Annotated in this window: 49 protein-coding genes and 1 pseudogene (2 of these 50 cut by a window edge); 46 read left to right on the top strand and 4 right to left on the bottom strand. The window is 51.1% G+C overall.

Going from position 1 to position 57,671, the window contains the following annotated elements; all coding sequences use genetic code 11:
- The 3 genes from DW757_RS07620 to DW757_RS07610 form a co-directional block, all read left to right on the top strand.
- Positions 1 to 770 carry the 3' portion of a phosphoglycerate kinase gene (locus tag DW757_RS07620; protein ID WP_008398955.1) on the top strand. It extends 436 nt beyond the left edge of the window, so 770 of the gene's 1,206 nt are visible here — the last part of the coding sequence; its start codon lies beyond the left edge, outside the window; its stop codon occupies positions 768 to 770.
- A gap of 107 nt (positions 771 to 877) precedes the next feature.
- A complete protein-coding gene (gene tpiA / locus DW757_RS07615; protein WP_015574332.1) occupies positions 878 to 1,630 on the top strand; it encodes a triose-phosphate isomerase in 753 nt (250 codons plus the stop codon).
- Positions 1,631 to 1,865: 235 nt separating this feature from the next.
- Positions 1,866 to 2,387, top strand: coding sequence for an isochorismatase family cysteine hydrolase (locus DW757_RS07610; RefSeq protein ID WP_118751408.1), 522 nt, complete (start codon positions 1,866 to 1,868; stop codon positions 2,385 to 2,387).
- Between the two features lie 128 nt (positions 2,388 to 2,515).
- Here DW757_RS07610 and aroF read toward each other — a convergent pair whose 3' ends face one another.
- Positions 2,516 to 3,529, bottom strand: a complete 1,014-nt coding sequence (gene aroF, locus DW757_RS07605; RefSeq protein ID WP_118751407.1) for a 3-deoxy-7-phosphoheptulonate synthase — start codon at positions 3,527 to 3,529, stop codon at positions 2,516 to 2,518.
- 218 nt (positions 3,530 to 3,747) lie between these two features.
- Here aroF and DW757_RS07600 point away from each other — a divergent pair, with 218 nt between their 5' ends.
- From DW757_RS07600 to DW757_RS07570, 6 genes are all read left to right on the top strand, one after another.
- Complete coding sequence (locus DW757_RS07600; protein ID WP_008398950.1) at positions 3,748 to 5,337, top strand: potassium/proton antiporter; 1,590 nt, start codon at positions 3,748 to 3,750, stop codon at positions 5,335 to 5,337.
- Positions 5,338 to 5,563: 226 nt separating this feature from the next.
- Entirely contained in the window at positions 5,564 to 7,108 is a 1,545-nt protein-coding gene (gene gpmI, locus DW757_RS07595) for a 2,3-bisphosphoglycerate-independent phosphoglycerate mutase (protein ID WP_015574334.1), read from the top strand.
- 802 nt (positions 7,109 to 7,910) lie between these two features.
- Complete coding sequence (locus DW757_RS07585; protein ID WP_008398947.1) at positions 7,911 to 8,774, top strand: DegV family protein; 864 nt, start codon at positions 7,911 to 7,913, stop codon at positions 8,772 to 8,774.
- Positions 8,775 to 10,229 (top strand): HAMP domain-containing sensor histidine kinase, encoded by a 1,455-nt coding sequence (locus DW757_RS07580; protein ID WP_008398946.1) that lies wholly within the window; start codon positions 8,775 to 8,777, stop codon positions 10,227 to 10,229.
- 15 nt (positions 10,230 to 10,244) lie between these two features.
- Positions 10,245 to 11,189: a GerMN domain-containing protein gene (locus DW757_RS07575; RefSeq protein ID WP_118751406.1), complete on the top strand. Its 945-nt coding sequence runs from the start codon at positions 10,245 to 10,247 to the stop codon at positions 11,187 to 11,189.
- A gap of 114 nt (positions 11,190 to 11,303) precedes the next feature.
- Positions 11,304 to 13,883 carry a ComEC/Rec2 family competence protein gene (locus DW757_RS07570; RefSeq protein WP_118751405.1) on the top strand — a complete coding sequence of 860 codons (2,580 nt, stop codon included), beginning with the start codon at positions 11,304 to 11,306 and terminating at the stop codon, positions 13,881 to 13,883.
- A gap of 4 nt (positions 13,884 to 13,887) precedes the next feature.
- On the opposite strand, the gene DW757_RS07565 is transcribed toward DW757_RS07570, so the two are convergent.
- Complete coding sequence (locus tag DW757_RS07565; protein ID WP_015574338.1) at positions 13,888 to 14,646, bottom strand: EFR1 family ferrodoxin; 759 nt, start codon at positions 14,644 to 14,646, stop codon at positions 13,888 to 13,890.
- Between the two features lie 387 nt (positions 14,647 to 15,033).
- On the opposite strand from DW757_RS07565, the gene holA reads away from it, so the two are divergent.
- The 7 genes and pseudogenes from holA to DW757_RS07535 all read left to right on the top strand — a co-directional run bounded on the left by holA (position 15,034) and on the right by DW757_RS07535 (position 22,010).
- Positions 15,034 to 16,005 carry a DNA polymerase III subunit delta gene (gene holA, locus DW757_RS07560; RefSeq protein WP_044930406.1) on the top strand — a complete coding sequence of 324 codons (972 nt, stop codon included), beginning with the start codon at positions 15,034 to 15,036 and terminating at the stop codon, positions 16,003 to 16,005.
- A gap of 34 nt (positions 16,006 to 16,039) precedes the next feature.
- Complete coding sequence (locus DW757_RS07555; protein WP_118751404.1) at positions 16,040 to 17,935, top strand: SNF2 helicase associated domain-containing protein; 1,896 nt, start codon at positions 16,040 to 16,042, stop codon at positions 17,933 to 17,935.
- Between the two features lie 3 nt (positions 17,936 to 17,938).
- Positions 17,939 to 19,297: a DEAD/DEAH box helicase gene (locus DW757_RS07550; protein WP_347559973.1), complete on the top strand. Its 1,359-nt coding sequence runs from the start codon at positions 17,939 to 17,941 to the stop codon at positions 19,295 to 19,297.
- A gap of 356 nt (positions 19,298 to 19,653) precedes the next feature.
- Positions 19,654 to 20,103, top strand: coding sequence for a hypothetical protein (locus DW757_RS18005; protein ID WP_347559972.1), 450 nt, complete (start codon positions 19,654 to 19,656; stop codon positions 20,101 to 20,103).
- A gap of 62 nt (positions 20,104 to 20,165) precedes the next feature.
- A complete protein-coding gene (locus DW757_RS18000; protein ID WP_347559971.1) occupies positions 20,166 to 20,627 on the top strand; it encodes a hypothetical protein in 462 nt (153 codons plus the stop codon).
- 160 nt (positions 20,628 to 20,787) lie between these two features.
- Positions 20,788 to 21,600, top strand: coding sequence for a Cof-type HAD-IIB family hydrolase (locus tag DW757_RS07540; protein WP_008394420.1), 813 nt, complete (start codon positions 20,788 to 20,790; stop codon positions 21,598 to 21,600).
- A gap of 55 nt (positions 21,601 to 21,655) precedes the next feature.
- A pseudogene (locus DW757_RS07535) lies at positions 21,656 to 22,010 on the top strand (EamA family transporter).
- Between the two features lie 198 nt (positions 22,011 to 22,208).
- On the opposite strand, the gene rpsT reads toward DW757_RS07535, so the two are convergent.
- Positions 22,209 to 22,472, bottom strand: coding sequence for a 30S ribosomal protein S20 (gene rpsT / locus DW757_RS07530; RefSeq protein ID WP_118751402.1), 264 nt, complete (start codon positions 22,470 to 22,472; stop codon positions 22,209 to 22,211).
- 324 nt (positions 22,473 to 22,796) lie between these two features.
- On the opposite strand from rpsT, the gene gpr reads away from it, so the two are divergent.
- From gpr to thiI, 9 genes are all read left to right on the top strand, one after another.
- Positions 22,797 to 23,837, top strand: a complete 1,041-nt coding sequence (gpr, locus tag DW757_RS07525; protein ID WP_008395856.1) for a GPR endopeptidase — start codon at positions 22,797 to 22,799, stop codon at positions 23,835 to 23,837.
- A 129-nt stretch (positions 23,838 to 23,966) separates the two neighbouring features.
- Positions 23,967 to 25,382, top strand: coding sequence for a stage II sporulation protein P (locus DW757_RS07520; protein ID WP_243033498.1), 1,416 nt, complete (start codon positions 23,967 to 23,969; stop codon positions 25,380 to 25,382).
- A 154-nt stretch (positions 25,383 to 25,536) separates the two neighbouring features.
- A complete protein-coding gene (gene lepA / locus DW757_RS07515) occupies positions 25,537 to 27,351 on the top strand; it encodes a translation elongation factor 4 (RefSeq protein WP_008395854.1) in 1,815 nt (604 codons plus the stop codon).
- 40 nt (positions 27,352 to 27,391) lie between these two features.
- A complete protein-coding gene (hemW, locus tag DW757_RS07510) occupies positions 27,392 to 28,738 on the top strand; it encodes a radical SAM family heme chaperone HemW (protein ID WP_243033495.1) in 1,347 nt (448 codons plus the stop codon).
- A 225-nt stretch (positions 28,739 to 28,963) separates the two neighbouring features.
- Positions 28,964 to 29,722, top strand: a complete 759-nt coding sequence (locus tag DW757_RS07500; protein ID WP_015574346.1) for a TSUP family transporter — start codon at positions 28,964 to 28,966, stop codon at positions 29,720 to 29,722.
- Positions 29,723 to 30,006: 284 nt separating this feature from the next.
- Positions 30,007 to 30,966 carry a 50S ribosomal protein L11 methyltransferase gene (gene prmA / locus DW757_RS07495; protein ID WP_008395850.1) on the top strand — a complete coding sequence of 320 codons (960 nt, stop codon included), beginning with the start codon at positions 30,007 to 30,009 and terminating at the stop codon, positions 30,964 to 30,966.
- A gap of 18 nt (positions 30,967 to 30,984) precedes the next feature.
- A complete protein-coding gene (locus tag DW757_RS07490; RefSeq protein ID WP_008395849.1) occupies positions 30,985 to 31,728 on the top strand; it encodes a 16S rRNA (uracil(1498)-N(3))-methyltransferase in 744 nt (247 codons plus the stop codon).
- A 63-nt stretch (positions 31,729 to 31,791) separates the two neighbouring features.
- Complete coding sequence (locus DW757_RS07485; protein ID WP_118751417.1) at positions 31,792 to 32,946, top strand: cysteine desulfurase family protein; 1,155 nt, start codon at positions 31,792 to 31,794, stop codon at positions 32,944 to 32,946.
- A 55-nt stretch (positions 32,947 to 33,001) separates the two neighbouring features.
- The gene (gene thiI, locus DW757_RS07480; protein WP_008395847.1) at positions 33,002 to 34,177 is read left to right on the top strand and encodes a tRNA uracil 4-sulfurtransferase ThiI; all 1,176 of its coding nucleotides are present in this window, start codon (positions 33,002 to 33,004) and stop codon (positions 34,175 to 34,177) included.
- A 209-nt stretch (positions 34,178 to 34,386) separates the two neighbouring features.
- On the opposite strand, the gene DW757_RS07475 is transcribed toward thiI, so the two are convergent.
- Entirely contained in the window at positions 34,387 to 34,620 is a 234-nt protein-coding gene (locus DW757_RS07475; protein WP_008395845.1) for an HPr family phosphocarrier protein, read from the bottom strand.
- Between the two features lie 199 nt (positions 34,621 to 34,819).
- On the opposite strand from DW757_RS07475, the gene DW757_RS07470 reads away from it, so the two are divergent.
- The 21 genes from DW757_RS07470 to DW757_RS07365 all read left to right on the top strand — a co-directional run.
- A complete protein-coding gene (locus DW757_RS07470; RefSeq protein ID WP_118751399.1) occupies positions 34,820 to 35,713 on the top strand; it encodes a carbon-nitrogen hydrolase family protein in 894 nt (297 codons plus the stop codon).
- A gap of 354 nt (positions 35,714 to 36,067) precedes the next feature.
- Complete coding sequence (locus tag DW757_RS07465; RefSeq protein WP_118751398.1) at positions 36,068 to 37,084, top strand: aminopeptidase; 1,017 nt, start codon at positions 36,068 to 36,070, stop codon at positions 37,082 to 37,084.
- Between the two features lie 112 nt (positions 37,085 to 37,196).
- The gene (locus DW757_RS07460; protein ID WP_118751397.1) at positions 37,197 to 38,009 is read left to right on the top strand and encodes a nitrilase-related carbon-nitrogen hydrolase; all 813 of its coding nucleotides are present in this window, start codon (positions 37,197 to 37,199) and stop codon (positions 38,007 to 38,009) included.
- A 17-nt stretch (positions 38,010 to 38,026) separates the two neighbouring features.
- Positions 38,027 to 39,274: an aromatic amino acid transport family protein gene (locus DW757_RS07455; RefSeq protein ID WP_021966049.1), complete on the top strand. Its 1,248-nt coding sequence runs from the start codon at positions 38,027 to 38,029 to the stop codon at positions 39,272 to 39,274.
- 514 nt (positions 39,275 to 39,788) lie between these two features.
- On the top strand, positions 39,789 to 40,478 hold the full coding sequence (locus DW757_RS07450) for a LysR family transcriptional regulator substrate-binding protein (RefSeq protein ID WP_243033492.1): 690 nt from the start codon (positions 39,789 to 39,791) through the stop codon (positions 40,476 to 40,478).
- A 310-nt stretch (positions 40,479 to 40,788) separates the two neighbouring features.
- Positions 40,789 to 42,120: a tRNA (N(6)-L-threonylcarbamoyladenosine(37)-C(2))-methylthiotransferase MtaB gene (gene mtaB / locus DW757_RS07445; RefSeq protein WP_118751396.1), complete on the top strand. Its 1,332-nt coding sequence runs from the start codon at positions 40,789 to 40,791 to the stop codon at positions 42,118 to 42,120.
- 162 nt (positions 42,121 to 42,282) lie between these two features.
- A complete protein-coding gene (locus DW757_RS07440; RefSeq protein ID WP_008395841.1) occupies positions 42,283 to 42,546 on the top strand; it encodes an IreB family regulatory phosphoprotein in 264 nt (87 codons plus the stop codon).
- Between the two features lie 341 nt (positions 42,547 to 42,887).
- Positions 42,888 to 43,310, top strand: a complete 423-nt coding sequence (gene ruvX, locus DW757_RS07430; protein WP_015574411.1) for a Holliday junction resolvase RuvX — start codon at positions 42,888 to 42,890, stop codon at positions 43,308 to 43,310.
- Between the two features lie 139 nt (positions 43,311 to 43,449).
- Positions 43,450 to 43,743 carry a DUF1292 domain-containing protein gene (locus DW757_RS07425; protein WP_008395838.1) on the top strand — a complete coding sequence of 98 codons (294 nt, stop codon included), beginning with the start codon at positions 43,450 to 43,452 and terminating at the stop codon, positions 43,741 to 43,743.
- Positions 43,744 to 43,764: 21 nt separating this feature from the next.
- On the top strand, positions 43,765 to 45,432 hold the full coding sequence (locus DW757_RS07420; RefSeq protein ID WP_008395837.1) for a ribonuclease J: 1,668 nt from the start codon (positions 43,765 to 43,767) through the stop codon (positions 45,430 to 45,432).
- A 105-nt stretch (positions 45,433 to 45,537) separates the two neighbouring features.
- Entirely contained in the window at positions 45,538 to 45,945 is a 408-nt protein-coding gene (locus DW757_RS07415; RefSeq protein ID WP_008395836.1) for an endolytic transglycosylase MltG, read from the top strand.
- Positions 45,942 to 46,649: an O-methyltransferase gene (locus tag DW757_RS07410; protein WP_118751394.1), complete on the top strand. Its 708-nt coding sequence runs from the start codon at positions 45,942 to 45,944 to the stop codon at positions 46,647 to 46,649. The genes DW757_RS07415 and DW757_RS07410 overlap by 4 nt, the downstream gene beginning before the upstream one ends.
- Positions 46,650 to 47,912 (top strand): U32 family peptidase, encoded by a 1,263-nt coding sequence (locus DW757_RS07405; protein ID WP_118751393.1) that lies wholly within the window; start codon positions 46,650 to 46,652, stop codon positions 47,910 to 47,912.
- Positions 47,913 to 48,044: 132 nt separating this feature from the next.
- Entirely contained in the window at positions 48,045 to 48,872 is an 828-nt protein-coding gene (locus DW757_RS07400) for a YdcF family protein (protein WP_015544668.1), read from the top strand.
- 113 nt (positions 48,873 to 48,985) lie between these two features.
- Positions 48,986 to 51,907 (top strand): insulinase family protein, encoded by a 2,922-nt coding sequence (locus tag DW757_RS07395; RefSeq protein ID WP_118751392.1) that lies wholly within the window; start codon positions 48,986 to 48,988, stop codon positions 51,905 to 51,907.
- Between the two features lie 22 nt (positions 51,908 to 51,929).
- Complete coding sequence (gene era / locus DW757_RS07390; RefSeq protein WP_008395831.1) at positions 51,930 to 52,835, top strand: GTPase Era; 906 nt, start codon at positions 51,930 to 51,932, stop codon at positions 52,833 to 52,835.
- A 64-nt stretch (positions 52,836 to 52,899) separates the two neighbouring features.
- Positions 52,900 to 53,547, top strand: a complete 648-nt coding sequence (gene recO, locus DW757_RS07385; protein WP_087381969.1) for a DNA repair protein RecO — start codon at positions 52,900 to 52,902, stop codon at positions 53,545 to 53,547.
- A 132-nt stretch (positions 53,548 to 53,679) separates the two neighbouring features.
- A complete protein-coding gene (locus tag DW757_RS07380; RefSeq protein WP_015574414.1) occupies positions 53,680 to 54,324 on the top strand; it encodes a hypothetical protein in 645 nt (214 codons plus the stop codon).
- A 22-nt stretch (positions 54,325 to 54,346) separates the two neighbouring features.
- Complete coding sequence (locus DW757_RS07375; protein WP_008395827.1) at positions 54,347 to 55,735, top strand: glycine--tRNA ligase; 1,389 nt, start codon at positions 54,347 to 54,349, stop codon at positions 55,733 to 55,735.
- Positions 55,736 to 56,056: 321 nt separating this feature from the next.
- The gene (locus DW757_RS07370) at positions 56,057 to 57,184 is read left to right on the top strand and encodes an S-layer homology domain-containing protein (protein WP_118751391.1); all 1,128 of its coding nucleotides are present in this window, start codon (positions 56,057 to 56,059) and stop codon (positions 57,182 to 57,184) included.
- 17 nt (positions 57,185 to 57,201) lie between these two features.
- Positions 57,202 to 57,671, top strand: the 5' end (the start) of a protein-coding gene (locus DW757_RS07365) for an HlyD family efflux transporter periplasmic adaptor subunit (RefSeq protein ID WP_118751390.1). It continues 1,255 nt past the right edge of the window; the window shows 470 of its 1,725 coding nt (coding positions 1-470); the start codon lies at positions 57,202 to 57,204; its stop codon lies off the right edge, out of view.

The following is a 57,671-nucleotide window of genomic DNA, read 5'->3' as shown; positions in this document are numbered from 1 at the left end:
ACGACGCTTTCGGTACAGCTCACCGCGCTCACTGTTCCAATGTAGGTGTGACACAGTACGTGGACACAGCGGTTGTGGGCTACTTAATGCAGAAGGAGATTGATTTCCTGGGCAATGCGGTGGACAATCCGGTTCGTCCCTTCGTTGCCATCCTGGGCGGGGCAAAGGTTGCGGATAAGTTAAATGTTATCTCCAACCTGCTTGAAAAGTGCGATACGCTGATCATCGGCGGCGGCATGGCATTTACCTTCTTAAAGGCTGAGGGCAAGGAGATCGGAAGCTCTCTGGTAGATGATACAAAGCTCGACTACTGCCGTGAGATGCTTGCAAAGGCTGAGAAGCTCGGAAAGAAGATCCTGCTTCCTGTAGACGCCGCTGTGGCAGCCTCCTTCCCGAACCCCATTGATGCTCAGATCGAGGTGAAGAACGTATCTGCAGACGCGATTCCGGCAGATATGATGGGACTCGACATCGGAACAGAGTCCGCCAAGCTCTTTGCAGATGCTGTAAAGTCTGCCAAGACAGTTGTGTGGAACGGACCGATGGGCGTATTTGAGAACCCGGTTCTGGCAAAGGGAACCATCGAGGTGGCGAAGGCACTGGCTGAGACAGACGCTACTACTATCATCGGCGGCGGTGACTCTGCTGCAGCTGTAAACCAGTTAGGCTTCGGAGACAAGATGACGCACATCTCCACAGGCGGCGGTGCATCCTTAGAGTTCCTTGAGGGCAAGGAGCTTCCAGGCGTAGCGGCTGCAAATGACAAATAGCATATAACGGGGTATCTTCAGACTTCGTGTGCAGACTGTTCCCGAGGCAGCCGGGGGTTCTTTCGGACAGCCTCGGGAAATATTCCGGTATTCAGGAGGAAAGTAAAATGGCAAGAAAGAAAATTATCGCAGGCAACTGGAAGATGAACATGACTCCATCTGAGGCAGTTGAACTTGTAAATACATTAAAACCACTGGTGGCAAATGATGAGGTGGACGTAGTGTTCTGTGTTCCGGCCATCGACATTATCCCGGCTATGGAAGCTGCAAAGGGAACCAATATCCAGATCGGTGCAGAAAATATGTATTTCGAGGAGAAAGGAGCCTTCACAGGCGAGATTTCCCCGAACATGCTGGTGGACGCAGGCGTTAAGTATGTCATTATCGGACACTCTGAGAGAAGAGAATACTTTGCAGAGACGGACGAGACAGTAAACAAGAAGGTATTAAAGGCCTTTGAGCACGGAATCACCCCGATTATCTGCTGCGGAGAGTCTTTAACACAGAGAGAGCAGGGAATCACCATCGACTGGATTCGCCAGCAGATTAAGATTGCCTTCTTGAATGTAACAGCAGAGCAGGCCAAAACGGCAGTGATCGCATACGAGCCAATCTGGGCCATCGGAACCGGCAAGGTAGCTACCACAGAGCAGGCTGAGGAGGTCTGCGCAGCTATCCGCAAGTGTATCGGCGAGATTTACGACGAGGCTACAGCAGAGGCAATCCGTATCCAGTACGGCGGCTCTGTGTCTGCTGCATCTGCTCCGGAGCTGTTTGCGCAGCCGGATATCGACGGCGGACTGGTAGGAGGAGCTTCTCTGAAGCCAGACTTCGGTCAGATCGTAAACTACAATAAATAGTCAGACTCACTGTAATATACAGAGGAAGAGACTGCAGGCAAAAAGTGCGTACAGAATGAGCAAAAGGGCAGGAAACCATCAGCAGGATCCAGCGGACGGTTTTTCTGTCCTTTTAGCATTGGTGAAATTCCTGAAAATTCTCCTGAAAATCTTAAGATGTTTTTCATTGATACGTTTGCCGCTGTGTGGTATACTATCTTCCAAATTCGGCTGCTGCAAAAGAGGAGGATGGATGATGGACAAACTGAAACGGCTGCTGATAGTAGTAGATATGCAGAATGATTTTATCGACGGAGCGCTGGGAACAGCAGAGGCTGCTGCGATTGTGCCGGCGGTCAGGAAAAAGATTGAGGAATATCAGGGAGAGGACTGTGAGATCCTGTTTACCATGGACACTCACTACGAAAATTATCTGGAAACACTTGAGGGAAAGAAGCTCCCGGTCGTCCACTGCAGGAAAGGGACAAAGGGCTGGGAACTCAGCCCGGAGATCGGGGAATTCGAGGGAAGGAGATTTGAGAAGCCTTCTTTTGGAAGCGTTGAGCTGGCCCGGTATGTGGGCGCCGGAGAGTACGAGTCTGTGGAGTTAGTCGGACTGTGCACAGACATCTGCGTTATCTCAAACGCCATGCTGATCAAGGCTGTGCTGCCGGGAACCCCTGTCTGTGTGGATTCTGCCTGCTGTGCAGGTGTGACTCCTGAGAGCCACAGAAATGCCCTTGAGGCCATGAAAATGTGCCAGATCGATGTAAAATAGCAGAAAATACTGCTGAGAAAGCTGCCGGAATTATAGAGACTGCTTATATTTCCGGACAGCTTTTTTGATCCCGCTCTCTGGGAGACTCCGGCATCATACTTTGCAGGCGAAGGGTTCAGGCCCTCCGGTTAGATTACACGGTGTTCAAGGGCCGCGTAAGGCGCCAGATCTGCCATCAGAGATTCAAACTCCCGGAAGGTCAGAGACTGGGGGCCGTCAGAGAGAGCTTTCTCGGGGCATGGGTGAACCTCAATCATGAGTCCGTCTGCGCCGGCGGCAACAGCAGCCTTCGCCATGGGAGCCACATAGGCGCGCACACCTGTGGCGTGGCTCGGATCCACGATAACAGGCAGATGTGTTTTCTGGCGGAGCACAGGCACGGCGCTCAGATCCAGGGTGTTTCTGGTAGCGCTCTCAAAGGTGCGGATGCCGCGCTCACAGAGGATGACATTGGGATTTCCCTCTGACATAATGTACTCGGAGGCGTTGAGCCATTCGTCTATGGTGGCGGCCAGTCCTCTTTTCAGGAGAACGGGAAGTCCTGTCTTTCCGGCTTCTTTCAGAAGTTCAAAGTTCTGCATATTTCTGGCTCCGATCTGGAGCAGATCCACATATTTGACTGCCTCCTCGATGGCCCGGGGACTTGTCACCTCGCAGATTACGGACAGACCTGTGGCATCCCGTGCCTCCTTCATATACTTTAATCCCTCTGTCTCAAGCCCCTGAAAGGAGTAGGGGGAGGTGCGGGGCTTAAAGGCGCCGCCGCGCAGAATGCGCGCACCCGCCTTTTTTACTGCGAAGGCCGTCTCGAGAAGCTGGCTGAAGCTCTCCACCGCGCAGGGGCCGGCCATTACCGTGAGGCTTTCCGGACCGATCTGAGTGCTGGAAAGAGAGAACGCGGTAGGTTCCGGGTGAAATTTTCTGTTTGCCAGTTTGTAGGATTCGGTGACGGCTACCACCTTGTCGACGCCGTCAGCAACTTCCAGGTTGATGCCCTTCAGCTTTGTCTTATCTCCCACAACGCCGATGATGGTGACTTCCGTCCCCCGGGAGAGATGGACATCCAGTCCCTGGCTTTCGATCTGCTGGGATATCTTTTTTATATTGTCGTCTGTGGCTGTGGGTTTCATAATTACGATCATATCTGTACCTCTCTGTTCTGCTTTTTACCTGTGTCTGCTATGGGGCCTATTGTAGAGCAGAAAGTGGGTTCTGTCAACGATTTATTAAGTTAAACTTTAAAAGTGCAGTGTGAAGAATATAAACGAGAGGAGGAAAGAAGACATCCGGTGTCTCGGTCTTGCGAGAGAAAGGGTGTACAGAGAGAAGCGATTGTTTCCAGTAAGAAAGGAGTAAAAGTTTGAATGGATATTTAGCGCTCATTGGAGCTGTAATTGTAATCTGCGTATTGTTAAACCGGTTTGCCCAGAAACTTCCGGTTCCGTCGCTGCTGATTTTTATTGGCCTTGGCATGTGCTTTGGCGTAAATGGAATTTTGGGGATTCCCTTTGATGATTACCAGATATCGGAGCAGATCTGCTCTGTCTGCCTTCTGTTTGTAATGTTTTACGGCGGCTTCGGCACGAATCTGAAGGCGGCCAGGCCGGTGGCCGCAAAGGCGGTGCTCCTGTCCACGGCCGGGGTTGCGCTGACAGCCGGCTTCGTAGGGCTGTTTGTGAGATTTGTCCTGGGACTTGAATGGCTGGAGAGCTTTCTGATCGGCTCGGTTATCGCGTCTACGGATGCCGCCTCTGTGTTCAATATCCTGAAAACACAGAAGCAGGACCTGAAGGACAATACAGCTTCCCTGCTGGAGCTGGAATCCGGTTCCAACGATCCCTTCTCCTATATGCTGACCGTTCTTTTTGTGTCAATGATGAAAGGAGAAACCGTCTCCGTTCCCCTGCTGCTGGCCGGACAGATTCTGATAGGAGCCCTGTTTGGCCTGGCAATCGGGCGTCTGGCTGTATTTTTGCTGGTAAAATGTGATTTTTATATGGAACAGGGAAAGACTATCTTTGTATTTGCCGTGGCCATACTTGCATATGCTCTCCCCTCTGCGCTGGGAGGAAACGGCTATCTGAGCGTATATCTGTGCGGCATACTCATGGGAAATTATGCGCTGCCTGAGAAAAAGGAACTGGTTCATTTCTTTGACGCCGTGACGGGGATTGGGCAGATGATGATTTTCTTCCTGCTGGGCCTGCTTGTAACCCCAGCTCAGCTGCCTCAGGTATTCGTGCCGGCACTTGCGATTATGGCATTCCTCACCCTTGCGGCAAGACCTCTGGCATCGGCCATACTGCTGCTGCCCATGGGCTCGGGACTTCGGCAGATTGGAGTCGTATCCTGGGCAGGACTGAGGGGAGTGGCCTCCATTGTGTTCGCCATCTATGCCGTCTTAGGAGGAATTTCCACCCAGTATAACCTGTTCAACCTGGTATTCTGCATTGTTATTCTGTCTCTCGGGATTCAGGGAACGCTGCTTCCCAGAGTGTCGAAGGCTCTTGACATGATTGACAGCAACCAGGATGTCAGAAAGACATTTAACGACTATCAGGAGGAGAGTGACGTCAGCTTTGTCAAGATGCATATATATCCTGGGCACAGGATGGTGGGGCTGCCGTTAAAGGAGCTTCCGATTATGCCGGATTTTTTAGTGGCTCTGATACTGAGGAAAGATCAGACTCTGGTACCGGACGGAAATACGGTTATCGAGGAGGGGGATCTGCTGATTATGGCAGCAGAGCAGTTTGAAGACAGAGATAACCTGTCCATGAAGGAGATCAATCTGGAGCGGGGAAACCGGTGGATAGGAAAGACACTCCGGGAGATTTCCACCCCCCGGGGAACTCTGATTGTGCTGATCAAAAGAAATGGTGAGACGATTATCCCGGGAGGAGACACAAGGCTCAGGGAAGGGGACAGCCTGGCGGTGGCAAGGTTTTAAGGCGCAGCTGAACCTGCATGAATTTGATAAAAATTTATCATTACCCCATTGAAAGTTGCAGGCAAATCATGTAAAATAAAGAGCTGAAGGGGCAGCCGTTCCGGAGTCTGAAAGAGGAAGAGAGGATATGGCCGCCGCCTGCCAAGATGTGGAGAGAACCGCTGCAGGCCGTGTTCTGTTCTGGAAAACAGAGGCAGGGCAGCTGGGATATTAAAGGAGAATAATTATGAGCAGAAAACCAACGGTATTAATGATTCTCGACGGTTATGGATTAAATGAGAGCTGCGAGCACAACGCAGTATGCGAGGCCAGGACACCTGTAATGGATCAGTTAGAGAGCCAGTGCCCGTTTGTGAAGGGATATGCCAGCGGAATGGCAGTGGGACTTCCGGACGGACAGATGGGAAACTCCGAGGTTGGCCATCTGAATATGGGAGCGGGACGCATTGTCTATCAGGAGCTCACAAGAATCACAAAGTCCATCCAGGACGGAGATTTCTTTGAGATCCCGGAGTTCCTGCAGGCAGTTGAAAACTGCAGGAAGAATGATTCTGCCCTCCACCTGTTCGGCCTTGTGTCAGACGGAGGCGTTCACAGCCATAACGGACATATCTACGGACTTTTAGAGCTGGCTAAGAGAAACGGGCTTAAAAAGGTATTTGTGCACTGCTTCTTAGACGGCCGTGACACGCCGCCTGCATCGGGAAAGAGCTTTGTGGCAGAGCTTGAGGAGAAGATGAAGGAGCTTGGCGTCGGAAAGGTAGCCTCTGTAATGGGACGCTACTATGCTATGGACCGTGATAAAAACTGGGACAGAAATAAACTGGCCTACGATGCCATGACAAAGGGAGAGGGAAACAAAGCGGAGAGCGCAGAGGAGGCGATCCAGGCCTCCTACGACAGCGAGAAGTTTGACGAATTTGTGATTCCCACTGTGATCACAGAGAACGGAAGCCCGGTGGGACTGATTCAGGACAAGGATTCTGTTATCTTCTACAATTTCCGTCCAGACCGCGCAAGACAGATTACCAGGGCATTCTGTGACGATGAATTTACAGGCTTTGCTCGGGAAAAACGCCTGGATCTGGTATTTGTATGCTTTACAGATTACGATGAGACGATTGGAAATAAGCTGGTAGCCTTCAAGAAGGAGGTTATTACCAATACGTTCGGAGAGTTCCTGGCCTCCCATGGGAAGACACAGGCAAGAATCGCCGAGACGGAGAAATACGCCCATGTTACCTTCTTCTTCAACGGCGGCGTTGAGGAGCCCAATGAGGGCGAGGATAGGATTCTGGTTCCGTCTCCCAAGGAGGTTCCGACTTACGACTTAAAACCGGAGATGAGCGCGCCGATCGTATGTGAGAAACTGGTGGAGGCTATCAAATCCGGAAAGTACGACGTTGTGATTGTAAACTTCGCAAATCCCGATATGGTCGGCCACACAGGCGTGGAGGACGCTGCCATCCGGGCTATTGAGGCAGTGGACGAGTGTGTCGGAAAGACGGTGGATGCGGTAAAGGAGATGGGAGGCGTTCTGTTTATCTGCGCCGACCACGGAAACGCTGAGGTGATGGTGGATCCGGAGACAGGAAAACCGTGGACTGCCCACACGACGAATCCTGTTCCCTTCCTTCTGGTAAATGCAGACGCGTCCTATGGGCTGAGAGAGGGCGGCTGCCTGGCAGACATTGCTCCGACTCTGATTGAGCTTATGGGAATGGAGCAGCCGAAAGAGATGACTGGGAAATCCCTCCTGATCAAAAAGTAAACAAAAGAGTTTGAATAACGGACAGAAAACCTCGGATGCCCATTTTACAAGGGTTTCCGAGGTTTCTTTATGCCTGTTGGCTCTGCTTCTTTGGTGAATACCGGATTTTTAACGGGTATCATGATACCTGTTCTATTTCTTTTTGCGTAGTTTTAATATAATATTGTTCTGCTTAGCAGTTTTTTGAAGTAAACTGGCTACATGAGCGGATTTTAAAAAAAAGGTGTGAAGCAAAATGGAATGACTGTAGCGTAATGTTACGCTTTAGAGCATTTGGAACGCTTATTTTATGAGGGTTTAAGAGTGCCAAAATGGCGTGGGCGATATTTTGTACCTATATCGCTTAAATCCAGCTTTTACTGCGTAACAGGAATAATTAGCGGTTATCTGCATAAAATTTTAATGGGAAGTTCTATTGACTTTCCTCTTTGCACTTGCTAGAATGTAGGTACAAAGAAAGTTTACCACTGACCGATATGTGGTATATAAATGGTCGGGTTGAAAGTATAGTCCTTCGCCGCAAGGCGAGGGACTTTTTCCATAATGAGGATAGCCAGTTCAATTTATCCGCCGAGGAGGAAGTAAAGAAGCTGGTGGCTTCTGCGGTTACACTGCTGCAGAAAGCCATCAGCTTTTTGCCATACAGCAGGAAGGTTCTGCAGAAAAAAAGTTTTCCCTGCAGTGCTTCCATTTGACAGAATAATACGATAGAATAGATTTAAACGCAGCCAGACGGGACAGGAGCAGAGGGACAGAAATCAGGGTTTTGGAAAAAACGGGGCTGCCGACAGGAGGATGAAAGATGAGAACAGCGATTGTGACAGACAGCAACAGCGGAATTACCCAGAGACAGGCAGAACGGCTGGGAATCCACGTGCTGCCCATGCCTTTTATGATTGATGGGAAAACCTACTTTGAGGATATCGATCTGACACAGCAGGAGTTTTATGAAAAAATGAATGCAGGGGCTGATATAAGCACCTCGCAGCCATCTCCGGAAGACGTGACGAAGCTCTGGGATGAGGTTTTGAAAAACTGGGATGAGATTGTGCATATTCCCATGTCCAGCGGGCTTTCGGGGGCCTGCCAGACTGCGATGATGCTGGCTGAGGACTACGGCGGGAAGGTGCATGTGGTTGACAACCACAGGATTTCCGTAACGCAGAGACAGTCTGTGCTGGATGCGATCGAGCTTGCCAGAGCCGGAAAGGACGGGGCAGAGATTAAGAGAAGACTGGAGGAGACCCAGAAAGATTCGGTTATTTATGTCACGGTGGATACGCTCAAATACCTGAAAAAGGGAGGGCGTATTACGTCAACGGCCGCCGCTCTGGGAACGCTTCTGAAAATCAAGCCTGTGCTCATTATCCTGGGAAAGAAGCTGGATGCATTTTCCAAGGCCAGGACGATGAAGCAGGCCAAAAGCATTATGATTTCCGCCATTCAGAAGGATTTAAAGGAGAGGCTGGGAGATGAGCTGTGCCAGAATACACATCTGGAAATTGCCCATACGCAGAATGACGAGGCAGCCCTGGCTCTGAGCGGCGAGCTGAAGGAGCTGTTTCCTAAGGCGGATATCTATGTGGATCACCTGTCCCTCAGTGTCGCCTGCCACATAGGGCCGGGGGCGCTTGCCATTGCAGCAACCAGGAGGCTGGAGGAATAGATGGGAGGAGGCACTTTTAAGACAGGGAAAAGGAGATGGCCGTTCCATGCCGTCAGTATGAGGATTCCTCTGGCAGTCTGCATTCTGGCTCTCAGCATTCTGCCTCTCATGCTCCAGTCGAGAATGCTGGCGGGGAGTATGCGCCAGAGTCTTGTGGAAGATCAGATGATCAACGCTCAGAACAAATGCCTGATTCTGATCAACCGTCTGGTAAGCTCTGACTATGTGGGCAATACAGCCAAGAATCCGATTATCGACACAGAGCTGTCTGTGACGGCAGAGATGTTTAACGGAAGAATTGTCATCGTCGACAGGGATTTTAAGATTATTGCTGATACTTTTAATCTGGCGGAGGGAAAGCTCAACATTTCCCAGGAGGTGCTGAAAGCCTACTCAGGGGAGGAGCAGAGCAGTTACAACAGAAAGAAGGATTATTTTTCTCTGGCTTTCCCGATACCGGGGAAAGACGAAAACGAGAGCGCTGAAGGTGTTCTCCTGCTGACGGCTTCAACAGAAAATATCGATCTGCTGGAAGCCCGGGTGACAGAAAAGATAACCTTTTTCCAGCTTGTGGTTTTCTGGGTGGTGGCTGTGTTTGGACTTCTGGCTGCCGGACTGCTGCTGAAGCCGTTTATCAGGCTGAAAAAGGTGCTGGGGGCTGTGGCAGAGGGAGATCTGGAGCAGGATATCAGAGTGGACACCTACAGGGAAACCAAGGAGATCTCGGAAGCGGTCAGCCAGACCCTCAGAAAACTGAAGGCGGTGGATCAGTCCAGACAGGAGTTTGTTTCCAATGTGTCCCATGAGCTGAAAACTCCTATCACATCCATCCGGGTGCTGGCGGATTCGCTGATGGGGATGGAGGATGTGCCTGAAGAGCTTTACCGGGAATTTCTCTCTGACATCTCTGACGAGATTGACAGGGAGAGCAAGATTATCGACGATCTCCTGACTCTGGTGAAGGCAGATAAGTCAAACGCAGAGCTGAACGTGGAGCAGATCAATATCAACGGGCTTCTGGAGCAGATTCTGAAACGGCTCAGGCCTATTGCCAAAAAGCGGAATATTGAGCTGGTGCTTGAAAGCATCCGTGAGGTTTCGGCCGATGTGGACGAGGTGAAACTGTCTCTGGCCCTCAGCAACCTGGTGGAAAACGCAGTGAAGTACAATCACGAGGAAGGCTGGGTTCACGTGACCCTGGATGCAGATCACAAATTTTTCTACGTGAAGGTTTCCGACAATGGAATCGGCATCTCTCAGGAGGATCAGGAGCATGTGTTTGAGCGGTTCTACCGGGTGGACAAGGCCCGATCCAGAGAAACGGGAGGGACAGGCCTTGGACTTGCCATCACAAAAAGCATTATCCTCATGCACCAGGGAGCGATCAAACTGCAGAGCAAAGAAGGGGAGGGAACCACATTCACGGTCCGCATTCCTCTCAACTACATTCCATAGAAAGGAAGGCGTCAGATGAAGAAAGGAAAGACAAGACGGCTTTTGGCTGCAGTCCTTCTTCTTGTAGCTGTTCTGTCTGTGGGCTGCGGGAAGGAGCGGGAGAAGGAGGAGGCAAAGGGAAAGGAGGAAGGAGTATACCAGATCTATTACCTGGATTCCTCCGGTCTTGGCCTGAATGCCTGTGAATACAGGACAGAAACCACAGAACTGGAGCAGCTGGTGGGAGAGCTGGCAGGACAGCTTCTGGCAGCGCCGGCCGATACAGAGTACCAGCCGGTTCTGCCTGACCGGGTACAGCTTCTGGACATTACGAAAAGCGACAATATCCTGTACCTGAATTTCAGCAAGGATTACGATTCCATGGATCCGGTGAGGGAGATCCTCTGCAGGGCCGCCTTTACGAAAACTTTGACCCAGGCTGAGGGAATCGAGTTTATCAGCGTTAACTGTGCGGGACAGCCGAGACTGGACAGCTACGGAAATCCGGTGGGGGTTATGGGAAAAAGTGATTTTATAGAGGGAGTCTCCAATATCAATTCCTACGAGAAGGAGGAGCTTACACTCTATTTTGCCAATGAAGACGGCACGGCTCTGGTGCCGGAAACCAGGGAGGTGGTTCACAGCGCAACCACATCTCTGGAACGTCTCATTGTGGAACAGCTGATAGAGGGCCCCATGGATGACGACAAAAATTCTGTGCTTCCGAAGGACACCAAGGTTTTAAATGTGTCTGTGTCGGAGAATATCTGCTATGTTAATTTTGACAGCAGCTTTTTGACGGGAACCCTGAAAACCTCGGAGAAACTGCCGATCTATGCCATTGTCAACTCCCTGACAGAGCTTCAGACTGTCAGCAGGGTTCAGATTATCGTGGATGGCTCTCAGAACGTCATGTTCCGGGATGTGGTTTCGCTGAACGAGCCGTTTGAGAGAGATGAGTCGTATATTCAGAGGCAGTGAGGGGAACCCACTGATAAAAAGGAGGAATAGAAAATAAAAAGACCGCTACTTTGGACAGCAGCAGCCATTGTACTTGGAGAGGCATGGGCTTATCTGGCTTTACAGGGAGCGGCGATGGAGATTGCAGGAAAGGGACTTGCGGCATGTCTGGCCGCAGCCTTTCTTTACTGCGCCCTTTTCCGGGACGGCAGACCGGCTGCCGGCGGGAAGGAATACGGCTGCTTTGCAGCCCCGCCGCAGGCGGAGAATCATGGGAGGCAGGATTCTTTGTTCTTGGGGGACAGAAAGAGAGGGGAGAAGAAAGACAGGAGAAGGGCAGCCATTCTGGCTTTTGCTGTGGCGGTTGGCTTTCTGAGGATGGCTGCTGCGTCCGGGAAGGAGGAGATCGTAAAGAAGGAAGGAAGTCCGGGATTCTCGGCTCTGGAAGCTACAGTTTCAGGAACAGTGGACAGGATTCAGGAAAAAAACGGCAGCTGTTCTGCGGAGCTTGTGGATGTCCTGGCAGAAGTCGGAAGGGGAGAGAGGGAGGAGAGAAGCTACAGACTGGACCGGCTGATTGTCTACCTGCCGGGAGAGCTTTCATGGGAAGAGGGATGGACAGAGAAAAGGGAGAGAAGACTGCTTCCCGGAATGAAACTTTTCTGTGAGGGGGAGCTGGAAAGCTTTGAGCCTGCCAGAAATGAGGGAGAATTTGATTACCGCCTGTACTATCAGTCAAAGAATATTTGCTGTCGGATGAGTGCAGAGAGGGCAGTGGCGGCGGACGGGGAGCCAAGTCCTCTGAAGGCGGGAGCTTATCTGTTTAAAGAGAGGGGCAGGGCAGTTTTTGAGCGCTTTTGCAGCCAGCGTGATGCAGGGCTTCTGTCTGCCGTTGTGCTGGGAGATAAGACAGGCATGGACGAGGAAATCTCTGACCTCTATCAGAAAAACGGTATCGCCCACCTGCTTGCAGTCAGCGGACTTCATGTTTCCCTGATTGGGATGGGATTTTACCGGGCTTTGAGAAGGTGGGGGATGGGCTTTGGACAGGCAGGGCTGTGGGCCGGGGGGCTTCTCTTCTGTTACGGGATCATGACCGGATTTGGCCCCTCGGTGTTCAGGGCCTGCCTGATGCTGGGATGCTCCTTTCTGGCAGCCTGGCTGGGGAAGACCTATGATCTGCTGTCGGCCATGGCTTTGGCGGCCATTATTCTGGCACTGCAGTCTCCCTATGTGATTGCCACAGCAGCCTTTCAGCTCTCCTTCGGGGCTGTGTTTGCCATCGGCTGGGCAGGAAAAGAGCTGACAGACAGCTTCCGGTGCAGGAGAGGCTGGACAAGGGCCCTTGCTGTGAGCGCCGCCATCCAGCTTGTGACGGGGCCCCTTGTTCTCTGGCATTTCTTCGAATATCCTGTCTATGGGATCCTTTTGAATTTTATTGTGATCCCCCTTATGACCTATGTGGTGGGGGCCGGGCTTGCCGGACTTTTCCTGGGGCTTATGGCTGAACTCTTCTCTGCATGTTCCTTTTCTGCAGTTTTTGAGGGGCTGTTCGGTCTGCTTGCGGCAGGGAGTATGGGAACCTGCCATTATATCTTAGCTTTCTATGAATGGCTGTGCCGGGCGGTGGGAAAACTTCCCATTTACTCGCTGATACTGGGAAGGCCGGCACTCTGGAAGCTGGCGGCCTATTATCTGATGCTTTCCGTACTGCTCTGGCGCACGGCCGAGAGGGGGAGGAGAGCAGATGAGCAGATGGAGGAAGAGCCGCAGAAGGAAGAAAGACCTGCCAAGGGAGAGGAGAACAGGCAGAAAAACAGGACTGGAAGGCCCTGGAGGGACCGGGCAGAGCTTTTGAAAACGGCGGCAGCTATCTTGTCACTGATCGGTTTTCTGGTCTGCAGACAGCCGGAAACCTGCAGGGTAGATTTCATAGATGTGGGACAGGGAGATGGAATTCTGATTCAGTCAGAAAAGACGGTGATTCTGGTGGACGGGGGAAGCACTCAGATTCGCGGCCTGGGAGAGAAGAGGCTGGAACCGGTTCTGAAGAGCCGGGGAATCAGCCGGATCGGCATGGCGTTTGTGAGCCATGGAGATCAGGATCACATAAGCGGGCTCTCCTGGCTTCTGGAAAACGATACGGGGATTGAAATCGACCAGCTGTTTCTCCCGGCAGCCGGAAGGGGAGATCCAATCTATGAAGAGCTGGAGGAGGCGGCAAAGCGGCGGGGTACCAGGACAGAATACATCTGCGCCGGAAATAAATTCCAGGCGGGAAAACTTAAGATTACCTGTCTGTATCCCCGCAAGGACACGGTGAGCGCCGACAGAAACGGACACTCTGAGGTTCTCCTTGCAGAGTACGGCAGCTTTTCCATGCTCCTTATGGGAGATGCGGAGGCTGAGGCAGAGGAGGAGATTTCTGAAAAATGGGAGCAGGGAAAGCAGGTACAGGTGCTGAAGGCAGGCCATCACGGCTCCTCTGCTTCCAGCTGCGGGCTGTTTCTCGATACCGTGAAGCCTGCCCTGGCAGTCCTGTCCTACGGGAAGGGAAACTCCTACGGACATCCCCATAAGGAGGTACTAGAGAGGATGAGCAAGAGAGGGATTTCCATATGGCCGACTGCAGAGCAGGGCATGGTAACCGTGCGGACTGACGGGGAGAAAGTTCAGGTGGAGGGCTTTGTCAGACCGAGGCAGAGCCTTTCGTAAAACTCTATTGTTCAGGCTGTTTGGGAAAGCGGTACCGCGTCTTTCCCTCTGTCCTGGAACCATATTCTATGGCGTTTACAGGGCAGCGGCAGATACATGCCATACAGTGAGTACAGTCGTCCCCCCACACCGGCCGCCCCTCCTTCATCCGGATATTTCCGAGAGGACAGAGCTTTGCGCACCGGCCGCAGGATATGCAGGATGAGGATACACGGAATTTTTTTGAGCGGACAAAGAAGGTATAAAAGAGAGAGTTTACGATTCCGCTGATAAACTTATCTTTCAGGGAAATGGCCGGCTCGGGAAAGGGGACATTCCGGCGGATATATGATGCAGCCTCGTCAATGGAGGGTGCAGCCCGGCGGATGATCTCTATCGCCTCCTCAGGGGAAGGAGAGGGAAACAGGACGAGATAATTGTCAGGCATGACGATGGGAAATATTCCCCTGTATCTCAGGCCTTTTGAGGCGCACAGGCGTCTCAGATAATGGCCGGCATTGCCGATCTCTGAGCCGCAGGTGACTGCAAAATAAATATCAGAGCATCCGCGAAGCTCTGTCTGTTTCAGCCAGTTTTGCACAAGCCGCGGAATCCTCCACGCATAGATTGGGGAAACAACGATCCAGGGGGAGTCTGAGGAGAGGGCAGAATAGTCCCTGTTTCTTATTTTTTCAAACAGATCGACTGCAGGCTCCTTGATGGCCTGCCCGAGCCGCTCTGCGGCGTACTGGCTGTTTCCGGTTCCTGAAAAATATAAAATCATGGCTGTATCCTTTCTTTCTGGATAATATGTTCTGTATCAATACGCTCTGGATCAATACGTTCTGTTCGAGCTGAGCCGCTCACTCAATAGTTTATAGAACAGCAGAAAAAAATGCAAGGGCAGGTGAAAGAATGCCCTGAGAATGGAAGGCAGTGCTTTGGACAGATAAAAAGCCCTGCATTCATTCTTGCCGATTTGGTGCAGCGAGGGTATAATACCTGTATTGATAAGGGATCTCCGGGCTTTCCCTGCCGGAGAGAGACTATTGTATCGGAGGCGGGGAAAGCCTGCGCAGGTTCCTTTGTAAAATACAGGTCCGCCGGACAGAGGAGGGCTGCCAGGCTGTTCAGACAGATCCGGACGGATGCGGCAGACAGGGAGCAATCGATGCAGACATTAAATCAGGATATTAAAACGAGAGAGTTCAAACGGTTTTACCTGCTGTTTGGCGAGGAGGAGTTCTTAAAGCAGAGCTATAAGAAGCGTCTGCGGGAAGCCATCGCAGGGGACGATACCATGAATTACAATTACTTTGAGGGCAAGGGGATGGATGTGAGAGAACTCATCAGCCTTGCCAATACCATGCCCTTTTTCAGCGAGAGACGTCTGATTCTGGTGGAGGACAGCGGATTTTTTAAGGCGGCTTCTGACGAGCTGGTGGAGGCGATGGCCGACATTCCGGATACCACCTGTATGGTTTTTGTGGAATCTGCGGTGGATAAGAGAAACAGGCTTTATAAGAAGGTGAAGGAGCTGGGCTATGCGGCGGAGCTTAAAAAGCAGGACGCATCCCAGCTGGCCCGCTGGGCGGCCGGGATTCTGGCGAGGAACGGCAGAAAGATCACGGCAGCCACCATGGAACTGTTCCTGGAGAAAACAGGGGACGATATGGAGACTATCAGCTCAGAGCTGGAAAAGCTCATCTCCTACACCATGGGGCGGGAGGTGGTGACAGCGGAGGATGTGGAGGCTGTCACCACAGTGCAGGTGAGCAATAAAATTTTTGAGATGGTAAATGCCATTGTGACGGGAAAGACAAGGGCGGCGATGGACCTTTACGAGGATCTGCTGACTTTAAAGGAACCGCCGATGAGGATTCTGTTTCTCATTGCAAGGCAGTTTAACCAGCTTTTTCTGACAAAGGAGCTGCTGGACAGCGGGGCAGACAGGGCTGCCATAGCCTCAAAGCTCAAGGTCCCGCCCTTTGTGGCCGGAAAGCTGATGCCCCAGGCCAGAAGCTTTACGAGGGAGCAGATTGCAGGCTGTGTGGAAGCCTGCGTGGAGGCGGAGGAAGCCGTGAAAACAGGCCGCCTGGGGGATCGGATGGCGGTAGAGCTGATGATTATGCGGAAGTATTAGAAGGCGGCAGGCAGCAGTTCATTTAGGAGGCGATATGCTTACAGAGAGGGATATCAGAGAACAGACTGACAAAGGAATTACCTACATAAAGGGATTTAAGCTGTATGAAAACGGAAGCGTGCTGTATATAGATACAGAAGGCGGCGAGAAAGACGGCTCCTGCTGCGTAAGTGGTACAGTAGAGGGGAGCTATGGCAATGAGTACGATGTCAGTATCGCACTGGATGAAAATGAGGAAATCGAAGGATACTCCTGCACCTGCCCTGCATTTGAGACTTATCCTGGAATGTGCAAGCACTGCGTGGCTCTGGCGCTGGAATATCTGTACTCCGGGGAAGACGCGCAAGGAGAAGAGGTGTTTGAGGATAGTCCGCTGGAATTCAGGGAGGACCGCACAGATACGGAGCTGATGGATATTGTAGCGGCCTTTTCTCTGCGCAGACGGATGAAGGAGCTGACTGCCTGCGGAAGGATTGAAATTATACCGGAGCTGCAGGAGATTTCCAGATATTATTACGGAAATGAAAGAAATTTTATGCTTACCTTTAAAATCGGCCCGGAAGACGGAAAACAGTACGTTCTAAAAAATATCAGCGATTTCCTGGGGCATGTCTACAGGGAAGAAATGCATTCCTACGGAAAACAGCTGGCATTTGTCCACAGTAAAAACGTCTTTACAGAGACGGCCTGGAAATACATAGAACTGATGGAGCAGGCAGAGAAGGCAGCCAGAGCCCGCTACGAGAATCTGGGGAAAGAAATGGCCCTCACTCCAGAGCTGTGGGATCGTTTTTTTGAGATTAATCAGGAACGGTCTATGGAATACGCCTCTCTTACCGGACATAAAGGGAAATTGTATTTCCTGAAACAGGATCCGCCAGTCAGGTGCAGGCTGTGCCCAGAGGGAGAGAAAGGATTCCAGATAAAAATTCCTCCGCTGCAGTTAATCAGGGGAAAGGACAGGCGCTATGTAAAGCTTCAGCAGAATGTTTACCAGTGCTCCGATAATTTTTATGCCGGAGCGGGGGAATTTCTGAAGCTTGCAGATGAAAAAAAGGAGACATCGTACCATATCGCCAGGCAAGATATGCCCGCGTTCTGCGGAGCAGTGCTGCCTGAACTGGACAGACTGGGAATTTCAGATAAGGGGAACCTGGATTTGGGAGAGTTTCAGCCAAAGGATGCGGAGATTTCCTTTTATCTGGATGAGGAAAATGGGCGCGTCACCCTGAAAACCATGGGAACGTACGGAGATACGGCTTATAACCTGCTGGAACCGGCGGATTTTTCCGGCGAATACCGGGATCGCACAAAGGAGATACGGGTGCAGAACATGATCCGCTCTTATTTTTCACTGGAAGATATCAGAGAGGAGCTGCTGTACTTTGAATCAGGCGACCATGACAGGATGTATCATCTGCTGAATACAGGAATCAGTCAGTTTGAGGCAGAGGGAACGGTCTATGCCACAGACAGAATAAAAGGCCGGAAACTGCTGAAAAATCCCAGAATACAGGTGGGAGTGTCAATTAAAAGCGGCCTTTTGGAGCTGTCGGTACAGAGCAGAGAATTTCCGCCGGAGGAACTGGCAGGCATACTGGAAAGCTACCGGAAAAAGAAAAAATACCATCTTCTGAAAAGCGGAAGCTATATTGGCCTGGAAGAAAATTCTCTGTCCACGGCAGCAGAACTGTTAGACGGATTGGGAGTATCGGGGAAGGACTTTGAGGGAGGGACGCTGAATGTCCCCAAGTTCAGGGCCTGTTACGTAGATCAGATGCTCCGCCAGAAGGACGGACAGCTTCAGGCAGAGCGCAGCTCCGACTATAAAGCGCTGATACGGGATATGAAAAATGTGGAGGACAGCGATTATCAGGAACCTGAGAATCTGAGAGGAGTCCTGAGGGAATATCAGAAATTTGGCTTCTAGTGGCTGAACACGCTGGCAGATCTGGGGTTTGGCGGGATTCTGGCAGACGATATGGGGCTTGGAAAAACGCTGCAGACAATCGCGTATCTGCTGTACCGGAAACAGGAGGGAAAGGCGCAGTTTCCACATCTGATTATCTGCCCCGCCTCTCTGGTCTACAACTGGGAGAGGGAAATAGAGCGGTTTGCGCCGGAACTGAAAACGTTGCTCATTGTGGGAAATGTACAGCAGCGGGAGGAATTGATAAGGGACAGACAGGACGCCGATGTCTGGATTACGTCCTACGATATGGCAAAAAGGGACGTTTCTCTGTATAGGGATTACCAGTTTGACACAGAAATCATTGACGAGGCGCAGAACATTAAGAATCACGGTACTCAGGCGGCGAAAGCGGTAAAAAAGATTCATGCAGAGGTGCGGTTTGCCCTGACAGGCACGCCTATCGAGAACAGGCTCAGCGAGCTGTGGAGTATTTTCGACTTTCTCATGCCGGGAATTCTGGGAACTTATGAGAAATTCCGGAAGGGCTATGAGCTCCCGATTGTGCAGAACCAGGATGAGCGTCTGGCAGGGCGTCTGAAAAAGATGATTTCTCCTTTTATTCTGCGCAGGGTAAAAGGAGAGGTTTTAAAAGAGCTTCCTGACAAAATGGAGCAGATAGTGTACGCCAGAATGGGAGAAGAACAGAGAAAGCTCTATGAGGCCCACGCAGTCCGGCTTATGGAAAGCCTGGAAAAACAGAGCGACGAGGAGCTTCAAAAGGGGAAGCTTCAGATACTGGCAGAGCTGACCAGGCTGCGCCAGATCTGCTGTGCCCCTGAGATGCTGTATGAAAATTACAGCGAGACCTCCTGCAAGGTGGAGACCTGCATGGAGCTGATTCACCAGGCAATGTCCGGAAATCATAAAATCCTGCTGTTTTCCCAGTTTACAAGCGTATTTCCCATTTTGGAGAAACGTCTGCTGCAGGAAAAAATACCCTACTATGAGCTGACGGGCCAGACCTCCAAGGAAAACAGAATGCGGATGACAGAACAGTTTAATTCAGGAGACGTGCCGGTATTTCTGATCTCTTTAAAAGCAGGAGGGACGGGGCTGAACCTGACGGTTGCCAGTATCGTTATCCATTTCGATCCCTGGTGGAATCTTGCGGCTCAGAACCAGGCTACAGACCGGGCTCACCGGATTGGCCAGGAGAAGCAGGTAACAGTATTTAAGCTGATTGCACAGAATACAATCGAGGAAAAAATTATTAAGCTCCAGCAGGAGAAACAGAAGCTGTCCAGCCAGATCTTAGACGGAGAAGGCGCGGCGGCGTCTGCTCTGACGAAGGATGATTTTATGGAGATTTTGGAATTTTAACAGTGATTTCGAAGTTATAAGGGCAAAAAAGCCTGATTATTTTGTTGGTTTCTATAAAAACATTAAAAGAAAACTAAGAAAATTTTAGAAATAAGTGAAAAATGTACCTAAATTGAAAAAGTGAATTCCAGTGTAGAGGCGGAATTTAAAATTTCATTTTTGGTATAAATGTATAGGGGAGGCGTCCCACTTGCCTTCCCTCTCCCCACATGATATACTTATCTCAAAGCATATATTTCTTATTACAGGCCGGTTCAGGGCCGTCTAGGATTCTAATTATCATTTCAGAAAATCTATGCTTTTCCACAAATCAATGAAAAAGCAGGAGATTTTCGTTCTCCTGCGAAGGAGGACAAATGAATAAGGAAAGAAACGGAACAAGATTTGTATCTGAATCTGCACCCTCTGCATCTGGCTCCACGCTGCCAGCCAGAAGAGATTACAAGGATACGATTTTTCGCAGGCTGTTTCAGGACAGGGAAAACCTGCTGAGCTTGTACAATGCGGTGAACCGTACGTCTTATACGGATTCGGAGGCTCTGACCGTAGTGACGCTGGAGAACGCCGTGTATATGAACATGAAAAACGACGTGGCCTTTTTGCTGGATGCTAGGCTGAGCCTCTATGAGCACCAGTCTACCTGGAATCCCAACATGCCGCTGCGTGATTTATTTTATGTATCCAGGACGTACCAGGGGCTGGTGAAGGATGAAACCTTGTATTCATCTAAACAGTTGCGGCTTCCAGCTCCTCATTTTTTGGTATTTTATAATGGACAGAGGAGAGGGAGGAGCGCAGCATATTAAAGCTGTCAGATTCCTTCGAATATGCGGGAGACCAGAAAGAAGAGCCCAATCTGGAACTGAAGGTGTTAGTGTTAAATATCAATCAGGGGAAAAATAAGGAGCTGCTGGAGCTGTGCCGGACGCTTAAGGAATATATGATTTTTGTAGAACGAATCCGCCTTTACACAAAAACGATGGAGTTAGACGCAGCGGCAGAGCGGGCGGTGGATGAATGTATCCGTGAGGGAGTATTATCTAACTTTCTTAGAAAAAACCGAGGGGAGGCCATCGAGATGAGTATTTTTGAGTATGACGAGGAACGGGAGCTGAAGCTGATCCGCAGGGCGGAGTACGAGGAGGGCTTGAAAGTTGGGCGTGAAAATGGATTAAAGGATGGACGTGAAGATGGACTAAAGAGCCATCTGCGTTCTCAAGTGGTAAAAAAGCTGAAAAAGGGGAAAACAGTGGAACAGATTGCAGAGGAACTGGAAGAGGAAGTTCAGGAGATAGAGCAGGTAATAGGAGAATTGCAGAAGGGCCTTTAGTGTTTAGATTTTAGATAAAAGTGGAAGAAGAAAAGCATGAGTATTTTCCCCTCCCATTGCCATTTTCCCTGCCTTCTATTATAATAGGACTTCGGACGGCACATATGCGCAGAGGCTGTGCCGATTCCACATAAAATGAAATACAGCGGAGGAAATTCCATTGAATCAATATGAGATTATTGTGCTTGATTTGGACGGAACTCTGACAAATCGGGACAAGGTGATTACCCCGAAGACGAAGAAGGTGCTGCTGGAAATCCAGAGAAGGGGAAAGAAAATTGTGCTGGCTTCCGGGCGGCCCACCCAGGGAGTGATGCCTCTGGCGAAGGAGCTGGAGCTTGACCGGTACGGAAGCTACATTCTCTCCTATAACGGCGGCATGATCACCGACTGCAGGACGGGAGAGGTGATTTTTTCACGCCTGCTTCCGGTGGAGGCGAACCGGAAAATTATTCAGCTGGCGGAAGACGAGAGAGTTGACTTCCTCACCTATGAAAAGGACTCTATTATTACAAATAATAAGGAATGTCCATATGGGCTGATTGAGCAGAAAATTAACAGTATGGAAATCCGCCAGATTGAGGATATGAAGTCCTATCTGGACTTTCCGGTTCCTAAATTTCTGTTTCTAGACGACGGAGATTATCTGGCTATGGTGGAGCCGAGAGTGAAGGTGGCTCTGGGCAGCCGGTTCAGCGTTTACCGTTCCGAGCCGTTTTTTCTGGAAATTCTGCCTAAGGGAATTGACAAGGCCGCTTCTCTGGAGCGCCTGTTAGCCCACATCGGCATGACGAGAGAACAGATGATTGCCTGCGGCGACGGGTACAATGATTTGACGATGATTCAGTATGCGGGATTGGGAGTGGCCATGGAAAATGCAGTGCTGCCTGTCCGAAAGGCGGCTGATTTTATCACCTACTCGAATAACGACGACGGCGTGGCCCACGTAGTTGAAAAGTTCATGATGGAATAAAGAAAAGCGGTTAGATAACTTTCAGCTATTTTATGAGGAGATGACGGAAATGTAGCTGATTTATGCAGTCGGTTCGGCAGTATTTGCCGCTTTGACCTCTATATTGGCTTGGGGAATTGTATTTTTGACAGGCAGGCAGCAGGGAATAGGGGAGAACGGCAAAAAAGCTGGCTGTTTTTGATTTTATCAGGGCTGGCGGCAGGCGCTCCCTGGCTCTGCTATTACAGGGCGGTTCAAATCGGCCAGGTACCCAGGATGGTTCCCATCGATAGGCTGAGCGTTGCGCTCACCTTGATTCGGTCGGTTTTGCTGCTGTACGAGCAGTTTACGTGGAAGTCAGGGGGGCTTTTCTGCTCACAGTAGGAACGCTGGTGATGGCCTGGAGGGTAGAGGTGAAAGGCGTCTGTTAAATTGATAAAGTAATTAAGACTCTGGAGAGGGCCGCCGGAAGTGGAGCGGATTGCGGCTTTGACGCAGAGATAGCTAAAAAACAAAATATGGGCCAATACAAAAACCGCCTCTTCGTCACACCCACGAAGAAGCGGTTTTTCTGATCTGAACGGGTTAATTCAGACGTTTATTCTCTATGAAGTTCGCAGCCGCTGCGATTAAGCCATGCCGTTTACAGCCTTGGATAATCTGGAAACCTTGCGGGAAGCTGTGTTCTTGTGGTAAACTCCCTTTGTGCAGGCCTTGTCGATCTCGCTGGTAGCTACTAATAAAGCAGCCTGTGCAGCAGCCTTATCGCCGACAGCAACAGCAGCCTCTACCTTTTTAACTACAGTTTTAACCTTGGATCTGATAGCCTTATTTCTTGCAGCTCTTGTCTCAGCTACTAAGATTCTCTTTTTTGCAGATTTAATGTTAGCCAATCTGTACACCTCCATCGATTTTTGTAAATATCAATATTCTCTGGTTTGCATCAGAGCCTGGACACGGACAGTCTAATGTAAACATACTATTGTATTTTATCGGAAAGAGACGCATCTGTCAATAGTAAAAATAAGGGGAAATGCGATTTTTTGCAGCAGTCCGGCGCGTGACTTCCTGCTCTGTCTGCCGGCGCCGGAAATGCCCGGACACATAAAAAACAGTCTGACCGGTTACAATTTAACTAAAAAGAAGAAGCAGAAAAAATCAGCTGGGAAATGTTTCAGAAAACCATCAGAAACGATTGAATAAACAGGAGGAAAACCATGTCAGATACAGAAAAGCAGAAGACAGAGGCACAGAGAAGGGCAAGCCTGATTTCCGGCTTTCAGCCCAGGACCGATCTGGCTGTGGAGGAGCAGGAGAGCCGCGGGGAGGAATCGGGGAAGCTGAGAGGAGTGAGAGTGAGAGAGTGGCAGCACGGGGAGCGGAGAATCCGCCTGACAGAGGTAGCCATTCTGGATGAGCGCGGTGCGAAGGCCATGGGAAAGCCTGTTGGAACTTACCTGACGCTGGAAGCGCCGGAGCTGGCAAAAGAGGATGAATCGTACCACCAGGAAGCGTCTGCAGAGCTGGGAGAACAGCTTCTGTCCCTGGTCCAGAAATGCTGCCCGGACAATCCAAAGCCCAGGATTCTCATTGCAGGTCTTGGAAACCTCCAGGTGACGCCGGACTCTCTGGGCCCCAGAGTGGTGGAGCAGCTTCAGATGACGCGCCATCTGAATATGGAGTATGATCCCGGGTTCTGCCGGCGAAACGCTCTGCCTGTGCTGAGCGGAATCGTTCCGGGTGTTATGGCACAGACGGGAATGGAGACTGCGGAGATCATAAAGGGGATTGTGGGCCAGACGGGGCCGGATCTGCTGATCGCTGTGGACGCGCTGGCCGCCAGGAGCATCAGACGCCTCACAGCCACCATCCAGCTGACGGATACAGGGATCCATCCGGGCTCAGGTGTGGGAAACCACCGCCACAGCCTGACCAGGGAAAGCCTTGGTATTCCCGTAATTGCCATCGGAGTTCCCACTGTGGTGGGGGCCGCTGCCATTGTCCACGATACGGTTGAGAGCATGATACAGGCCCTCTCTGAAAGCGAGGGGACAAAAGGATGGGGAGACTATGTGCAGCGCCTGGAACCGGATGAGCAGTATGAGCTGATTCGGGAGCTCTTAGAGCCCCAGTTCGGTCCCATGTTTGTCACGCCCCAGGACATCGACGAGAGAGTGAGGCGCCTGAGCTTTACCGTGTCCGAGGGGATTCACGCTGCCCTTTACAGACAGAATGACACGGCATCTGCAGAGGCGTGACATACCCGGCAAAATAAACTGCTCTGCCATAGAACTGTAAAATAATCCGTCCCTCTGCATAGAATGTAGGAGGGAAAATACTGCCGGAAGGCCGGGCTGGCCAGAATCCGGCGAAAAGGCGGGATGGGAATGGCGCAGGCAAAACGGCATCGCAGCAGCTGGGAAAGAAAACTGAGACAGACAGCGGTACGGATGGAGAGCAGAGGAATCTGGCAGTCTCTCCGCCCTGCAGCTGTATCTGCCTGCATCTGCGGGCTTGTTTTTTTATGCCTTTCCCAGACGGCAGTGCCGCCCGTACCCGGACAGGAGAGAGGGCTTTCCCGCCTGGAGGAAACCCTGTTTTCAGCCTGTGGGAAGCTCTTGTTTCCAGCATCCTGTTTTCCGGGGCAGGATGAAAAAGCTTCAGACATGGATGCCATGCTTGCGGGAATGATCAGGGGAGGGGTGCCCTGGTACAGCATGATAAGCGGACCAGGGATAGATAAGCCGCCGGAGAGCGATCCCGCTTACAGGCGCTACCTTGAAAACCAGAAGGCTGCAGGGGAGTACAGAGAACTTGTGGATAAACTGTCCGCAAGCTCCGTTCTCGGTGGAAATTCTGGTTCTCTGCCAGGGGATGGCGGGGAGAGCACGGAATCGGAAAATCTGACTGCCTCCGGAACGCCCATTCTGGCCGAACTGGGGACTACGGCGGGAGAATTCCTCCTCAAGCGGTCAGAGCTGCCCGTTGCAGGGAAGACCTACCTTTTAGAACAGCTTGAGGACTATGACTATGTGATGAAAAATTTCTATACGGTTCATCCCACTGCCGCAGCCGGACGCGATATGATCAATGCGGAAACCTTTCTCTCAAAGGATTTTGCCCTGGAGCAGGACAGCTCCAAGCCTCAGATTCTCATTTACCACAGCCACTCCCAGGAGGAGTTTGCAGATTACCACAGGGGAAACCGTGAGGCGACGATTGTGGGGGTGGGGGAGTATCTGACAGAACTTCTCCGAAAGAAGGGCTATCAGGTGATCCACGATACCTCTGTCTATGATCTGAGGGAGGGAACGCTTGACCGGAGCAAGGCATATACATATGCGCTGGAAGGCATTGAGAGCATCCTGAAAGAAAATCCCTCCATCCAGGTAGTTCTCGACCTTCACAGGGACGGGGTGGCAGAAGGGACTCATCTGGTTCGGGAGATCAACGGAAAGCCCACGGCAACCGTGATGTTTTTTAATGGAACCAGCCAGACGCCGGACGGCCCAATCTCCTATCTGGAAAATCCCAACAGGGAAGATAACCTGGCCTTCAGCTTCCAGCTGAAGCTCTGCGCGGAGGCCTTCTATCCCGGCTATACGAGAAATATTTATCTGAAGGGGCTGCGCTACAACCTTCACGTCCGCCCGAGAAGCGCCCTCATCGAGGTGGGAGCCCAGACGAACACCTATGAGGAGGCCCTGAATGCCATGGAGCCCCTGGCAGAGCTTCTCGACACTGTGCTGGGGAAAAGACAGATGGGACAGCAGCAAGGTCGGATGACCGGAATGCAGGACTGAAAAGACAGCACAGACGGCAAAAAATAGAGGCCAGTCTGTTGCAGGAAAAAGAAAAAAATGATATATTCTACTATATGCTGCCCGGGTGCGGCAAAAGGGAGGGAGAGGACGTTTGCCTTCCTTCCCGGACAATACGAAGAAAAGAGGAGAACAGATGGCAATAGTTGACCAGAGCAAAATCAGAAATTTTTGTATTATCGCCCATATCGATCACGGCAAGTCAACCCTTGCAGACAGAATTATAGAGATGACCGGCCTTCTCACCAGCAGGGAGATGCAGGCCCAGGTGCTTGACAACATGGAACTTGAGAGGGAGAGAGGAATCACCATCAAGTCCCAGGCGGTGCGCACGGTGTACAAGGCAAAGGATGGGGAGGAGTATATCTTCAACCTTATCGACACTCCAGGACACGTTGACTTTAACTATGAGGTATCGCGAAGCCTCGCTGCCTGTGACGGGGCCATTCTGGTAGTGGATGCAGCCCAGGGAATCGAGGCACAGACCCTGGCAAACGTATATCTGGCCCTGGATCACGATCTGGACGTGTTCCCCGTTATTAATAAGGTAGATCTTCCAAGCGCAGATCCCGATCATGTGGCGGCAGAGATCGAGGATGTGATCGGCTTAGAGGCCCACGACGCACCGAGGATCTCGGCCAAGACAGGCTTGAATGTGGATCAGGTGCTGGAGCAGATCGTGGAAAAGATCCCTGCACCCAAGGGAGATTCCGAGGCGCCCCTTCAGGCCCTGATCTTTGACTCCCTCTACGATTCCTACCGGGGAGTTATCGTGTTCTGCCGTATAAAAAACGGAACGGTGAAAAAAGGCACTCCCATTAAGATGATGGCCACAGGTGCCACAGCAGAGGTTGTGGAGGTGGGATACTTCGGCGCCGGACAGTTTATCGCCTGCGACGAGCTGTCTGCCGGAATGGTAGGCTATATTACGGCCAGCATTAAGAATGTGCGTGATACCCGTGTGGGAGATACCATCACAAACAGAGAAAATCCCTGCAGCGAGCCCCTGCCGGGCTACAAGAAGGTAACGCCCATGGTGTACTGCGGCATGTATCCGGCCGACAGCGCCAAATACCCGGATCTGAGAGATGCGCTGGAGAAGCTGCAGCTCAATGATGCGGCCCTGTTCTTTGAGCCGGAGACCTCCCTGGCCCTGGGATTTGGCTTCCGGTGCGGATTCTTAGGACTTCTGCACCTGGATATTATCGAGGAGAGGCTGGAGCGGGAGTACAACCTGGATCTGGTGACAACAGCTCCCGGCGTTATCTACCGCGTCCACAAGACGAACGGAGAGATGATTGAGCTGACGAACCCCTCCAACCTTCCGGATCCGTCAGAGATTGAATATATGGAGGAGCCCATTGTGACGGCTGAGATTATGGTGACCTCCGACTATGTTGGAGCCATCATGCAGCTGTGCCAGGAGAGAAGGGGCAATTACCTGGGCATGGAGTACATTGAGGGGACAAGGGCGCTCTTAAAGTACGAGCTCCCGCTCAATGAGATTATCTACGACTTCTTCGATGCCCTGAAGTCCCGCTCCAGAGGCTATGCGTCCTTTGACTACGAGCTGAAGGGCTATGAGAGATCTGAGCTTGTAAAGCTGGACATCCTTGTAAACCGCGAGGAGGTGGATGCCCTCTCATTCATCGTGTTTGCCGGCTCTGCCTACGAGAGGGGAAGGAAGATGTGCGAGAAATTAAAGGAGGAGATCCCCCGCCATCTGTTTGAGATCCCGATTCAGGCGGCCATCGGCGGCAAGGTCATTGCCAGGGAGACGGTGAAGGCTATGAGAAAGGACGTTCTGGCAAAATGCTACGGCGGCGATATTTCCCGAAAGAGAAAGCTGCTGGAGAAGCAGAAAGAGGGAAAGAAGCGTATGCGCCAGATCGGAAATGTGGAGATTCCGCAGAAGGCATTTATGAGTGTCCTGAAGCTGGATGAAGAATAATTACGGAATGAAACAAAACAGAGAAAAAGGAGCCATACAGATGGAAACAGGCAGCAGACCCATCCCTCTGGAGCTCTATATCCACATCCCCTTCTGTATCCGCAAATGCGCCTACTGCGATTTCCTGTCCTTTCCGGCAGGGGAGGAGGAGAGAAGCCTCTACGTGGAACAGCTGGCGAGGGAGATTGAGGAGGCGGGTGCCGCTTTCGGTGAATATGTGGCAGAGACGGTATTTATCGGAGGCGGCACCCCCTCTGTGCTTGAAGGTGCGCAGATCGGAAGGATTATGGATGCTATGAGGGAGAGCTTTCATTTATCTGAGGAAGCAGAAATTACCATGGAGGTAAACCCTGGCACGGCCAGTCCCGAAAAGCTGAGAAGCTGGCGCCGTTCAGGCATCAACCGCCTGAGCCTGGGGCTTCAGTCTGCACAGAACCGGGAGCTCAGATACCTGGGAAGGATTCACACGGCGGAGGATTTTCTGGAGAGCTTTCATGCAGCCAGAGAGGCAGGCTTTGAGAATATCAATGTGGATCTCATGTCCGCCCTCCCCGGCCAGACAGAGGAGGCCTGGGAGGACACCCTGAAAAAGGTGCTGTCCCTAATGCCGGAGCATATCTCAGCCTACAGTCTGATTATTGAAGAGGGGACCCCGTTTTACGAGAAGTACGGAACAGAGGGGATGGAAAGAAAGGGGAAGGCCCGGGCTCGGGCGGATTTGCCGCCCCTGCCGGACGAGGATACGGAGCGAAGCATGTACGAGGCCACAGAGCGGATCCTGAGTGAGGCAGGATATCACCGCTATGAGATTTCCAACTACGCAAGGCCGGGGTTTGAGTGCCGCCACAACAGAGGATACTGGACAGGCACAGAGTATCTGGGGCTTGGACTGGGAGCTTCTTCCTACATAATAAGAAACCGGGAAGCAGACCTGGGAGGCTGCCCGGACGAAGCCGGCCTTCTGGCGCTTTCCGGAGCGGAGCGATTTTTAAATACCCCGGATATGGGGAAATACCTGGCATATTCCAGGGAGGACTTCAGGGCGGGAAGGCATACAGAGGGAAGAGACCGCCTCACCTGGAAGGACAGGATGGAGGAGTTTATGTTCCTGGGGCTCAGGCTCACAGAAGGGGTGGCAGAACAGGAATTTGAACGCCGGTTTGGCTGTCCCATCAGGCAGGTTTATGGGAAGGCACTGGAAGAGTGCGTTCGGGAAGGGCTGATGGAGTATGTGCACGATCCCGCCTGCAGCGGGAGCGTGAGCCCGGACGGCCTGGTTCAGACTCAGGGCAAAGAGGCCCTGGACAGCCGGTGGCGCCTGACAGGCAGAGGCGTGGATGTGAGCAACTGGGTGCTGGCAAAATTCCTCATAGATGAAAAGGCGTAGCTGTTGTCGGACCATGTCTGGTGTGCTATCATGTAAAACAGTGAAGGCAGGCGGACATGGTGAGAGCCAGGGAATAAAGAAGAGAGAAGCCGGCAGGAGCAATAGACCGGCCAGACAGAGAGCTGCATCTGCAGGAACATACAGAAAATACATGACATAAGAGCCGGAGCAGAGCCTGTGCAGCATCTGCCCTGATCTGCACTCCGGCCATACTGGGAGGAAAAAATGGAAATTTCACTGACACAATATCTGATCGTCTGTCCCCTTGTATTTCTGGCAGGCCTGATGGATTCAATCGCAGGCGGAGGGGGACTTATCTCACTCCCAGCCTTTATGATAGCCGGAATCCCGGCACACCTTTCTCTGGGAAGCAATAAGATGTGCTCTGTGATGGGAACGGTTGTCTCCACAGCCAGATTCGCAAAAAACGGGTTTATCAATTTTAAAACTTCCATCTGGTTTGCCGCCGCAGCCCTGATTGGCTCTTCCATCGGCTCCCATCTTGTGCTCCTGGTGAGCGAGGGAGTGATCGAAAAGCTGATGCTTGTCATCCTGCCGATTGTGGCAGTCTACGTGCTCTGGAACAAGAATCTGGGAGATGACTCCAAGGCGGGGACTCTCTCCAAGGGGAAGATGTTTGCCATCAGCATGGCGGCGGCTCTGATTGTGGGAGCCTACGACGGATTCTACGGGCCGGGCACGGGAACCTTTCTGATCCTGATTTTAACCGGAGCAGCCCGCTACACCATGAAGGAGGCTGCGGGGACGACGAAGGTGATCAATCTGGCTTCCAATGCGGCAGCCTTTGCCACCTTCCTTCTGAACGGAAAGGTGCTGATTCCCCTCGGATTTGTGTCCGGCCTGTTCTGCATACTGGGACACTACATCGGCTCCGGCCTGGTACTCACAAACGGGAAAAAGATTGTGCGCCCGGTGGTTCTCATCGTGCTGGCGATCCTGTTTGTGAAGGTTCTGATGGGATAGCGGGACTGTGCCCGGCAGCCCGGACGGCTGCCGCAAAGAGAGAGCGGGACGGCCGCCATATGAGGACCGCTCAGCCTTAGAATGGGACAGAGTGAGAATAAGGCAGACGGAAAATGAGATGGATTGAGAATGGGACAGTCTGAGAATAAGATAGTTTGAGAATGAAACAGTCTGAGAATAAGACAGACTCAGAATAAGACAGACTCAGAATCAGAAAGTCTGAGCATGGGACAGATTCGGAAAAACGACAGAGAGGAAAGCAGGAGAAACGGAGGTAACTGCAGATGAAATGGAAAAAATTTACGCTGACCACCACCACAGAGGCAGTGGATCTGGTCAGCAGCATGTTTGATGAGATAGGAATTGAGGGAATCGAGATTGAGGACAATGTGCCTCTGACAGAGAAGGAGACGAAGGGAATGTTTATCGACATTCTCCCGGAGCTTCCGCCGGACGACGGGACAGCGAAGGTCAGCTTCTATCTGGATGACGATGCGGACACGGAAAGTATTCTCGGACAGGTGAGGGAAGGGCTTGAGGAGCTTAAGCTGTTTGTAAACCTGGGAGCCTGTACCATTGAGGAGTCGGAGACGGAGGACAAGGACTGGATTAACAACTGGAAGCAGTATTTTAAGCCCTTCACTGTGGACGACATTCTGATCAAGCCTACCTGGGAGGAGATCCCAAAGGAGCATGAGGACAAGCTGCTGATCCAGATCGATCCGGGAACCGCCTTCGGTACGGGAATGCATGAGACAACCCAGCTGTGCATCCGCCAGCTGAAGAAATATGTGACTCCCGAGACCAGACTCCTGGATGTGGGAACCGGAAGCGGAATCCTTGGAATTACAGCCTTAAAGCTGGGAGCCAGGGAAGTGTTCGGAACCGATCTGGACGAAAACGCCATTGTGGCAGTAGGTGAAAACCTGGAGGCAAACGGAATCGGGGAGGGACGATTTACCGTGGTCCAGGGAAACATCATTGACGATAAGGAGATACAGGACAAAGCCGGCTACGAGTGCTATGACGTGGCAGTGGCCAATATTCTGGCAGATGTGATCATCCTGCTTCAGAAGGAAATCCCGGTTCACATCAAAAAGGGCGGCATCTTTATCACATCGGGTATCATTAACATGAAGGAGCAGGCTGTGAGGGAGGCATTTGCGGCCAATGACTCCTTTGAGGTTTTGGAGGTAACCTACCAGGGAGAGTGGGTCAGCGTGACTGCAAGGAGAGTAAAATAAGAGGGGTTTTAAGGGCGCATGTATCATTTTTTTGTTGACAGATCCCAGATCCATCCGGAACACATCACCATTACAGGGCCGGATGTCAACCATATCAGGAATGTCCTGCGGATGAAGACCGGAGAGCAGGTATTAATCAGCAACGGAGAGGACCGGGATTATCTCTGCCGTCTGTCCCGGATCGATCCGGATGAGGTGGAGGCAGAGATTATCCGGGAAAAAGAGGAGACAACAGAGCTTCCCGCCAGAGTCTGCCTGTTTCAGGGGCTTCCAAAGGGAGATAAGATGGAGCTGATCATTCAGAAGGCAGTGGAGCTTGGAGCCTATCAGATTATCCCTGTGGCTTCCAAGCGGGCGGTGGTAAAGCTGGATAAGAAGAAGGAGGAGGCAAAGCTCAGACGGTGGAATGCCATTTCGGAGAGTGCGGCCAAGCAGTCTAAGAGACGGATCATCCCCCAGATCGCACCGGTTATGGAGTTTCGGGAAGCGCTCTCGGCTGTCTCCGGATTCGACTTGGCCTGCATCCCCTATGAGTGTGAGTCGGGCATGGAGGCTGTCAGGAAATTTGTGGGTCAGGCTGACGCCGGGCAGAGGATTGCCGTATTCATCGGGCCGGAGGGAGGCTTTGAGGAGGCAGAAGTCGAGGCGGCTGTCCAGGCAGGGGTCGTGCCGGTGAGCCTTGGAAAGCGGATTCTGAGGACAGAGACGGCAGGACTGTGCATGCTGTCTGTGCTGGCATTTAAGCTGGAGGGCGGAATTTAGGAGAGACATACGGTGGAGGGCAGACGCAGTGTCCGCTGCACCGGGGAAGAAAAGGAGCAGAGAATGGAAGCATATTTTGATAATTCGGCGACCACGAAGGTATTCGACTGTGTGAAGGATGCGGTGGTTCATGCCATGACAGAGGATTACGGGAATGCAGCCGCCCGCCATATGAAGGGCGTGGAGGCAGAGAGGCTGATAAAGGAAGCCAGGGCAGAAATTGCCAGGTCCCTGAAGGTTCAGGAAAAAGAGATTCTGTTTACCTCCGGCGGTACAGAGTCCAACAATACGGCTCTGATCGGGACAGCCCTTGCCAACCAGAGGGCGGGAAAGCACCTGATCACCACGGCAGTGGAGCATGCGTCCGTCTATAACACCATGGAATTTCTGAGAGAGCAGGGATTTGAGATCACCTATCTTCCGGTGGATTCCTACGGCTGCATTTCCCTGGATGAGCTGCGGGATGCGGTGAGAGAGGACACGATTCTGGTATCAGTCATGTATGTCAACAATGAGATCGGAGCCGTGGAGCCGGTGGAGGAGATCTCACGGGTGATCAGGGAAAAGAATCCCAGAACCCTGTTCCATGTAGACGCCATCCAGGCCTATGGAAAGTATGTGATCCGCCCCAAAAAGCAGGGAATTGACCTTTTGTCGGTCAGCGGGCACAAGATTCACGGCCCCAAGGGCGTGGGATTTTTGTATATCGATGAGAGAGTAAAAATCCGTCCCCTTCTCTACGGAGGCGGGCAGCAGAAGGGGATGCGTTCCGGAACGGAGAATGTGCCGGGCTGTGCCGGACTGGGAGCGGCCGTAAAGGAGGTCTACACGGATCACGAGGCCAAGATTGAACGGCTCTATGGCCTCAGGGAGCGCATGATCGAGGGATTAAAGGCTCTGCCTGGCGTTACCATAAACGGCCATGAGGGACGGGAGAATGCTCCTCAGATCGTGAGCGCCAGCTTCGAGGGCGTGAGAAGCGAGGTGCTGCTCCACGCGCTGGAGGAAAAGGGGATCTACGTTTCCTCCGGCTCCGCCTGCTCTGTCAACCATCCCGGAGTCAGCGGAACCCTCAGGGGAATCGGAGTGAAAAAAGAGCTTCTCGACTCCACGATCCGTTTCAGCTTCGGCCTGTTCAACACGCCGGAGGAGGTAGATTACTGTCTGGAGGTTCTTGCAGAACTTCTCCCGGTGCTCAGAAGATACAGAGCCAGGTAGGAAGGCGCAGGAGCCTTGCCTGAGGCACAGAGAAAACAAAAAGAGAGGAATCAGAATGTTTCAGTCATTTTTAATTAAATATGCCGAGATTGGCTTAAAGGGAAAAAACCGATATGTGTTCGAGGATGCGCTGATGAAACACATCCGCCGCTCCTTAAAGGGATTAGACGGCGAGTTTACGGTATCAAAAGAGTCAGGGCGCATCTATGTGGAAGCTCAGACCGCATTTGACTATGACGAGGTTGTGGAGGCCCTCCAGAGAGTGTTTGGAATTGCAGCCATCTGTCCGATGATGCGGGTGGAGGATCTGGGCTTTGAGGAGCTGAAAAACCAGGTGATCTCCTACATCAGAGAGGTCTATCCGGAGCAGAACTTTACCTTCAAGGTAAACTGCCGCCGTGCCAACAAGCAGTATCCGGTGCGCTCAGAGGAGATGAACCGGGAGCTTGGAGCCGTGATCCTGGACGCTTTTCCAGAGACGAAGGTAGATGTCCACAATCCCCAGGTACTCTTAAATGTGGAGGTCAGAAGCAAGATAAACCTGTACTCCCTGGTGATTCCGGGCCCCGGCGGTATGCCTGTAGGGACCAACGGAAAGGCCATGCTCCTGCTTTCAGGAGGAATCGACAGTCCGGTGGCAGGCTATATGATCGCCAAACGAGGCGTTATTATTGAAGCTACCTATTTCCATGCGCCGCCTTACACCAGCGAGAGAGCAAAGCAGAAGGTCATTGACCTGGCAAAGATCGTGGCCAGATATTCCGGCCCCATTAAGCTCCATGTGGTAAACTTTACGGACATTCAGCTCTACATTTACGACAAGTGTCCTCATGAGGAGCTGACGATTATCATGCGCCGCTATATGATGAAGATCGCCGAGGAGATTGCGAAAAAGGATGAGTGCCTGGGACTGATCACAGGGGAGAGCATCGGTCAGGTGGCCTCCCAGACGGTTCACTCTCTGGCAGTTACAAACGAGGTCTGCACCCTCCCTGTATTCCGTCCGGTAATCGGATTTGACAAACAGGATATTGTGGACATCTCCCAGAAAATCGGCACCTTTGAGACTTCGATCCAGCCATACGAGGACTGCTGCACCATCTTCGTGGCCAAGCATCCGGTGACAAAGCCGAACCTGGATGTCATCCGCCGCTCCGAGACAAAGCTCTCAGAGGAGATCGACGGGATGGTGAAGAAGGCTGTGGATACCGCGGAAGTAATCTGGTGCTAAAGGACGAACAGAAGACGAAACGCCGGGCCCTGTCACGGATGTAAGGTGTCAGGGCAGCGGCGGTATATAAAAGGCTCCTCTGCCTGTGCAGAGGAGCCTTAAATTGAAATGTAACTGTTTTCTGAATTCTTTTATGAGGGATATCTGCAGAAATCTGATACCGGGAAAAGCAGGTGCTTTACCTGTATCCATCAATTTGTTCCTGCGATTTATTCTACAATATAAGGAGCCAGAACGGTGAGGATTTCGTCAACCTGGGACTCAGAGTGGATGTTTAAGTCGATCGGCTTGGAGAGATCCAGACTGAAAATACCCATAATAGACTTTGCATCAATCACGTATCTTCCGGATACGAGATCAAAATCTACGTCAAATTTTGCTAAATCGTTGACAAAAGATTTAACTTTATCGATAGAATTTAAAGAAATGCGAACTGTTTTCATTGTAAAAACCTCCTCTGGCTCATATGTGCCGTCTGTTTTATTTTTGGCTTGATAACCCTGTTTCTATACTACAAATATAACAGGGAAAAGTCAAGTGTGAGATTGAGGGAAATGTGTAAAGAAATATGCAAAACTGTTTAAAGAATCTGTATGGTTCAGGGAGAGAGAAAACAGATGAAAGAGGGAGAAAGGCTGGAAGATGGAAAAGAGCAGGAAAATAAGAATTGCGCTGGGCCAGATGGGGCTTTCAGGGGGAAATAGAGGAGTGTTCAGGCAGGTGACAGAGGAGATGGCAAAAGCGGCGGCCGGAGCGAAAGCGGAGCTTCTCTGTCTGCCGGAGCTGTCCTCCTGCGGGTATTTTATCAGACGGGAAGAGCTTTTGCAGGCAGCAGTTCCGGCAGAAGCAGAGGCCTCTCGGATCGGAGAGACAGCCAGAAAATATGGGATCTCCATTATTTCAGGATACCCGGAACGGGATGGAGACAGGATTTACAATTCCTGTGTGGCTGTAAAGAACACTGGAGAGCTGATTGGAAACGTGAGGAAGGTAAACCTGTGGAAGAGCGAAAAGAAGCGGTTTTCAGAGGGAAATGATTTCCCGGTACTGGATACCTGTACCGGGAAGGCGGCTGTGATCCTCTGCTACGATCTGGAATTTCCAGAGCCGGCCAGAATTGTCTCCATGAAGGGGGCTGAACTTTTATTCTGCCCGGCGGCCTGGAGCCGGCCGGCAGAGCAGCGTTGGAAAACGGATCTTGCGGCAGCAGCTGTCTCGAACCTGGTGTTTGTGGCAGGATCCAATTACTGTGGTGAATTTTGCTGCGGAAACGCTTCTCTCTACGGGCCGGACGGAAGGTGCAGGGCTCCGGAGCGGGAGATTCTTCTGAATATTCCTGGCGCCGGAGAAAACAAGGTGTTCATATTTGAAATAGACAAGGCGGAAATTCAGAGAGAGCGGGAAAAAATTCCTTATTACGAGGACTGGAAGGGAAATATATATGCACGAATGATGAGAGAAGCCTGGGAAAACAGGCAGGGGCTTGGAGAATCGACGCAGAATGGACGGAGCGTGTTCAGGACGGCAGAAGAATAAAAAAGGGCACAGCTGAGCAAGGATGGCAGAGTCCGGGAGGGAGAGCCATCGATCTTGCCAGGCTGTGTTTTTTTGTACCAATTTTCGTATTTCTATAACACAGCTATGGTACAGGCCACGGCTTTCGGCAGTTTTATTTCAAAAGAAAAATAAGAATAAATAGGAGATATAACTAAAAAATTATACCTTATTTCAAATTATCATATAATTTCCCGTACTATTCGGTTAATTGTATAATTAAATCAGACCTCAGGAAAAAAAGACGTTTTCAATCTGAGAGGAACAGCGGAAAAAGATGCCAGGCCTGACAAAACAGAACCGTATTCAGAAAAAAAGAAAGGAAGAGGAGAGACAATGGAAGATAACAGAATGATTGAGTGTATAGAAAGGGCACATTATATTTTGTCCAATCTGATGGCTGTAAAACCAGGGGAAGAGGTACTGATTGCCATCGATCCCCAGACCGACATGAGGATGGCAAATGCCATGGCTGCCGCAGCTCTGATGTGCGGAGCTGAATATAATGTCAGCATGATGCCAATCCGCGGTAAGGATAAAGCTACAATTTTCCCGAAGACACTGGAAACGGCAATGGATGCCTGCGATGTATTTGTGGGTATGACGACTGCTTCCGGCGCGGCAATTTATAATAACCATCTGAAAGAACTGATTAATCAGAAGAAACTGAGAGAGGTTTCTATCTGCCTGAGAAATATTGACAATTTTACAAGAGGAGGGGCTCTGGCAGACTATGAGAAGGTTTATGCAGACGGCGTAAAGCTGCAGGAAATCTGGCGCGGCAAAAAGACAGCTCATGTTACCACTCCGGCAGGAAGCGATCTGTATATGGAAATGAACCAGATGGAGCCGATTATTGAGTGCGGAATTGCCAGGAATCCGGGAGATGCCATGGCCTGGTCAGACGGGGAAGTATCTCTTGGGCCAGTAATTGGAACAACTCATGGAAAGCTGGTGGTGGACGGGCCGATTTGCTACTATGGATGCCCTTCTGTACCCGTAGAGCTTAAAATCGAAGAAGGCAGAATTACAGAGGTAGTCGGAGGAGATCCTAAAATCTGCAAAGAGATTCGCAGGCAGATTGCGGAAGTCAAAGACAGCGACAATATTGCAGAGATTGGAATCGGACTGAATCCGGCCTGTATGTTTAACGGAGATTTTGAGGAGGAAAAGAAGGCCAGAGGTACCTGTCATATTGCTATGGGAAATGGATTCTATTACGGACAGCCGGCCCGCTCCACTGTTCATATCGATATGGTACAGTATAATCCCACTGTGATTTTTGATGAAGGCAAAGAAACAGAAACAGTAGTTGTAGAAAATGGAAAAGTAGTGTGTCTGGGGGACAGATAAAAGACTGCTTATAACGACAGGCAGGCGGCTGGGGGTGAACGGTCTACAGGCAAAACTGCAGCCGCCTGCACTCAGAGGGGGAAGTAGAGATAACACGAAAAGGAGGAAAAAGATGGGAGAGGGCAGAATCGTAAAAATTGCATTGGGGCAGATGAAGGTTTTTCAGGGGGACACAGAAAAAAATCTTAAAAAAATACTGGATTTAACGGATCAGGCAGCGGCTCAGAATGCAGATATTATATGCTTCCCGGAACTTGCCTACTGCGGATATTTTCTGGAGTCAGAAGAACTCCAAAGGCTTGCGCAGCCTCAGGATGGCCCGTTTGTTCAGACACTTCGGGAAAAGGCAAAAAGTGCTGGAATTCATATTATAGCCGGTTATGCGGAAGCTGGGGAAATTCCGGGGATAATGTATAATTCCTGCATCTTTATTGATGACCAGGGAGAAATTATCGGAAACATGCGGAAAGTAAATGCCTGGGGCCAGGAAAAACTGAAATTCCGTGAGGGGAGAGAATTTCCTGTGATCCAGACAAAATTTGGCAAAGTTGGAATGCTCATCTGCTATGATGTAGAGTTTCCGGAGCCATCCAGGATTGAAGCACTGAAAGGAGCGGAAATTGTATTCTGCTCAGCAGTATGGAGCATTCCTGCAGCCAGGCGGTGGGATGTGGATTTGGCAGGAAATGCACTCTTTAACTTGATGTTTATGGCAGGGGCCAATCCGGTTGAGGATAATTGCTGCGGTTCATCTAAAATTGTTGGGCCAGATGGAGAGGTGATTGCTGAGGCTTCCAAAACAGATGAGGAACTTTTGATACAGGAAATTGATCTGGAGGATGTACTGAGGGTGAGAAGCAGAATTCCGTATTTTAATGATTTTAAAGAGGACACCTTTTCTATGGAAGCGCTGAAAAAATATTAGGAAAGGGGGCGGCATATATGGAAGAGACAGGAAGGACAAATGGAACGGGGGAAACTGCAAAGTATCAGGAAGGAGCGCTTAAAATACACAGGCTGACGCCTGCAGAGGTGATTTTTTCTGTAGTTGGCTGCGGGATTGGATCCGGATGCCTTGGAACTGCCTACTCAGCCCGCCTGGCAGGGCTGCCGGTTCTTGTATTCTGGTTTATTGTAACAGGGCTGCTCACACTTTTTTCCATGATGTATGTGGCTGAGGCCACTCTGAGAACAAGGACGATGGTTCAGCTGCCGGGGCTTGCCGAGAGGTATGTGGGATCTGCCGGTTCTCTGCTGATTTTTATTGCCGTAGTGATCAATTCCCTGAGCTGTATGATCGCTTATTTTTCCGGCAGCGGGGATATCATTAATGAGCTTCTGGGGATACCCGGCTGGGCGGGAACCCTGCTCTTCCTGATTCCGGCAGCCGGGGTGTCCTGGTTTGGCCTGAAGGCAATGGGAGTGGGGAATAAGCTGATGAGCGTCGGGATGATTATTATGCTTGTAGTACTCACGATTGCCTCGTTCCTGTCGAAGGACGGGGATTTCAGCCGGGTAACGGAAAGCAACTGGTCCTATGCGATTCCCATTTTTAATGTAGCCGCATTCAGCTATATCGGGCAGTATCTGGTACCTGATTTGGCCAGAGGCCTGTCCCACGATCCTAAAAAACTGGCTCCTGCTGTTTCAATCGGCCAGCTGCTTGTCTGTATTCTGCTGATTATCGTCCCGCTTGGGGTAATGTACCTGACTCCGGCCGATGAGCTGACAGAGGTGGCTACGATTGCCTGGGGACGCTCTCTGGGATTGTGGGCGATGTACACGGCCAATATTTTTGCCCTGGTAGCGATGCTTACCTCCTACTGGGCCATTTCCCAGACACTCCTCTCCAATATTGTAGATAAATTCCGATTTCACTCAGATGAAGATATAAAAATCAGGCTTCCAATTACTCTTGTAATAGTAGGAATCCCACTGTTTTTAGCTCTCGGCGGATTCGTAGGTTTTGTAGATGCAATCTATTTTTCAGGAACCTTTGCAGGGGCAATTATGGCAATTCTTCCTATTTTTATGCTTCGGGGAGCTCGGAAAAAGGGGGAAATCGAGCCTGACTGGAACTGTGGCTGGATGGCCAATCCGGTAATTCAAGGTATCATTATTATTTTATACAGCGGTACAATTCTCTACGCGGTTTGCGGAGCGATGGGTCTCCTTCCGGCTGGATGGTAGATAAGGCAGAAAAGAAAACAGAAGGCAAAATGTGAAGAAGACATTTTGCCCTCTGTTTTTGCTGCTTTCGAGGAAAGCCTTTGCCGCGCGGCATTGTCAGAATAAGACGGCGGTCTGCGGCAATCGGAAACAATATCTTTGTGTTGATAATTATCTATTTGCAGTCTATACTATTAATTATTAATCAAAGCAGGAAAAAATGATAAATTTTGAAAATGGAAATTGAGGGATAGTATGATCAATGAGATGAAATATGTATATGCCGTTTACCAGGAAAAGAGCTTTTCAAAAGCGGCTCGTAAAATGTTTGTCAGCCAGCCGGCATTGAGCAATATGGTAAAAAAGGCTGAGGCAGAGATAGGAAGGCCAATATTCGACAGAAGTACCATCCCTTTGACAGTTACAAAGGAGGGCATGTATTATATTCGTTCAGTCGAACAGATTTTTCAGATCCAGAGAAATACGGAAAACTACTTTAAAGATTTACAGAATCTGAAAGGAGGAACCCTGTCTATTGGAGGTTCTTCTTTTTTCTGTTCTTTTGTTCTGGCCAGCCTTATCGGAGAATTTAAACGGCTTCATCCTGCGGGTTTCCATTGATCTTCTGGAGGGAAATATCCGGGAGCTGAGAAGAGGGATACAGGAGGAAAGCCTGGATTTAATTATAGAGACAGCTTTAAAGACAGGAGAACCGGGAATGGATACATGGCTCTACACAGAGGAGTCTATCATTTTGGCCGTTCCGGCAGAGTTTGAGATAAACAAAAAATTTCAGCCGTACCGTCTGACAGGAAACGATCTTCTGGCGGGAAATATTCTGAAGAAAGAGCCGGTACCCCTGGAAAGCTTTTGTAATACTCCATTTATTATGATGAAACCGGGGAATGATATGAATGGACGCGGGCTTCAAATCTGCCGGAACGCAGGATTCTCACCGAAGATATCCATGCAGATTGATCAGGTAATGACGTCTTTCAATATAGCCGCTCAGGGAATCGGCGCTGTTTTTATTCGTGACAGTATTGTAAAATACATGCCGGAGATGGAGCGCCTGGTGTATTACAGAATCGGTGATCCTCTGGCCAGACGGCAGATATTTTTCGGTGTCAAGCATGGCCGATATATGAGTACGGCTGTCCGTGAATTTCTGAGACTTTCCGGAGCCAGAAAATGCGGCTCCAGTTCTGAAAAACAGGAGGGATGATTCAGCCTTCCTTATGGAGCAGAGCGGAACAGTCGCTCAGCAAAACCGGGAATAGCTATAGCAGAAGCCACAGAACAGATGACTTCTGCTTTTTTCTGTCTGCCGGCGGCGCTGAGTCCTGCAGATATGGTAAAATCTCAATTTCATATGGACTTTCTTCTGCACAGCTGGTAAAATAATCAGAACTGTCAGAAGAGAGTAAAGCTTCCCGGATATGCGGGGAGCCAGAGACGGCAAGAGCGCGGAATCAGAATGATTGTGTTCCGATACAGTGAAAGATAGAATGAAGCTACAGAAAGGAAGCGTAAAAATGAGAAAAGCCGCCCTTCACAATTTGGGATGTAAGGTAAATGCTTATGAAACAGAGGCCATGCAGCAGATGCTTGAGGATGCAGGGTATGAGATTGTCCCCTTCCGGGAGGGGGCAGATGTGTATGTGATCAATACCTGCTCTGTCACGAATGTGGCAGATAAAAAGTCCAGGCAGATGCTCCACCGGGCTAAGAAGATGAATCCCTCAGCAGTGGTTGTGGCAGCAGGCTGCTACGTGCAGGCAGCAGGGGAAGAGCTGAAAAAGGATGAGGCAGTCGACCTTGTGATTGGGAACAACAGGAAAAAGGACCTGGTGGAGGTATTAGAGCGGTATTTTAATGAGCACGAAGGGACAGACGACATCATCGATATTGGAAAGACCAGTGAATATGAGAAGCTGCATATCAGAAAGATCGCCGATCACACGAGAGCCTTTATCAAGGTTCAGGACGGCTGCAACCAGTTCTGCAGCTACTGTATTATTCCATATACAAGAGGCCGCGTAAGGAGCCGTCCCATGGAGGATGTGGTGCAGGAGGTGGAGGCGCTGGCAGCCTCAGGATATAAGGAAATCGTGCTGACAGGCATCCATTTAAGCTCCTATGGGGCAGACTTTAAGAGGACGGCAGAGAATCCGGAGGCTGCGGCGGATCTGCTGTCTCTGATTGTCCGCCTTGACAGGATACCGGGAATCGAGAGAATCCGTCTGGGCTCTCTGGAACCCCGCATCATCACAGACGAGTTTGCAGAGACGCTTGCTGGACTGAAATCCTTCTGTCCCCATTTTCACCTCTCCCTTCAGAGCGGGTGCAATGAGACCTTAAAGCGTATGAACCGCCACTATACCACAGAGGATTACGAAGCCCGCTGTGAAATTCTGAGAAGATACTTTCATAACCCGGCAATCACCACAGATGTGATTGTGGGCTTCCCCCAGGAAACAGAGGAAGAGTTTGAGGAGACAAGGCAGTTTTTAAAGAGAATTCATTTTTACGAAATGCACATCTTTAAATATTCCAGGCGCGAGGGGACAAGGGCCGCTGTCATGGAAGGTCAGGTGCCGGAGCCAAAGAAGGCAGAAAGGAGCGACATTCTGCTTGCTCTGGAGGAACAGATGTCCCTGGAATACCGCAGAACATTTCTTGGAAAGGAAGAGGAAGTGCTCCTGGAAGAGAGAATCTCAGTGGACGGGGAGGACTACATGGTGGGCCATACCCGCCAGTATGTGAAAGCTGTGGTACCCTACAGAGAGGGCCTTAAAAATGTGACGGTCCGCGGCGTCATGGAGCGCATGGTGACGGATGAAATCCTGTTTCTCAGGGAAAAATAGGAAAAAACAGGGATGTCTTTTGTATCCGATCTGCACTGAGCTTTGCCAAATCTTTCCCTCTCAGGGAAGGAGTTGTCAAAAAATTAAGAAAGATTTTTCTTGCCGAATGGAATATTTTGGGTTAGAATAAATGAGAGTAGTTAAAGGACGTGAGTGATAACCATGGGTGATATGAGAAATACACAGTTTTTTAAAACAGTACAGGATGATACAAAGCTGGAAGTGAGCCAGGTTCTTGAGCAGGTGTACCGCGCGCTGACGGAGAAGGGGTACAATCCCATCAACCAGATTGTGGGATATATCATGTCGGGAGATCCGACCTACATTACCAGCCATAAGAGCGCCAGAAGCCTGATTATGAAGGTAGAACGTGACGAAATTCTGGAAGAGCTGATGAAGAATTACGTGGAGACACGTCTGCGCTGATATATGTTTGAATCCAGAGACGGGATACAGGACGGGCAGGGATGGAGCCCCAGTCCTGTGACTTTTGGCACAGAGAGGGAGCCGGTGCGCCGGATTGCTCTCACAGGAGAGAGCTGCCCTGTCCCCTCGGCCTGGCAGTGTGCAGGAAAATCTGCCCGTTTTTTGAATGAGGGCGGCGCAGGCAGAAGAGGAGCGTACGTGAAGACAGAGTTCAAAATACCGGGCGATAGCCTAAGATGCAAAGAAAACTCCGGCGTATGCAGTGTACGGCAGAAAATAAAACAGGGAAGAGCAGGACAGTTGGCACCATGCCAGCTTGTTTTGTTATGGAGAAATATCAAATGAGAATTATGGGACTGGATTTTGGATCCAAGACTACAGGCGTGGCAGTCAGCGATCCCCTCGGTCTTACGGCCCAGGGCTTGGAGACCATTGTCAGGAAGGATGAGAATAAGCTGCGCCAGACCTGCGCGAGAATCGAGGAGCTGATCGAGGAATACCAGATTGAGGCCATCGTTTTAGGGTATCCTAAGAATATGAACAATACGGCAGGAGAGCGGGCGGAAAAGACAGAGAGCTTTAAGGAAATGCTGGAGCGGCGCACCGGAAAGCCAGTCATCCTCTGGGACGAGCGTCTGACTACCATCGCAGCAGAGCGCATGCTGATGGAAAGCGGCGTCCGCAGGGAAAACAGAAAGGCCGTGATCGACAAGGTGGCCGCTGCGCTGATTCTGCAGGGGTATCTCGACTCACAGAGACAGTAGGAAAAAGGGCCGGCAGACTGTAAAGAGAGCCGCAGGAGCTGAAAATCAGAATTTCAGAGCCGGGCCGGAAGAAAAAACGGAAAAATAAGGAACTTGAAAAATAAGGAAATCTGAAAAAACGGAAAGTCAGGGAGATAAGATGGAAAATATGTTTGATAAAATAGATGAGATTGAGAACAAGATCACGCTTCAGTCAGAAGAGGGGGAACCCATCGATTTTTATGTTCTTGAGGAAACAAAATTAAACGGGGAGAATTTCCTGTTAGTGACAGATTCTAAAGAGGGGGACGGAGACTGTTACCTTCTTAAGGATAAATCAAAACCAGAGGACGCCGAGGCGGTATATGAATTTGTAGAGGAGGACGGCGAGCTTGACTACCTCTCGAGAATTTTTAATGAACTGATGGGCGACATGGGAATTGAGATTGAATAAGACAGCGGAGGTGTAATTTATTTGAAAAAGGACACGAAAAACAACAAGGTAAAAATTATTCCTCTCGGAGGCCTGGAGCAGATCGGAATGAACATGACGGCCTTCGAGTACGAGGACAGTATTATTGTAGTGGACTGCGGACTTGCCTTCCCGAGCGATGATATGCTGGGAATTGACCTGGTAATTCCGGATGTCACCTACCTGAAAAACAATATTGACAAGGTGAAGGGTTTTGTGATCACGCACGGACATGAGGATCACATCGGCGCCCTGCCCTATGTGCTGAAGGATGTTCCGGCGCCGGTATACGGGACGAAGCTGACTATCGGGCTGATTGAGCATAAACTGAAAGAGCACAATATGCTGCGCACCATTAAGAGAAAGGTGGTTAAACACGGACAGTCCATCAATCTGGGATGCTTCCGCGTGGAGTTCGTAAAGACCAATCACAGTATCGTGGATGCATCCGCGCTGGCTATTTTCACACCGGCGGGCATCATCGTCCACACGGGAGACTTCAAGATCGACTATACGCCTGTATTCGGAGAGCCGGCTGACCTTCAGAGGTTTGCGGAGCTTGGAAAGAAGGGCGTTCTGGCGCTCATGTGCGACAGCACCAATGCGATCCGCCCGGGCTTTACCATGTCGGAGCGCACAGTAGGCAAAACCTTTGACGCGATCTTTGCGGAGCATCAGAATAACCGCATCATCGTGGCGACCTTCGCTTCCAACGTGGACCGTGTACAGCAGATTATCAGCTCTGCCTGCAAATACGGCAGGAAGGTGGTGATCGAGGGCCGAAGCATGGTCAATGTGATCGGGACAGCCAGCGAGCTGGGCTACATTGACATACCGGAGGGAACGCTGATTGACATCGAGCATCTGAAAAATTACAGACCGGAGGATACGGTTCTGATTACCACGGGAAGCCAGGGCGAGTCCATGGCTGCCCTTTCCAGAATGGCGGCAAACCTCCACAGAAAGGTTTCCATTATGCCGGGGGATGTGGTGATCTTAAGTTCCACACCGATTCCGGGCAACGAGAAGGCCGTATCCAGAGTGATCAATGAGCTGTCCATGAAGGGGGCAGAGGTGATCAACCAGGATACCCACGTTTCAGGACATGCCTGTCAGGAGGAGATCAAGCTCATCTACTCCCTGGTGCGTCCGAAGTTTGCGATCCCGGTTCACGGCGAGTACCGCCATCTGATGGCTCAGAAGAAGCTGGCCGAGTCTATGGGAATTCCCAAGGAGAACGTGATTATCATGTCCTCCGGCGATGTGATAGAGATTGGAGAAGAGGGATATAAGACGGTTGATCACGTGCAGGCAGGCGGAATCCTGGTGGACGGACTGGGAATCGGCGATGTGGGAAATATTGTCCTGAGAGACCGCCAGAATCTGGCGCAGAACGGCATTATTGTGGTTGTGCTGACCCTGGAAAAATACAGCAATCAGCTTCTCGCAGGGCCTGATATCGTCTCAAGAGGCTTTGTCTATGTGAGAGAGTCTGAGGACCTGATGGACGAGGCCCAGGCAGTTGTGGACGCAGCTGTCCAGGACTGCTTAAAGCGCCATGTAAGCGACTGGGGCAAGATTAAGAATATTATCCGCGACAGCTTAAGTGATTTCCTCTGGAAGAGAATGAAGAGAAATCCGATGATCCTTCCGATTATCATGGAAGTATAGGCGTCTGTAGGAATTGCCGTGCAAAAGACAGCCGGAGCACCGCAGCGGGCTGTGATTAGACAGCCGGGCGGGACTGCCGGGCAGATGACTGCGAGGAAGTGAGATATGAGCCGTACAACGAGGGAAATCAACCGGGTGACGGGAACTGTGATTAATGTATCGCTGAAGCTGATTCTGCTGGCCCTTGTGTGCATCCTGATGTATGAGGGGGTCACCAGAGGATACAGCTTCGGCCACGAAATTTTCGACCCGACGCCTATGGAAAGCGGGGAGGGAACTGCAAAGCAGGTGACGGTGGAGGACGGCATGTCCGTCATGGAAACGGGAAGGCTCCTAGAGGAAAAAGGGCTGATACAGGACGCGTACGTCTTTCTGATCGAATCCATCCTCTATGAATATGAGATCCAGCCGGGTACCTATACCTTCCGCACCACCCAGACTTCCATGGAGATTTTACAGATGCTGAGCGAGGGGCCAAAGGCAGAGGAAACGGGAGAGGAGGAGGCGTCATGATCGTAAATGAGCGGATCACCTCCTATCTTCACTCCCTGGATCAGGGAAACGGCGCCCTTCTCGACTCAATCGAGGAGGAGGCAGTGAGGGGCCGTGTTCCCATTATCAGGAAGGAAACGGCGGCTCTCTTAAAGACCTTAGTGGCCATGAAACGCCCGGAAAATATCCTGGAGGTGGGAACAGCGGTGGGGTACTCTGCCCTGCTGATGAGCCGCGTGATGCCTGAGGACTGCCATATCACAACCATAGAAAAATATGAAAAGCGCCTTCCGGTGGCCAGGGATAATTTCAGAAAGGCCGGCATGGAGGGCAGGATTACTCTTCTGGAAGGGGATGCGGAGGAATTTCTGCAGACTCTGAAGGGGCCGTACGATTTTATCTTTATGGATGCAGCCAAGGGCCAGTATCTTCACTGGCTGCCTATGATACTGAGACTGCTCCCCCAGGGAGGCGTGCTGGTTTCTGACAATGTACTTCAGGACGGAGATCTGATTGAGTCGCGATACGCGGTGGAGCGAAGAAACAGAACGATTCACGCCAGGATGCGGGAGTATCTGTACACACTGACCCATATGGAGGAGTTTGAGACCTCTGTGATCCCCATCGGTGACGGGGTGACGGTCAGCGTCAAGCGGCAGCAGGGGGCAGAACCGGTGCACCCGGAGGCTTTGAAACGAAATGAAAATGAATCAGAGGAAAAATAGATGAGAAAACGGGAGCTTTTAATTCCGGCCGGAAGTCTGGACGTGCTGAAAACAGCTGTCATTTACGGGGCTGACGCCGTTTACATCGGAGGCGAGGCCTTCGGACTTCGGGCAAAAGCGAAAAATTTTACAACTGAGGATATGAAAGAGGGAATTGCCTTTGCCCACGAGCGGGGGGTGAAGGTCTATGTCACAGCCAATATTCTGGCTCACAATGACGATCTGGCAGGTGTGGAGCAGTATTTTGAGGAGCTTAGGGAAATCAGGCCGGATGCCCTCATTATCTCCGATCCGGGAGTCTTTGCCATTGCGAGAAGGATTCTGCCGGACATGGAGATCCATATCAGCACCCAGGCCAACAATACGAACTACGAAACCTTCCTGTTCTGGTACGGGCTCGGGGCAAAGCGGGTGGTAACGGCCAGGGAGCTCTCCCTTGAGGAGATCCGCCAGATCCGTGACAGGATCCCAGAGGATATGGAAATCGAGAGCTTCATCCATGGAGCCATGTGCATTTCCTACTCCGGCCGCTGCCTCTTAAGCAACTATTTTGTCGGAAGAGATGCCAACCAGGGAGCCTGCACCCATCCCTGCCGCTGGAAATATTCGGTGGTGGAGGAAACGAGGCCGGGAGAGTACCTTCCGGTCTATGAAAATGAGAGGGGAACCTTTATTTTCAACTCCAAGGATCTGTGCATGATTGAGCATATTCCGGAGATGATTGAGGCGGGCATTGACAGCTTCAAGATTGAGGGGCGGATGAAGACGGCTCTCTATGTGGCCACAGTGGCCCGCACCTACAGAAAGGCCATTGACGATTACCTGGAAAGCCCGGAAAAATACCGGGAAAATATGGAGTGGTACAAGGCTGAGATTGGAAAATGTACCTACCGTGAATTTACGACGGGATTTTATTTCCACAAGCCAGAATCAGACGCCCAGATTTATGACAGCAACACCTATGTGAAAAACTACACCTACATCGGAACGGTGGAGGAAGTCTGCGGGGACGGCAGCTTCCTCATGGAGCAGAAAAACAAGTTTTCAGTGGGAGAATCCATCGAAATTATGAAGCCGGACGGGCGGAATATCCCTGTTTCAGTGGAAGAGATCTGCGATGAGGAGGGTGTGCAGATGGAAAGCGCGCCTCACCCAAAACAGAGGCTTAAGGTAAGGCTTTCTGTTTCACCGGAGCCGTATGATATTTTGAGAAGAAGCGAACATAATGAGGATGAAGAGGGAAGGACACAGGCCGGCCAGTAGCCGGTTTCTGAGCCGCTCTCATCCGGCTTGGGGGATGCGAAATGGCAGGACTGCCGGTTTTGCACCCCTTTTTTACCCATTTGAAGGAAGGCGTCCCGGAACGGACGGCAGGGAAACGAAGGAGGAAGGATCATGACCGTGATACTGGAAGCGGCGGCAGGGCTCTGCCTTTTATATTATGGAGGAATTGTGCTTTCCACAGGATTTTCTGTCTCATTTTCCCTGTTCTGGCCGTTTTGTGCGGCACTCTTTGGATTTCTGGCCGCCGGCAGGCACTATTATCTGAACCACAGGGAAGAGATTCCCGTCTGGCCTGTGGTGTCGGCGGTGACAGTTCTGGGGGCGGCTGCAGCTGTGATTGCTGTGGTTCTGGTGCTCATCGGAACAGGAATTTTAACCTCCACCAAAAAGAGCATGGATTATGTCATTGTGCTGGGAGCAAAGGTAAATGGAACTGAGCCCAGCAATTCTCTCAAAAAGAGGCTCGATCGGGCGATTGACTATGCGGAGAACAACCCCAATACCTTTCTGGTGCTGTCCGGCGGGCAGGGGAAGGACGAGGAGATCGCGGAGGCAGAGGTCATGTATGAGTATCTGAGGTACAACGGTGTGCCGGAAACCCAGCTTCTTTTGGAAACCCGCTCTACTAATACCAGGGAGAATATCAGGTACAGCCTGGAGGTTATCCGCAGCCAGGAGCAGTGGAAGGAAAGGGTGTTCCAGCAGATTTTCAAGGAGGTGGGGGAGAATGCCTACGCACCCGGCGACGAGCTGGATTCCATTCACATCGGCATTCTGACCAGTGATTTTCACCTGTTTCGGGCCAAGGCAATCGCGAAGAAACAGGGGGTCAGAAATGTCTATGGAATTTCGGCTCCGTCCGATCCGCTTCTGATTCCGAATCTGTGGCTCCGCGAGTGCTTTGCCATATTAAAAGACAAATTTATGGGAAATATATAAATGAAAATAAACGCGATGTATATAAACGGCGATCGGACAATAAAAATAGCTCATAAAAATGACTCATAAAAGTGATTCATAAAAAGGCAGATAAATCAGGAAAGGAAGATAGCATGAAAAAAGTCAGTGAGTTGGAGGCATACCGCCTCATAACTGAAAAGCAGGTAAAAGAGCTGAACTCAGAAGGGTATATTCTGGAGCACAAAAAGACGGGTGCCAGAATTTTCCTTCTGTCCAATGACGATGAGAACAAGGTATTCTGCATCGGCTTCAGGACTCCTCCGGCAGACAGCACGGGAGTTGCCCATATCCTGGAGCACAGCGTACTCTGCGGTTCTGAAAAATTCCCCGTAAAGGATCCCTTTGTGGAGCTGGTGAAGGGTTCCCTGAACACCTTCCTGAATGCTATGACCTATCCGGACAAGACGGTTTACCCGGTGGCCAGCTGCAATGAGAAGGATTTCCAGAACCTGATGGACGTCTACATGGATGCGGTGCTTCACCCAAATATCTACCGTGAGGAAAAGATCTTCCGCCAGGAGGGCTGGCATTACGAGATGGAGACAGAGGACAGTCCTTTAACCTTAAACGGAGTGGTTTACAATGAGATGAAGGGAGCCTTTTCCTCCCCGGAGAGTGTTCTGGATCGGTATACGAGAAACGTCCTGTTTCCGGACACCTGCTACGGCAATGAGTCCGGCGGCGATCCGGCGGTGATCCCGCAGCTTTCCTATGAGGAATTTTTAAACTTCCACAGAACCTATTACCATCCCTCCAACAGCTACATCTACCTCTACGGAGATATGGATATGGCAGAGAAGCTGGAATGGCTGGACCGGGAGTACCTGTCAAAGTACGACAGACAGCCGGCAGACTCAGAGATCAGGAAGCAGAAGGCCTTTGACGCGCCGGTAGAGAGGGAGATTTTCTATCCCATCACAGAGGGTGAGTCAGGGGAGCATGCAACCTACCTTTCTGTCACATCCCTGGCGGGAGAGGGACTGAATCCCATCCACTATCTGGCCTTCCAGGTGCTGGAGTATGTCCTCATCGACGCCCCCGGAGCGCCCCTAAAGACAGAGCTTCTGAATGCGGGAATCGGACAGGATATTCTCGGAGGATATGAAAACGGAATTCTGCAGCCCTATTTCTCCGTTATCGCAAAGGATGCAGACAGAGACCAGAAGGGCGAGTTTCTGGCCGTAGTGGAGGGAACGCTGCGCAGACTGGCCGATCAGGGGCTGAATCAGAAGAGCCTGCTTGCGGGAATCAACTACTATGAGTTCCGCTGCAGGGAGGCAGACTTCGGTTCTGCGCCAAAAGGGCTTATGTACGGCCTTCAGTGCCTGGACAGCTGGCTCTACGGCGGAGATCCGCTGATGCATCTGGAGTACGGGGAGAGCTTTGACTTCCTCAAAAAAGCGGCGAAAGAGGGATATTTTGAGGAGCTGATCCGGACGTATCTTCTGGACAATCCTTCCTCAGCTGTGGTCCTGGTAAGTCCGAGAAAAAATATGACCGCAGAGGAGGACAGGAAGCTGGCAGAGCGGCTGGCCGCCTACAGGGAGAGCCTGACAGATGAGGAGAGGGCCCATATTGTCAGGGCTACCAGGGAGCTTAAGGAGTATCAGGATACCCCGTCCCCCAAGGAGGATCTGGAGAAGATTCCTCTGCTTCGCAGGGAGGACATCGAGAGGGAACCGGAGAGACTGGTGTTAAGCGTCAGGGAGGAAGAGGGAACGAAGGTGCTGTTCCACGACCTGTTCACCTCAGGGATCGGGTATCTGCGCCTTCTCTTTGACACCAGCCGTGTTCCTGCAGAGGATATGGCCTATGTGGGGCTTTTGAAATCCGTTCTCGGCTATGTGAGTACGGAGAACTACAGCTACAGCGAGCTGGCGGACGAGATTAACTTAAACAGCGGCGGCGTAAACTTCAGCGTGCTCTCCTACCCTTCACTGGAAAACAGCGATGATTTTACCGGAATGTTTGTAGCCAGCGTGAGAGTCCTCTGCGAGAAGCTGGATTTCGGATTCTCCATTCTGGGAGAGATTCTGAAAACCTCTGTGTTTGACGATACAAAGCGCCTGTCAGAGATCATCAACGAGACAAAATCCAGGGCACAGATGCGGTTAAACGCTTCCGGCCATTCGGCGGCAGTGACGAGGGGTACGTCCTACTTCTCCGCGGCCTCTGCCTACAATGATGTGACAGGCGGAATCGCCTACTACCAGTTCTTAGAGGACCTGGCCAGGAATTTCGAGGAGAAGAAGGAGGAGATTGCCGGAAAGCTCAGAAAAACGGCAGAAAGACTCTTTACCTCTGACAATATGACGGTGAGCTTTACGGCAGACAGCAAAGGGTATGAGAAGATGAAGGCCCCTCTGAAACAGCTGAAGGAAATGCTTCCTGAAACAGGAGGGGAGAGATATTCCTTTACTGCTGCAAAGGAAAACAGGAATGAGGGCTTTATGACCTCCTCCCAGGTCAACTATGTGGCCAGATGCGGCACCTTTGCCGGAAGCGGATACAGATACACGGGAGCCTTAAAGACCTTAAAGGTAATTCTCGGCTATGACTATCTGTGGCTGAATGTCCGCGTCAAGGGAGGAGCCTACGGTGTGATGAACGGAGCGGGCAGGACAGGAGAGGGATATTTCGTTTCCTACCGGGATCCAAACCTCAGAGAGACGGACAGAGTCTACGAGGGAATTGTCAAATATCTGGAGGAATTTGACGCCGATGAGAGAGATATGACGAAATACGTCATCGGAACTATCAGTGACCTGGATGTTCCCCTTCTTCCACAGTATAAGGGAAGCAAGGCAGATTCCGCCTATTTCTCCAAAGTTACTGACGAGATGCTGAAGAAAGAGCGGGAGGAAATCCTGAATGTGACAAAGGAAGACATTCGGGCTCTGGCTCCGATTATCCGGCAGATCTTAAATACAGGCAGCTTCTGCGTGATCGGAAATGCGGAGAAGATTCAGGCGGAGAGAGAAATGTTCGGAGAGATAAAAAATCTGTTTAACTGACGAAACGGACAAAGGAGAAATCATGGAGCAGAAATTCAAATCGGGCTTTGTGACGCTGATCGGACGGCCCAATGTGGGAAAATCCACCCTCATGAACCATCTGATCGGGCAGAAAATTGCCATCACATCGGATAAGCCCCAGACCACGAGAAACAGGATCCAGACGGTCTACACGGATGAGAGGGGACAGATTATTTTCCTGGATACCCCGGGAATCCACAAGGCGAAAAACAAGCTGGGAGAATATATGGTGAGTGTGGCTGAGCACACCCTTAAGGAGGTGGACGTCATTCTCTGGCTGGTGGAGCCCACCACCTTCATCGGAGCCGGGGAACGCCACATTGCGGAGCAGCTAAAGAAGGTGAAAACGCCGGTGATCCTGGTGATCAACAAGACGGATACCATCAAAAACAAGGAAGATATTCTCACCTTTATCGCGGCCTATAAGGATATATGCGAGTTTGCCGAGATCATTCCGGCCTCAGCCCTGAAGGAGAAAAATATTGACGCCGTGAAGGACTGTATTTTTAAATACCTGCCGGAGGGACCTCAGTTCTATGACGAGGATACGGTGACGGATCAGCCCATGCGCCAGATTGCCGCAGAGCTGATCCGGGAGAAGGCTCTGCGGATGCTGGACGACGAGATCCCCCACGGGATCGCCGTGACCATCGAGCGGATGACAGAGCGGAAAAACGGGATGATCGATATTGAGGCCACCATTGTCTGCGAGAGGGATTCCCACAAGGGAATTATCATCGGAAAAGGCGGAAGCATGTTAAAGAAAATCGGGACTGCCGCCAGGATGGAGATTGGCAACCTGATGGACACCCAGGTAAACTTAAAGCTCTGGGTGAAGGTCAGAAAGGAGTGGAGAGACAGCGATCTCTTCATGAAGAATTACGGATATAATCCGAAAGATATTTAGTGTGCCGTAAGCCCGGAGCTGACTTTTTTGCATTTCAGGACGAAGAGGAAGGAGGTGAAAAAACGTGCGGGAACTCATTCAGGCCACAGGGATGGTGATCAGTGCCTCTCCGGTGGGGGACTATGACAAGCGTCTGGTCATTCTGACAAAGGAGAGGGGAAAGATCACCTGCTTTGCGAGAGGGGCCAAGCGGGCGGCCAGCCAGCTGCGGGCTCCGTGCAGGCCGTTTGTGTTCGGCGTTTTTTCACTGTCAGAGGGGAGGGACGCCTATAACCTCTACGGGGCGGAGGTGGAAAACTACTTTGATGAGCTGGCGTCAGATATGGAGTGCGCCTGCTACGCCTCCTATTTTGCAGAGTTTGCGGGATATTACGGCCGTGAGAACGTGGATGAGTCGGAAACCATCCGCCTTCTCTACCAGTCGTTCCGGGCGCTCTTAAAGCCGGCGATTCCCAACAGGCTGGTGAGGCGCATCTTTGAGCTGAGGCTCATGGCTATCCAGGGGGAGTACCGGGAGGCGCCTGACAGGAAGATCAGCGACTCCGCCCTCTATGCCTGGCAGTTTGTGATCTCCACGCCTATTGAAAAGCTGTATACCTTTCTTCTGACCGAACCGGTGTTTGAGGAATTTGCCCGCTGTGTGGAGGACAACAAGAGAAGGTATGTGGACAGGGAATTCCGGTCACTGGAAATTCTCCGGGTGGTTACATAGACGGCTGCCGGCGATTGCAGAAAATCTGTGCAGGATATTGAAAATATGGAATAAAACGGGTATACTAAAACAATATTGCAGCAAAGTGCGGGAACAGGCCGGCTTGCTGCGAAGATTGCAGGAGGGCAGAATATGAAAAAAGCCAGGCTGATGCTTGCGGCTGCGGCCGCGGGGATTCTTCTGGCCGGATGCTCGGCCGGCGGCGCAGGCTCCTTCTCACCGGACAGGAGCTGTGTCTATATCACCTCCGACGGTGATATAAAGAGCGCGCTGGTCCTGGAAACAGAGGAAACCTTTGAGGCAGATGCAGATGAGCTTAGGGAGTTTCTGGAATCGGCGGTAGAGCGGTTCAATGAAAAGACCGGCGGCTCAGAGGGGGAGGAAGTCCCCGTATCTCTTGATTCCTGTTCTGTGCAGGACGGGGAAATGACAGCCGTATTCGGTTACAGGAGCGCGGCGGATCTGATTGCATTCAGACAGAGTGATGAAAATGAGGACACCAGCAATTCCTTTACATCCATAGAGGTGAAAAGCGCGGCGGATGCGGGAACGGCCGGCTGGCTGGCCGGAGAGTTTCAGACCGCGGACGGAAAGGCAGTGTCAGGCCTTGATATTACAAAGGAGCAGAAGGCTCTGGCGGTCAATGTCCAGGGCGGCGGTGTTCTGGAAACAGAAGGGCAGGTGCTCTATATGAGTAACGGTGTGGAAACAATCAGCGACACAGCAGTGACAGTTCCGGAGGGACAGACATCAGTTGTCGTGTTTACAACAAAATAGCGCAGAAATAGGAGGATTCATTATGGAAAAGACGATGGAGAAGATTGTAGCGCTGGCGAAGTCCAGAGGATTTGTGTACCCGGGCTCCGAGATTTACGGCGGCCTTGCCAACACCTGGGACTATGGAAACCTGGGTGTTGAGCTTAAAAACAATGTAAAAAAAGCCTGGTGGCAGAAATTCGTGCAGGAGAGTCCATACAATGTGGGCGTTGACTGCGCCATTCTGATGAACTCCCAGACATGGGTGGCTTCCGGCCACTTAGGCGGCTTCTCCGATCCGCTGATGGACTGCAAGTCCTGCAAGGAGAGATTCCGCGCCGACAAGCTGATTGAGGACTACATGGCTGCCAACAATATCGAGATGGAGGGCTCCGTGGACGGATGGTCCCAGGAGGAGATGAAGCAGTATATTGACGATCACAATATCTGCTGCCCAAGCTGCGGCAAGCATGATTTTACAGATATCCGTCAGTTCAACCTGATGTTCAAGACCTTCCAGGGCGTAACGGAGGATGCGAAGAATACTGTATATTTAAGACCGGAGACTGCTCAGGGTATTTTTGTAAACTTTAAGAATGTTCAGAGAACCTCCAGAAAGAAGATCCCCTTCGGCATCGGCCAGATCGGAAAATCCTTCCGAAACGAGATTACTCCAGGAAACTTTACCTTCCGCACCAGAGAGTTTGAGCAGATGGAGCTGGAATTTTTCTGCGAGCCAGGCACGGATCTGGAGTGGTTTGCATACTGGAAGGAATTCTGCATCAACTGGTTAAAGACTCTGGGAATCAAGGATGACGAGATGCGCGCCAGAGATCACTCTCCGGAGGAGCTCTGCTTCTACAGCAAGGCAACCACAGACCTGGAGTTCCTGTTCCCCTTCGGCTGGGGCGAGCTCTGGGGAATTGCCGACAGAACTGATTACGACCTGACCCAGCACCAGAATACCTCCGGCCAGGATATGACCTACTTTGACGATGAGAAGAAGGAGAAATATATTCCTTATGTTATTGAGCCGTCACTGGGAGCTGACCGCGTGACACTGGCCTTCCTCTGCTCCGCCTACGACGAGGAGGAGATCGGAGAGGGAGATGTGAGAACCGTGCTTCACTTCCATCCGGCCATCGCTCCGGTCAAGATCGGCGTGCTGCCTCTGTCCAAGAAGTTAAACGAGGGCGCAGAGAAGGTTTATGCAGAACTCTCCAAGTATTACAACTGCGAGTTTGACGACAGAGGAAACATCGGAAAGAGATACAGAAGACAGGACGAGATCGGAACTCCGTTCTGCGTAACCTACGACTTTGACTCTGAGACAGACGGTGCAGTGACTGTCAGGGATCGCGATACCATGGAGCAGGTGAGAATCCCGATTGCAGAGCTGAAGAACTATTTTGAGGATAAGTTCCGCTTCTAAGCGGTGAGGTCTGTCTGCCTGGTCTGTCAGAAAGACAGCCAGTGAGACAACAGAAAAAAAGGAAAGAGCGTGCCGCTCAACCATCAATTACATCATAGAATTGATGGTTGAGCGGCATTTTTGCGTGCATTTCTCCCAGTCTGCTGCAGTCATCTCCCAATCTCCCATATGGCTGAACAGAAAATAATACTTTTTGCTCTCACTTAAAGCTGACTTAAGTTTTTTAAAGCTGATTTAAGTTTGACTCTGTAAGATAGTAAAAAATAAGAAATCACAGTTTCTGCCCCGGAGCCGGAACACTCTGAGCGGCAGAGAGGAAAGATGGAGAAGACAGAGAGACAGGATGGTGAAGAGATGAACAGACAGTGCATAGCAGGTTTTATGGCGGTGGTATCGGCAGCTTCCGTATTGACTCCCATAACCGCGGAGGCGTCGTCCAATTACAGTATGAGAAAAAAAGTGGTGGTGGCCGCCGGGATTATGCGGGAGACCTCTGACGACAGCGCTCCGGTTACAAGGGCGCAGTTTGCCGAGATGCTGGTCAAGGCATCCACCCTCAGAAGCAGCGTCAGCGGGGACAACAATGTTTCGGTCTTTGCAGATGTGGACCGGAACAGCGAGTATGCCTCCTATATCAGAGTGGCGGCAGAGCAGGGATGGATGAGCGGCTATCTGGGAGGAAACTTCAGGCCGGATCAGCCTGTCACCATGCAGGAGGCCGTGGGTGCTGTCCTGATGCTTCTGGGATATACGGATGAAGATTTTTCGGGAAATATCATGTCGAACAGAATGGCGAAGGCTACGTATCTGGAGCTGGACGACGGAATCGGAAAGGCGGCGGCTAACAGCCTGGACCGGTATGACTGTGTGAATCTGTTTTACAACCTGCTTAAGACAAACAAAAAAGAGTATGAGGGACAGGAAGAGACAAGCAGCACGGTATACGCTTCCGTTCTCGACTTTTCCCTCACCTCAGACGGAGAGATCAATCCGCTGGAGGCGCTGGAGAGCAAGCTGAAAGGCCCTTACGCCATGGCAGACAGAACTCTTGCCGGGATCCTGCCCTTTTCCACCTCAAAGGCCTCCTTCTACCTGGACGGTGAATCGGCTTCCAGGGATGATATTGAGGAGGAGGCAGTTGTCATTTACTACAACTCCGCGACACGGGCCGTATACGGATACTCAGAGAGCGGAAACGGCCAAAGAGGAGCGACGGAGGGGGAGCTGGAGGCAGTTTACTACAGCTCCTCCGATGTGATGATTCCCACCTCCATTGTAGTGGATGGGACGGAGTACGAGCTGGCCACCTCTGATATGCAGTTCGCATTTTCCGTCTATGGAGAGCTGGAGATAGGAGATACCATAACGGTTATCTGGGAGAATAAAAACAGTTCTGATTCTGAGGATGAGGACAGTCTGGAATATCAGCTGATTGACTATATTGACTAGCAGGAGCGTGGAGTGGAATGAAACAGTTAGTTCCCAAGCAAATGAAAATGCGGATTCGAAAGAACTGGAAGAGAATTGCCGCCGTGTCCGGACTGATTCTGGCAGCAGCCGTCCTCTTTGCGGTCTGGAAATTATCGGAGAGCGGGGAAACAGAGGAAAGCGCAGTCAGCACAGGGAAGGTGACGAGACAGGACATTGTTTCTACCCTTTCGGCGTCAGGGACTCTCGAGCCAAAGGACACCTACAGCATTACCTCCATGGCGGAGGGGGAGGTGGTGGAGGCCTCCTTTGAGGAAGGAGATCAGGTGACGGAAGGGCAGGTGCTCTACCGGATCGACGCTTCGTCTATGGAGTCCAGGCTCCAGTCCGCCTCCAATGATGTGGAGCGGGCCCAGGACAGCTATGACACGGCTGTGAGCGATTACAATGAGGCGGCCTCCAGGTACAGCGGAAATACCTACAAAGCAGAAAAGGCAGGATACATAAA

The sequence above is a fragment of the Clostridium sp. AM29-11AC genome, from assembly GCF_003480545.1.
In the GTDB taxonomy this organism is placed as follows: Bacteria; Bacillota; Clostridia; order Lachnospirales; family Lachnospiraceae; genus Otoolea; species Otoolea saccharolyticum_A.
The sequence above is the reverse complement of the archived record's forward strand: the minus strand, read 5'-3'. Positions and strand labels throughout refer to the sequence as shown.

Bases quoted from the DNA above. Each gene is read 5' to 3' on its own strand.
- DW757_RS07400 (WP_015544668.1), top strand. From the start codon at position 48,045: ATGACCGTGATACTGGAAGCGGCGGCAGGGCTCTGCCTTTTATATTAT.
- DW757_RS07610 (WP_118751408.1), top strand. From the start codon at position 1,866: ATGGACAAACTGAAACGGCTGCTGATAGTAGTAGATATGCAGAATGAT.
- DW757_RS18005 (WP_347559972.1), top strand. From the start codon at position 19,654: ATGAATAAGGAAAGAAACGGAACAAGATTTGTATCTGAATCTGCACCC.
- DW757_RS07575 (WP_118751406.1), top strand. From the start codon at position 10,245: ATGAAGAAAGGAAAGACAAGACGGCTTTTGGCTGCAGTCCTTCTTCTT.
- lepA (WP_008395854.1), top strand. From the start codon at position 25,537: ATGGCAATAGTTGACCAGAGCAAAATCAGAAATTTTTGTATTATCGCC.
- tpiA (WP_015574332.1), top strand. From the start codon at position 878: ATGGCAAGAAAGAAAATTATCGCAGGCAACTGGAAGATGAACATGACT.
- DW757_RS07585 (WP_008398947.1), top strand. From the start codon at position 7,911: ATGAGAACAGCGATTGTGACAGACAGCAACAGCGGAATTACCCAGAGA.
- DW757_RS07565 (WP_015574338.1), bottom strand. From the start codon at position 14,646: ATGATTTTATATTTTTCAGGAACCGGAAACAGCCAGTACGCCGCAGAG.
- DW757_RS07405 (WP_118751393.1), top strand. From the start codon at position 46,650: ATGAGAAAACGGGAGCTTTTAATTCCGGCCGGAAGTCTGGACGTGCTG.
- era (WP_008395831.1), top strand. From the start codon at position 51,930: ATGGAGCAGAAATTCAAATCGGGCTTTGTGACGCTGATCGGACGGCCC.
- DW757_RS07425 (WP_008395838.1), top strand. From the start codon at position 43,450: ATGGAAAATATGTTTGATAAAATAGATGAGATTGAGAACAAGATCACG.
- gpr (WP_008395856.1), top strand. From the start codon at position 22,797: ATGTCAGATACAGAAAAGCAGAAGACAGAGGCACAGAGAAGGGCAAGC.
- DW757_RS07460 (WP_118751397.1), top strand. From the start codon at position 37,197: ATGGGAGAGGGCAGAATCGTAAAAATTGCATTGGGGCAGATGAAGGTT.
- DW757_RS07485 (WP_118751417.1), top strand. From the start codon at position 31,792: ATGGAAGCATATTTTGATAATTCGGCGACCACGAAGGTATTCGACTGT.
- DW757_RS07370 (WP_118751391.1), top strand. From the start codon at position 56,057: ATGGAGAAGACAGAGAGACAGGATGGTGAAGAGATGAACAGACAGTGC.
- DW757_RS07500 (WP_015574346.1), top strand. From the start codon at position 28,964: ATGGAAATTTCACTGACACAATATCTGATCGTCTGTCCCCTTGTATTT.
- DW757_RS07375 (WP_008395827.1), top strand. From the start codon at position 54,347: ATGGAAAAGACGATGGAGAAGATTGTAGCGCTGGCGAAGTCCAGAGGA.
- aroF (WP_118751407.1), bottom strand. From the start codon at position 3,529: ATGATCGTAATTATGAAACCCACAGCCACAGACGACAATATAAAAAAG.
- DW757_RS07395 (WP_118751392.1), top strand. From the start codon at position 48,986: ATGAAAAAAGTCAGTGAGTTGGAGGCATACCGCCTCATAACTGAAAAG.
- DW757_RS07580 (WP_008398946.1), top strand. From the start codon at position 8,775: ATGGGAGGAGGCACTTTTAAGACAGGGAAAAGGAGATGGCCGTTCCAT.
- DW757_RS07455 (WP_021966049.1), top strand. From the start codon at position 38,027: ATGGAAGAGACAGGAAGGACAAATGGAACGGGGGAAACTGCAAAGTAT.
- hemW (WP_243033495.1), top strand. From the start codon at position 27,392: ATGGAAACAGGCAGCAGACCCATCCCTCTGGAGCTCTATATCCACATC.
- DW757_RS07470 (WP_118751399.1), top strand. From the start codon at position 34,820: ATGGAAAAGAGCAGGAAAATAAGAATTGCGCTGGGCCAGATGGGGCTT.
- DW757_RS07440 (WP_008395841.1), top strand. From the start codon at position 42,283: ATGGGTGATATGAGAAATACACAGTTTTTTAAAACAGTACAGGATGAT.
- DW757_RS07380 (WP_015574414.1), top strand. From the start codon at position 53,680: ATGAAAAAAGCCAGGCTGATGCTTGCGGCTGCGGCCGCGGGGATTCTT.
- gpmI (WP_015574334.1), top strand. From the start codon at position 5,564: ATGAGCAGAAAACCAACGGTATTAATGATTCTCGACGGTTATGGATTA.
- ruvX (WP_015574411.1), top strand. From the start codon at position 42,888: ATGAGAATTATGGGACTGGATTTTGGATCCAAGACTACAGGCGTGGCA.
- DW757_RS07570 (WP_118751405.1), top strand. From the start codon at position 11,304: ATGGAGATTGCAGGAAAGGGACTTGCGGCATGTCTGGCCGCAGCCTTT.
- thiI (WP_008395847.1), top strand. From the start codon at position 33,002: ATGTTTCAGTCATTTTTAATTAAATATGCCGAGATTGGCTTAAAGGGA.
- DW757_RS07415 (WP_008395836.1), top strand. From the start codon at position 45,538: ATGAGCCGTACAACGAGGGAAATCAACCGGGTGACGGGAACTGTGATT.
- DW757_RS07465 (WP_118751398.1), top strand. From the start codon at position 36,068: ATGGAAGATAACAGAATGATTGAGTGTATAGAAAGGGCACATTATATT.
- holA (WP_044930406.1), top strand. From the start codon at position 15,034: ATGCAGACATTAAATCAGGATATTAAAACGAGAGAGTTCAAACGGTTT.
- DW757_RS07410 (WP_118751394.1), top strand. From the start codon at position 45,942: ATGATCGTAAATGAGCGGATCACCTCCTATCTTCACTCCCTGGATCAG.
- DW757_RS07475 (WP_008395845.1), bottom strand. From the start codon at position 34,620: ATGAAAACAGTTCGCATTTCTTTAAATTCTATCGATAAAGTTAAATCT.
- DW757_RS07520 (WP_243033498.1), top strand. From the start codon at position 23,967: ATGGCGCAGGCAAAACGGCATCGCAGCAGCTGGGAAAGAAAACTGAGA.
- DW757_RS07490 (WP_008395849.1), top strand. From the start codon at position 30,985: ATGTATCATTTTTTTGTTGACAGATCCCAGATCCATCCGGAACACATC.
- prmA (WP_008395850.1), top strand. From the start codon at position 30,007: ATGAAATGGAAAAAATTTACGCTGACCACCACCACAGAGGCAGTGGAT.
- mtaB (WP_118751396.1), top strand. From the start codon at position 40,789: ATGAGAAAAGCCGCCCTTCACAATTTGGGATGTAAGGTAAATGCTTAT.
- DW757_RS07555 (WP_118751404.1), top strand. From the start codon at position 16,040: ATGCTTACAGAGAGGGATATCAGAGAACAGACTGACAAAGGAATTACC.